The 54,560-nt window shown below is 76.7% G+C and carries 61 protein-coding genes (1 of these 61 running past the window's edge); 36 read left to right on the forward strand and 25 right to left on the reverse strand.

Going from position 1 to position 54,560, the window contains the following annotated elements; genetic code table 11:
* The 3 genes from ACI781_RS00295 to ACI781_RS00305 form a co-directional block, all read left to right on the forward strand.
* Positions 1 to 737: the 3' portion of an ABC transporter ATP-binding protein gene (locus ACI781_RS00295; RefSeq protein ID WP_456564069.1), read on the forward strand. It extends 340 nt beyond the left edge of the window; 737 of the gene's 1,077 nt are visible here — the last part of the coding sequence; its start codon lies beyond the left edge, outside the window; it ends in the stop codon at positions 735 to 737.
* A 132-nt stretch (positions 738 to 869) separates the two neighbouring features.
* Positions 870 to 1,772, forward strand: a complete 903-nt coding sequence (mshB, locus tag ACI781_RS00300; protein ID WP_456564070.1) for an N-acetyl-1-D-myo-inositol-2-amino-2-deoxy-alpha-D-glucopyranoside deacetylase — start codon at positions 870 to 872, stop codon at positions 1,770 to 1,772.
* A complete protein-coding gene (locus ACI781_RS00305) occupies positions 1,769 to 2,176 on the forward strand; it encodes a hypothetical protein (protein ID WP_456564071.1) in 408 nt (135 codons plus the stop codon). Before mshB ends, ACI781_RS00305 begins: the two co-directional genes overlap by 4 nt.
* Here the strand turns inward: ACI781_RS00305 and ACI781_RS00310 are convergent.
* Complete coding sequence (locus tag ACI781_RS00310; protein WP_456564072.1) at positions 2,152 to 2,910, reverse strand: GNAT family N-acetyltransferase; 759 nt, start codon at positions 2,908 to 2,910, stop codon at positions 2,152 to 2,154. The genes ACI781_RS00305 and ACI781_RS00310 overlap by 25 nt on opposite strands.
* 138 nt (positions 2,911 to 3,048) lie before the next feature.
* Between ACI781_RS00310 and fdxA the strand changes: the two genes are divergently transcribed.
* The 4 genes from fdxA (at position 3,049) to ACI781_RS00330 (ending at position 5,345) form a co-directional block, all read left to right on the forward strand.
* Positions 3,049 to 3,375 carry a ferredoxin gene (fdxA, locus tag ACI781_RS00315; RefSeq protein WP_029431665.1) on the forward strand — a complete coding sequence of 109 codons (327 nt, stop codon included), beginning with the start codon at positions 3,049 to 3,051 and terminating at the stop codon, positions 3,373 to 3,375.
* A gap of 20 nt (positions 3,376 to 3,395) precedes the next feature.
* Positions 3,396 to 4,481, forward strand: a complete 1,086-nt coding sequence (dapC, locus tag ACI781_RS00320) for a succinyldiaminopimelate transaminase (RefSeq protein WP_456564300.1) — start codon at positions 3,396 to 3,398, stop codon at positions 4,479 to 4,481.
* 43 nt (positions 4,482 to 4,524) lie between these two features.
* Positions 4,525 to 5,037 (forward strand): DinB family protein, encoded by a 513-nt coding sequence (locus ACI781_RS00325; RefSeq protein WP_456564073.1) that lies wholly within the window; start codon positions 4,525 to 4,527, stop codon positions 5,035 to 5,037.
* Between the two features lie 134 nt (positions 5,038 to 5,171).
* Positions 5,172 to 5,345 (forward strand): hypothetical protein, encoded by a 174-nt coding sequence (locus tag ACI781_RS00330; RefSeq protein ID WP_456564074.1) that lies wholly within the window; start codon positions 5,172 to 5,174, stop codon positions 5,343 to 5,345.
* On the opposite strand, the gene ACI781_RS00335 is transcribed toward ACI781_RS00330, so the two are convergent.
* Positions 5,338 to 6,282 carry a hypothetical protein gene (locus tag ACI781_RS00335; RefSeq protein ID WP_456564075.1) on the reverse strand — a complete coding sequence of 315 codons (945 nt, stop codon included), beginning with the start codon at positions 6,280 to 6,282 and terminating at the stop codon, positions 5,338 to 5,340. The two genes, ACI781_RS00330 and ACI781_RS00335, sit on opposite strands and share 8 nt — an antisense overlap.
* Positions 6,283 to 6,382: 100 nt before the next feature.
* Between ACI781_RS00335 and ACI781_RS00340 the strand changes: the two genes are divergently transcribed.
* A complete protein-coding gene (locus tag ACI781_RS00340) occupies positions 6,383 to 7,501 on the forward strand; it encodes an alpha/beta fold hydrolase (RefSeq protein WP_456564076.1) in 1,119 nt (372 codons plus the stop codon).
* A gap of 64 nt (positions 7,502 to 7,565) precedes the next feature.
* Here the strand turns inward: ACI781_RS00340 and dapD are convergent, their stop codons facing one another.
* Positions 7,566 to 8,537: a 2,3,4,5-tetrahydropyridine-2,6-dicarboxylate N-succinyltransferase gene (gene dapD / locus ACI781_RS00345; protein ID WP_456564077.1), complete on the reverse strand. Its 972-nt coding sequence runs from the start codon at positions 8,535 to 8,537 to the stop codon at positions 7,566 to 7,568.
* Positions 8,538 to 8,653: 116 nt separating this feature from the next.
* Here dapD and dapE point away from each other — a divergent pair, with 116 nt between their 5' ends.
* From dapE to ACI781_RS00375, 6 genes are all read left to right on the forward strand, one after another.
* Positions 8,654 to 9,757, forward strand: a complete 1,104-nt coding sequence (gene dapE / locus ACI781_RS00350) for a succinyl-diaminopimelate desuccinylase (protein WP_456564078.1) — start codon at positions 8,654 to 8,656, stop codon at positions 9,755 to 9,757.
* Positions 9,758 to 9,787: 30 nt separating this feature from the next.
* Complete coding sequence (locus ACI781_RS00355; protein ID WP_456564079.1) at positions 9,788 to 10,624, forward strand: LOG family protein; 837 nt, start codon at positions 9,788 to 9,790, stop codon at positions 10,622 to 10,624.
* 4 nt (positions 10,625 to 10,628) lie between these two features.
* Complete coding sequence (locus tag ACI781_RS00360) at positions 10,629 to 11,012, forward strand: DivIVA domain-containing protein (protein ID WP_456564080.1); 384 nt, start codon at positions 10,629 to 10,631, stop codon at positions 11,010 to 11,012.
* Positions 11,005 to 11,469, forward strand: a complete 465-nt coding sequence (locus tag ACI781_RS00365; protein WP_456564081.1) for an SRPBCC family protein — start codon at positions 11,005 to 11,007, stop codon at positions 11,467 to 11,469. The genes ACI781_RS00360 and ACI781_RS00365 overlap by 8 nt, the downstream gene beginning before the upstream one ends.
* Before the next feature lie 3 nt (positions 11,470 to 11,472).
* Positions 11,473 to 12,180 carry a DNA alkylation repair protein gene (locus ACI781_RS00370; protein WP_456564082.1) on the forward strand — a complete coding sequence of 236 codons (708 nt, stop codon included), beginning with the start codon at positions 11,473 to 11,475 and terminating at the stop codon, positions 12,178 to 12,180.
* A gap of 93 nt (positions 12,181 to 12,273) precedes the next feature.
* A complete protein-coding gene (locus ACI781_RS00375; RefSeq protein WP_456564083.1) occupies positions 12,274 to 13,089 on the forward strand; it encodes a MerR family transcriptional regulator in 816 nt (271 codons plus the stop codon).
* Between the two features lie 21 nt (positions 13,090 to 13,110).
* Here the strand turns inward: ACI781_RS00375 and ACI781_RS00380 are convergent, their stop codons facing one another.
* Positions 13,111 to 13,440 (reverse strand): hypothetical protein, encoded by a 330-nt coding sequence (locus ACI781_RS00380; protein WP_456564084.1) that lies wholly within the window; start codon positions 13,438 to 13,440, stop codon positions 13,111 to 13,113.
* A gap of 44 nt (positions 13,441 to 13,484) precedes the next feature.
* Here ACI781_RS00380 and ACI781_RS00385 point away from each other — a divergent pair, with 44 nt between their 5' ends.
* From ACI781_RS00385 to ACI781_RS00410, 6 genes are all read left to right on the forward strand, one after another.
* Positions 13,485 to 14,381 carry a DMT family transporter gene (locus ACI781_RS00385; protein ID WP_456564085.1) on the forward strand — a complete coding sequence of 299 codons (897 nt, stop codon included), beginning with the start codon at positions 13,485 to 13,487 and terminating at the stop codon, positions 14,379 to 14,381.
* A gap of 174 nt (positions 14,382 to 14,555) precedes the next feature.
* On the forward strand, positions 14,556 to 15,473 hold the full coding sequence (locus tag ACI781_RS00390) for a DUF559 domain-containing protein (protein WP_456564086.1): 918 nt from the start codon (positions 14,556 to 14,558) through the stop codon (positions 15,471 to 15,473).
* 110 nt (positions 15,474 to 15,583) lie between these two features.
* Positions 15,584 to 16,132 (forward strand): DNA-3-methyladenine glycosylase I, encoded by a 549-nt coding sequence (locus ACI781_RS00395; RefSeq protein WP_456564087.1) that lies wholly within the window; start codon positions 15,584 to 15,586, stop codon positions 16,130 to 16,132.
* Positions 16,133 to 16,250: 118 nt separating this feature from the next.
* Positions 16,251 to 16,418, forward strand: coding sequence for a DUF3117 domain-containing protein (locus tag ACI781_RS00400; protein WP_081807929.1), 168 nt, complete (start codon positions 16,251 to 16,253; stop codon positions 16,416 to 16,418).
* Between the two features lie 8 nt (positions 16,419 to 16,426).
* The gene (locus tag ACI781_RS00405; RefSeq protein WP_456564088.1) at positions 16,427 to 18,094 is read left to right on the forward strand and encodes a leucyl aminopeptidase family protein; all 1,668 of its coding nucleotides are present in this window, start codon (positions 16,427 to 16,429) and stop codon (positions 18,092 to 18,094) included.
* A 1-nt stretch (position 18,095) separates the two neighbouring features.
* A complete protein-coding gene (locus tag ACI781_RS00410; protein WP_456564089.1) occupies positions 18,096 to 19,559 on the forward strand; it encodes a hypothetical protein in 1,464 nt (487 codons plus the stop codon).
* A gap of 3 nt (positions 19,560 to 19,562) precedes the next feature.
* Here ACI781_RS00410 and ACI781_RS00415 read toward each other — a convergent pair whose 3' ends face one another.
* Positions 19,563 to 20,012 carry an ester cyclase gene (locus tag ACI781_RS00415; RefSeq protein ID WP_456564090.1) on the reverse strand — a complete coding sequence of 150 codons (450 nt, stop codon included), beginning with the start codon at positions 20,010 to 20,012 and terminating at the stop codon, positions 19,563 to 19,565.
* Positions 20,013 to 20,258: 246 nt separating this feature from the next.
* Between ACI781_RS00415 and ACI781_RS00420 the strand changes: the two genes are divergently transcribed.
* Positions 20,259 to 21,215: an ATP-binding cassette domain-containing protein gene (locus ACI781_RS00420; protein ID WP_456564091.1), complete on the forward strand. Its 957-nt coding sequence runs from the start codon at positions 20,259 to 20,261 to the stop codon at positions 21,213 to 21,215.
* Positions 21,212 to 22,039 carry an ABC transporter permease gene (locus ACI781_RS00425; RefSeq protein WP_456564092.1) on the forward strand — a complete coding sequence of 276 codons (828 nt, stop codon included), beginning with the start codon at positions 21,212 to 21,214 and terminating at the stop codon, positions 22,037 to 22,039. Before ACI781_RS00420 ends, ACI781_RS00425 begins: the two co-directional genes overlap by 4 nt.
* Position 22,040: 1 nt before the next feature.
* On the opposite strand, the gene ACI781_RS00430 is transcribed toward ACI781_RS00425, so the two are convergent.
* Positions 22,041 to 25,283 (reverse strand): BTAD domain-containing putative transcriptional regulator, encoded by a 3,243-nt coding sequence (locus ACI781_RS00430; protein ID WP_456564093.1) that lies wholly within the window; start codon positions 25,281 to 25,283, stop codon positions 22,041 to 22,043.
* A gap of 53 nt (positions 25,284 to 25,336) precedes the next feature.
* Entirely contained in the window at positions 25,337 to 26,839 is a 1,503-nt protein-coding gene (locus ACI781_RS00435; RefSeq protein WP_456564094.1) for a phytoene desaturase family protein, read from the reverse strand.
* Positions 26,840 to 26,968: 129 nt separating this feature from the next.
* Here ACI781_RS00435 and ACI781_RS00440 point away from each other — a divergent pair, with 129 nt between their 5' ends.
* Both ACI781_RS00440 and ACI781_RS00445 read left to right on the forward strand, forming a co-directional pair.
* Positions 26,969 to 27,361, forward strand: coding sequence for a hypothetical protein (locus tag ACI781_RS00440; RefSeq protein ID WP_456564095.1), 393 nt, complete (start codon positions 26,969 to 26,971; stop codon positions 27,359 to 27,361).
* Positions 27,362 to 27,446: 85 nt separating this feature from the next.
* Complete coding sequence (locus tag ACI781_RS00445) at positions 27,447 to 28,130, forward strand: DUF6766 family protein (RefSeq protein WP_456564096.1); 684 nt, start codon at positions 27,447 to 27,449, stop codon at positions 28,128 to 28,130.
* A 12-nt stretch (positions 28,131 to 28,142) separates the two neighbouring features.
* Here ACI781_RS00445 and ACI781_RS00450 read toward each other — a convergent pair whose 3' ends face one another.
* From ACI781_RS00450 to glgA, 5 genes are all read right to left on the reverse strand, one after another.
* Positions 28,143 to 29,822: a SpoIIE family protein phosphatase gene (locus ACI781_RS00450; RefSeq protein ID WP_456564097.1), complete on the reverse strand. Its 1,680-nt coding sequence runs from the start codon at positions 29,820 to 29,822 to the stop codon at positions 28,143 to 28,145.
* Positions 29,823 to 29,914: 92 nt separating this feature from the next.
* Positions 29,915 to 31,048, reverse strand: coding sequence for a spore photoproduct lyase family protein (locus ACI781_RS00455; protein ID WP_456564098.1), 1,134 nt, complete (start codon positions 31,046 to 31,048; stop codon positions 29,915 to 29,917).
* 81 nt (positions 31,049 to 31,129) lie between these two features.
* On the reverse strand, positions 31,130 to 31,873 hold the full coding sequence (locus tag ACI781_RS00460) for an ANTAR domain-containing protein (RefSeq protein ID WP_456564099.1): 744 nt from the start codon (positions 31,871 to 31,873) through the stop codon (positions 31,130 to 31,132).
* A 37-nt stretch (positions 31,874 to 31,910) separates the two neighbouring features.
* Positions 31,911 to 32,837, reverse strand: coding sequence for a hypothetical protein (locus ACI781_RS00465; RefSeq protein ID WP_456564100.1), 927 nt, complete (start codon positions 32,835 to 32,837; stop codon positions 31,911 to 31,913).
* Positions 32,838 to 33,083: 246 nt separating this feature from the next.
* Positions 33,084 to 34,256 carry a glycogen synthase gene (gene glgA, locus ACI781_RS00470; protein WP_456564101.1) on the reverse strand — a complete coding sequence of 391 codons (1,173 nt, stop codon included), beginning with the start codon at positions 34,254 to 34,256 and terminating at the stop codon, positions 33,084 to 33,086.
* A gap of 116 nt (positions 34,257 to 34,372) precedes the next feature.
* On the opposite strand from glgA, the gene glgC reads away from it, so the two are divergent.
* Both glgC and ACI781_RS00480 read left to right on the forward strand, forming a co-directional pair.
* The gene (gene glgC, locus ACI781_RS00475) at positions 34,373 to 35,593 is read left to right on the forward strand and encodes a glucose-1-phosphate adenylyltransferase (protein WP_456564102.1); all 1,221 of its coding nucleotides are present in this window, start codon (positions 34,373 to 34,375) and stop codon (positions 35,591 to 35,593) included.
* 11 nt (positions 35,594 to 35,604) lie between these two features.
* Positions 35,605 to 36,105 carry a 2'-5' RNA ligase family protein gene (locus ACI781_RS00480; RefSeq protein WP_456564103.1) on the forward strand — a complete coding sequence of 167 codons (501 nt, stop codon included), beginning with the start codon at positions 35,605 to 35,607 and terminating at the stop codon, positions 36,103 to 36,105.
* Here ACI781_RS00480 and ACI781_RS00485 read toward each other — a convergent pair.
* Positions 36,102 to 36,782: an O-methyltransferase gene (locus tag ACI781_RS00485; protein ID WP_456564104.1), complete on the reverse strand. Its 681-nt coding sequence runs from the start codon at positions 36,780 to 36,782 to the stop codon at positions 36,102 to 36,104. The genes ACI781_RS00480 and ACI781_RS00485 overlap by 4 nt on opposite strands.
* Positions 36,783 to 36,981: 199 nt before the next feature.
* Between ACI781_RS00485 and sigE the strand changes: the two genes are divergently transcribed.
* From sigE to ACI781_RS00505, 4 genes are all read left to right on the forward strand, one after another.
* Complete coding sequence (sigE, locus tag ACI781_RS00490; RefSeq protein WP_456564105.1) at positions 36,982 to 37,575, forward strand: RNA polymerase sigma factor SigE; 594 nt, start codon at positions 36,982 to 36,984, stop codon at positions 37,573 to 37,575.
* Positions 37,572 to 38,162, forward strand: coding sequence for an anti-sigma factor family protein (locus ACI781_RS00495; protein ID WP_456564106.1), 591 nt, complete (start codon positions 37,572 to 37,574; stop codon positions 38,160 to 38,162). The genes sigE and ACI781_RS00495 overlap by 4 nt, the downstream gene beginning before the upstream one ends.
* A gap of 268 nt (positions 38,163 to 38,430) precedes the next feature.
* Entirely contained in the window at positions 38,431 to 39,813 is a 1,383-nt protein-coding gene (locus ACI781_RS00500; RefSeq protein ID WP_456564107.1) for a S1C family serine protease, read from the forward strand.
* A 77-nt stretch (positions 39,814 to 39,890) separates the two neighbouring features.
* On the forward strand, positions 39,891 to 40,319 hold the full coding sequence (locus ACI781_RS00505) for a twin-arginine translocase TatA/TatE family subunit (protein ID WP_456564108.1): 429 nt from the start codon (positions 39,891 to 39,893) through the stop codon (positions 40,317 to 40,319).
* 166 nt (positions 40,320 to 40,485) lie between these two features.
* On the opposite strand, the gene ACI781_RS00510 is transcribed toward ACI781_RS00505, so the two are convergent.
* Positions 40,486 to 41,637: an Mrp/NBP35 family ATP-binding protein gene (locus tag ACI781_RS00510; RefSeq protein ID WP_456564109.1), complete on the reverse strand. Its 1,152-nt coding sequence runs from the start codon at positions 41,635 to 41,637 to the stop codon at positions 40,486 to 40,488.
* Positions 41,638 to 41,831: 194 nt separating this feature from the next.
* On the opposite strand from ACI781_RS00510, the gene ACI781_RS00515 reads away from it, so the two are divergent.
* Together ACI781_RS00515 and ACI781_RS00520 are read left to right on the forward strand one after the other, a co-directional pair.
* Positions 41,832 to 42,533 carry an AzlC family ABC transporter permease gene (locus ACI781_RS00515; RefSeq protein ID WP_456564110.1) on the forward strand — a complete coding sequence of 234 codons (702 nt, stop codon included), beginning with the start codon at positions 41,832 to 41,834 and terminating at the stop codon, positions 42,531 to 42,533.
* Positions 42,530 to 42,844, forward strand: coding sequence for an AzlD domain-containing protein (locus tag ACI781_RS00520; RefSeq protein WP_456564111.1), 315 nt, complete (start codon positions 42,530 to 42,532; stop codon positions 42,842 to 42,844). Before ACI781_RS00515 ends, ACI781_RS00520 begins: the two co-directional genes overlap by 4 nt.
* 2 nt (positions 42,845 to 42,846) lie before the next feature.
* Here ACI781_RS00520 and ACI781_RS00525 read toward each other — a convergent pair whose 3' ends face one another.
* Genes ACI781_RS00525 through ACI781_RS00545 form a run of 5 tightly spaced genes read right to left on the reverse strand, consistent with a single transcriptional unit; the run spans position 42,847 to position 45,899 of the window.
* Positions 42,847 to 43,341 (reverse strand): Clp protease N-terminal domain-containing protein, encoded by a 495-nt coding sequence (locus ACI781_RS00525; protein WP_456564112.1) that lies wholly within the window; start codon positions 43,339 to 43,341, stop codon positions 42,847 to 42,849.
* 14 nt (positions 43,342 to 43,355) lie between these two features.
* On the reverse strand, positions 43,356 to 43,583 hold the full coding sequence (locus ACI781_RS00530; protein ID WP_456564113.1) for an RNA polymerase subunit sigma-70: 228 nt from the start codon (positions 43,581 to 43,583) through the stop codon (positions 43,356 to 43,358).
* A gap of 50 nt (positions 43,584 to 43,633) precedes the next feature.
* On the reverse strand, positions 43,634 to 44,110 hold the full coding sequence (locus ACI781_RS00535) for a methylated-DNA--[protein]-cysteine S-methyltransferase (RefSeq protein ID WP_456564114.1): 477 nt from the start codon (positions 44,108 to 44,110) through the stop codon (positions 43,634 to 43,636).
* A 30-nt stretch (positions 44,111 to 44,140) separates the two neighbouring features.
* On the reverse strand, positions 44,141 to 44,668 hold the full coding sequence (locus ACI781_RS00540; RefSeq protein WP_456564115.1) for a DUF1003 domain-containing protein: 528 nt from the start codon (positions 44,666 to 44,668) through the stop codon (positions 44,141 to 44,143).
* A complete protein-coding gene (locus ACI781_RS00545) occupies positions 44,661 to 45,899 on the reverse strand; it encodes a magnesium transporter MgtE N-terminal domain-containing protein (RefSeq protein ID WP_456564116.1) in 1,239 nt (412 codons plus the stop codon). Before ACI781_RS00545 ends, ACI781_RS00540 begins: the two co-directional genes overlap by 8 nt.
* A 26-nt stretch (positions 45,900 to 45,925) precedes the next feature.
* Here ACI781_RS00545 and ACI781_RS00550 point away from each other — a divergent pair, with 26 nt between their 5' ends.
* From ACI781_RS00550 to ACI781_RS00560, 3 genes are all read left to right on the forward strand, one after another.
* Positions 45,926 to 46,798, forward strand: a complete 873-nt coding sequence (locus ACI781_RS00550; protein ID WP_456564117.1) for a PhzF family phenazine biosynthesis protein — start codon at positions 45,926 to 45,928, stop codon at positions 46,796 to 46,798.
* Positions 46,795 to 47,748, forward strand: a complete 954-nt coding sequence (locus ACI781_RS00555; RefSeq protein WP_456564118.1) for a DMT family transporter — start codon at positions 46,795 to 46,797, stop codon at positions 47,746 to 47,748. Before ACI781_RS00550 ends, ACI781_RS00555 begins: the two co-directional genes overlap by 4 nt.
* 95 nt (positions 47,749 to 47,843) lie before the next feature.
* Positions 47,844 to 48,797: an HpcH/HpaI aldolase/citrate lyase family protein gene (locus ACI781_RS00560; RefSeq protein ID WP_456564119.1), complete on the forward strand. Its 954-nt coding sequence runs from the start codon at positions 47,844 to 47,846 to the stop codon at positions 48,795 to 48,797.
* Between the two features lie 96 nt (positions 48,798 to 48,893).
* Here the strand turns inward: ACI781_RS00560 and ACI781_RS00565 are convergent, their stop codons facing one another.
* Together ACI781_RS00565 and ACI781_RS00570 are read right to left on the reverse strand one after the other, a co-directional pair.
* Positions 48,894 to 49,304, reverse strand: coding sequence for a DUF4190 domain-containing protein (locus tag ACI781_RS00565; RefSeq protein ID WP_456564120.1), 411 nt, complete (start codon positions 49,302 to 49,304; stop codon positions 48,894 to 48,896).
* Positions 49,305 to 49,317: 13 nt separating this feature from the next.
* Positions 49,318 to 49,995, reverse strand: coding sequence for a hypothetical protein (locus ACI781_RS00570; protein ID WP_456564121.1), 678 nt, complete (start codon positions 49,993 to 49,995; stop codon positions 49,318 to 49,320).
* 112 nt (positions 49,996 to 50,107) lie between these two features.
* On the opposite strand from ACI781_RS00570, the gene ACI781_RS00575 reads away from it, so the two are divergent.
* The gene (locus ACI781_RS00575; RefSeq protein WP_456564122.1) at positions 50,108 to 51,307 is read left to right on the forward strand and encodes an acyl-CoA dehydrogenase family protein; all 1,200 of its coding nucleotides are present in this window, start codon (positions 50,108 to 50,110) and stop codon (positions 51,305 to 51,307) included.
* 53 nt (positions 51,308 to 51,360) lie between these two features.
* Here ACI781_RS00575 and ACI781_RS00580 read toward each other — a convergent pair whose 3' ends face one another.
* The 4 genes from ACI781_RS00580 to ACI781_RS00595 form a co-directional block, all read right to left on the reverse strand.
* The gene (locus tag ACI781_RS00580) at positions 51,361 to 52,152 is read right to left on the reverse strand and encodes an ABC transporter permease (RefSeq protein WP_456564123.1); all 792 of its coding nucleotides are present in this window, start codon (positions 52,150 to 52,152) and stop codon (positions 51,361 to 51,363) included.
* The gene (locus tag ACI781_RS00585) at positions 52,149 to 53,108 is read right to left on the reverse strand and encodes an ATP-binding cassette domain-containing protein (protein WP_456564124.1); all 960 of its coding nucleotides are present in this window, start codon (positions 53,106 to 53,108) and stop codon (positions 52,149 to 52,151) included. Before ACI781_RS00585 ends, ACI781_RS00580 begins: the two co-directional genes overlap by 4 nt.
* Before the next feature lie 12 nt (positions 53,109 to 53,120).
* Positions 53,121 to 53,912 (reverse strand): DUF4097 family beta strand repeat-containing protein, encoded by a 792-nt coding sequence (locus tag ACI781_RS00590; RefSeq protein WP_456564125.1) that lies wholly within the window; start codon positions 53,910 to 53,912, stop codon positions 53,121 to 53,123.
* 83 nt (positions 53,913 to 53,995) lie between these two features.
* Entirely contained in the window at positions 53,996 to 54,520 is a 525-nt protein-coding gene (locus ACI781_RS00595) for a ribbon-helix-helix protein, CopG family (protein WP_456564126.1), read from the reverse strand.
* Between the last annotated feature and the right edge of the window lie 40 nt (positions 54,521 to 54,560).

Consider the following 54,560-nt stretch of genomic DNA (forward strand, 5'->3'; position numbering starts at 1 on the left):
GGCGCGAGGTCCAGATCATCTTCCAGGACCCGTACGCGTCGCTGAACCCGCGGATGACCGTCGGCGACATCGTGGCCGAGGGGTGGTCGGTGCACGCCGACGTCGCGCCCAAGAAGGGCCGGCTGCAGCGCACCCAGGAACTGCTGGACCGCGTCGGGCTGAACCCCGACTACGTCAACCGCTACCCGCACCAGTTCTCCGGCGGGCAGCGGCAGCGCATCGGCATCGCCCGGGCGCTGGCCCTTCGGCCGGAGGTCATCGTCTGCGACGAGCCCGTCTCGGCCCTCGACGTGTCCGTGCAGGCCCAGGTCGTGAACCTGCTCGAGGACCTGCAGGACGAGTTCGGCCTGTCCTACCTGTTCATCGCCCACGACCTGTCGGTGGTGCGGCACATCTCCGACCGGGTCGCGGTCATGTACCTCGGGTCGATCGTGGAGGAGGGCACCGACGTCGAGGTCTACACCTCCCCGTCGCACCCCTACACGCAGGCGCTGCTGTCCTCGGTCCCGCTGCACGAGCCGCACCTGCGCGGGCAGAAGGACCGGATCCTGCTGCAGGGCGACGTCCCCAGCCCGGCCGACCCGCCCTCGGGCTGCCGCTTCCGCACCCGTTGCTGGAAGGCCCAGGACATCTGCGCCGAGGAGCCGCCGGCGCTGGTCGACCGCGGCCAGGGACACCCCGCGGCCTGCCACTTCGCCGAGGCGCGCACCGTCGTGCCGGTCGAGACGGCGGAGTAGCCCCGCGCCCTCCCTCCCCGCCCCCTCGGCCGCGATCATGGGCGTCCGGCCGCCCGCGGCGGCGTGTCCGGCCGTGTCGGCGGCAACGACCCCATGATCGCGGGGGGAGACGGGGCGGGGGAGGATCGCCGGGTGACCTCTGAGCCCTCGCGCCGGTTGCTGCTGGTGCACGCCCACCCCGACGACGAGACGATCAACAACGGCGTGACGATGGCCCGCTACGCCGCCGAGGGCGTGCAGGTCACGCTGCTGACCTGCACGCTCGGCGAGGAGGGCGAGGTCCTCGTCCCCGAACTCGCGCAGCTGGCCGCCGACCAGGCCGACCAGCTCGGCGGCTTCCGGATCGGCGAGCTGTCGGCGGCGATGGCGGCGCTGGGCGTGACCGACTGGCGGTTCCTCGGCGGCGCCGGACGCTTCCGCGACTCCGGGATGATCGGCACCGAGGCGAACGCGAAGCCGCGGGCCTTCTGGAACGCCGACCTCGACGAGGCGGTCGCGCACGCCGTCGCCGTGGTCCGCGAGACCCGCCCGCAGGTGCTCGTCACCTACGACGAGAACGGCGGCTACGGCCACCCCGACCACATCCAGGCGCACCGCGTGGCGATGCGCGCCGTCGACGCGGCCGCCGACCCGGCCTACCGGCCCGACCTGGGCGCGGCCTGGCAGGTCGCGAAGGTCTACTGGTGCTGCACCCCGCGCTCGGTGCTGCGCGCCGGCGCCGAGGCGATGGCCGCGCTCGGCGAGGACTCCCCGTTCGCCCAGCTCGGCGAGATCGAGGACATCCCGTTCGCCGTCCCCGACGAGCTGGTCACCGCCGCCGTCGACGGCCGTGCGTTCGCCGGCGCCAAGGACGCCGCCATGCGCGCGCACGCCACCCAGATCCTGGTGGACGGCCCGTTCTTCGCGCTGTCGAACAACCTCGGCCAGGAGGTCCTCGGCGTCGAGTACTACCGCCTCGTCCGGGGCGAGCGCGGACCCGCCGGGCCCGGTCCGGAGGGGTGGGAGGACGACCTGTTCGCCGGGCTGCCCGGGTGACGGCGGCCGGCGTCCGCGCCGCCGCCGGGGGCCTGGTCGCCGCCGCCCTGGCGGTGTGGGCGGCGCTCGTCGAGGTGCTGTGGCTGCCGCTGCGGGTCGGTGACGTCCCCCTGCCGGTGTCGATCCCGGCGGCGCTCGCCGCCAACCTCCTGCTGGTCACCCTCACCCACCGGGTCACCGGCTCCCGGGTCGCCGCGGTGCTGCCCGCGCTGGCGTGGCTGGCCGTCGTGCTGGTCGCGAGCCAGCAGCGCGCCGAGGGGGACCTGCTGCTCACCGGCAGCTGGCAGGGGCTGGCGTTCCTGCTGGTCGGCGTCCTCGGCGCCTCCCTCGCCGTCGGCCGCGTCCTGGCCGGCGCCCCCCGCCGGGCGGCGGGCGCCGCTCAGGGGAGCGGTGCCCGCCGGTAGTGGTAGCGGTGGTGCTCGACGAAGCCGTCCCGGCGGTACAGCGCCCGCGCGGGCGCGTTGGAGGCCAGCACCTGCAGGTAGGCCCACCGTGCCCCGCGGCCGGCGCCCCACCGGTGGAGGGCGGACGTCACCGCGGTGGCCAGCCCCCGCCGCCGGTAGCCCTCGGCCACGGTCACCGCGCTGATGCCGAGCCAGTCGTCGGTCAGCACGCCCCGGGCCACCGCCGCGAGCGGGGCCGGGGCGGCCGCCAGCCGGACGGAGGCGAACACGACGTCCTCGGCGGAGGTCAGCACCCGGCGCGCGGCCGGCGGCAGGGCCGACCCGCGGTGCCGGTAGCCGGCCAGCCAGTCCTCGTCCGGGACGGGGGAGAGGTCCACGGGGACCTCCGGTCCCGGCCGGGGCGCCGGCAGCGGCGCGGTGAGCACGAGCGTGTCCTCGTCCCGCTCCCAGCCGGCCGCGGCGAGGGCGGCACCGGCAGCCCGGGCCTGCACGCCGGGCAGCTGCACCGCCGGGCGCAGGCCCCGCTCCCGGTACCAGCCCGTGACCGCCTCGACCGCCGCCGGCAGCGGGCGCCCGGGGTCCCCGACGGCCAGCGCGGAGTTGGCCCGGCCGGTGAACCCGCCGCCGTCGCGCAGCAGCCAGCCGCCCAGCCACGCGGTCTCGTCCCCGCGCCAGCCGCGCGCGGCCAGCAGCTCCAGCTCGGCGACGTCCAGGGGCGAGCGGCTCTGTCCCATGTCCCGATCCTCCGTCTTCCCCCTCGCGGGTGGGCCGGTCGGCCGGTCGCGCCCGTCACGGGCCGGGACGTCATACTGTGCGGCGAGACGTGGCCGTGGCAGGCGCCCGGCCGAGCTGCGTGTTCGGGAGGCAACACCGTGACCTACGTGATCACCCAGGCCTGTGTCGACGTCCTCGACAAGGCGTGCATCGACGAGTGTCCGGTGGACTGCATCTACGAGGGCGACCGGATGCTGTACATCCACCCCGACGAGTGCGTCGACTGCGGTGCGTGCGAGCCGGTCTGCCCGGTCGAGGCCATCTACTACGAGGACGACGTCCCGGACAAGTGGAAGGACTTCTACAACGCCAACGTGGAGTTCTTCTCCGACCTCGGCAGCCCCGGCGGCGCGGCCAAGACCGGCAAGGTCGGCCGGGACCACCCGCTGGTCGCGGCCCTGCCGCCGCAGGGCGAGGGGCACTGACCACACCGGACCCCCGCCGGCTGCCGGACTTCCCCTGGGACTCCCTGGCGGCGGCGCGGGCGCGGGCGGCGCAGCACCCCGGCGGGGTGGTCGACCTGTCCATCGGGACGCCGGTCGACGACACCCCTGAGGTCCTCACCGCGGCGCTCGCCGCGGCGGGGAACTCCCCGGGCTACCCGACGGCCCTGGGGACGGCGGACCTGCGGACGGCGGCCGCCGGCTGGCTGGAGCGCCGGCTGGGGGTGCGCCTGGCCGACCCGCTGGGGGCCGACCCGTCGGTGATCCCGACCGTCGGCTCCAAGGAACTGGTCGCGCTGCTGCCGACCCTGCTCGGCCTGCGCGGCCCCGGCACGGTGGTGATCCCCGAGGTCGCCTACCCGACCTACGAGGTCGGCGCGGTCGTGGCCGGGCTGACGGTGGCGCGCAGCGACGTCCCGCCGGACGAGCCGGGCGACGTCGTGCTGGTCTGGCTGAACTCCCCGGGCAACCCGCACGGGCGGGTGCTGACCGCCGGGGAGCTGCGCCGCTGGGCCGACTGGGGCCGGCAGCACGGCGTCCCCGTCGTCGCCGACGAGTGCTACGCGATGCTCGGCTGGGACGTCGAACCGTGCTCCCTGCTGCACCCCGACGTCGCCGGCGCCGACCACGCGGGCCTGCTCGCCGTCCACTCCCTGTCCAAGCAGTCGACCGCCGCGGGCTACCGCGCCGGGCTGCTCTCCGGGGACCCGGCGCTGGTCCGCCGCGTCTGGGACGTGCGCCGCCACCTCGGGCTGCTCGTCCCCGGGCCGGTGCAGGCCGCGACGGCGGCCGCGCTGGCCGACGACGCGCACGTCGACGAGCAGCGGGAGCGCTACCGCGCCCGACGCGATCGGCTGGCCGCCGCCGTCCGCGGCGCCGGTGCCCGGATCGACGCCTCGGAGGCCGGGCTGTACCTGTGGGTCACCCGCGACGAGGACTGCTGGACGACGATCGACTGGCTGGCCGGCCTCGGCATCGTCGCGGCCCCCGGTTCGTTCTACGGCCCGGCCGGCGCGCGGCACGTGCGCATGGCGCTGACCGCGACCGACGAGCGGATCGCCGCCGCCGTGGAGCGCCTGGCCCCCTGAACCCGCGTGCCGCCGGCCAGGGGCCGGGCTACGGTGCGGCGGCATGACACCGCCCCGCCTGCGGCCGCCCGTCGACGGCGACGAGCGCGCCCAGCTCGTCGGGTGGCTCGGCCTCCAGCGGGCGCTGGTGCCCTGGAAGTGCGAGGGGCTGTCGGAGGCCGACGCCCACCGACCGGTGCTGCCCTCCTCGCCGCTGATGACGGCGGCGGGCATCGTGTCGCACCTGCGCTGGACCGAGCACTGCTGGTTCGAGGTGCTGTTCGCCGGGGCCCCGACGGGCACCAACCCGCAGTTCGACCAGTCGCGCCCCGACGCGGACAAGCAGGTCGACGGGGTGCCGCTGGAACGGCTGCTCGCCGAGTACGCCGAGCAGTGCGCGCGCTCGGACGAGATCGTCGCCGCCGCCGCGCTGGACGCCGCCTGCCGCAACGAGCAGTACTCCGCGGGGGTGCACCTGCGGTGGGTGCTCACCCACATGGTCGAGGAGACGGCGCGGCACGTCGGGCACCTGGACGCCGTCCGGGAGCTGCTGGACGGGCGGACCGGCTACTGGTGACCGTCCGCTTGCAGGCGGCCCCCAGCCGGCTGCATGCGCGCTGCCACCTCCGTGCAAGCGGCCGGGCGCACCGTCGTGCCGCGCCGCCGGACCGGCGGTCGCGCCACAGCCCGCCGCACCCGGAGGTCCCCCCGATGACCACGATCACCGCGTCCACCTCGATCGTCGAGGTGCTTGCCGTCCTCGTCCTGCTCGCCCTCGCGCACACCCTGCTGGTCCGGCCGGGCACCCGGCCCGGGCGCGCCGCCGACCGGGCCTTCGCCGAGCCCCCCACGGTCGCCGCCGCCCGGGCGGGCGTCCTCAGGTGACCAGTTCGAGGAGGACGGCGTCGTCGGGGGCCGCGGAGTCGGTCCAGCCGTCGGCCGCCGTCCACGTCCGGCCGGCGTAGGCGACCGACGCGACCTGCAGCCGCTCGGCGTGCGCGACCGCCCAGGTCGCGCCCGGCCAGCCGGCGGCGGCGTCGACCGCGACCGCGCCGAACTCCTCGCTGGCCGGCACCCCCAGCTCCCGCTCGGCCTCCCCGGCCGCGGCCGCCGTGCGGTCGCTGAGCCGCCCGCCGACCTCCTGCGGGTCCCACGTGCAGCTCAGGCCACCGGTGAGCAGCGCGGCGGCCAGCGCCTCGGCCATCGGCTCGTGCTTCTGGTAGGCCTCGGGGAACCCGCTGCGCTGCACCTCCTGGGCGACGTCGGTCAGCCGGCCGTTCTCCCAGCCGGGGACCTCGACGAGCCGGTCGTAGAACTGCTCGGACGCGTACACCGGGTCCTGCACCTGCTCGGGCGTGCCCCAGCCCTGCGACGGCCGTTGCTGGAACAGGCCGAGGGAGTCGCGGTCACCGTGGTCGAGGTTGCGCAGCGCCGACTCCTGCTCGGCGGTGGCCAGCGCGATGACGACCGCCCGCTCGGGGAGCCCGCGCGTGCGTCCCACCGCGGCGATGGTGGCCGCCGAGGCGGCCTGCTCGGTGGTGAGCTCCCGGCTGCTGCCGGCGACGGTGCACGACCCGTCGGCCGAGGCCGGCGTCCGGTCCCCGGCGAGCCGCAGGCCGAGGACGACGACCACCGCGAGCGCGACCAGCGCCGCGCCCCACGCCAGCGGGGCCGCGGACGCCCGGCGGCCGCGGCGGCGCCGGCGGCGGGTCGTCCCGGCCGGGCGGGACCGCGGTCGGGAGCGCGGCCCGGGACGCGAGCCGGACCGGCGCCGGGCCGTGCCCCGGGCGGCCCCGGGACGGCGGTGACGGGCGGTGGGCATCGACTCCGAGGGTAGGTGCGCCGGCGTCCGGTGCCGGGACGTGACGGCCCGGCGTGGGCGACCGCTAGCGTGGGCGCCCCGTCTGCCAGGAGGTCCTCCCATGTCCGGCGTGCTGCTGCCCGGAGTCCGCGCCCGCCGGGTGGAGACCCCCCGGCTCGCCCAGAACGTCCTGCACCCCGACTCCGTCGACCTCGACGCCCTCGCCGGACCCGGCGGGGACGTCGTGCTGTTCGTGCACGGCAACGTGAGCTCGTCGCTGTTCTGGCAGCAGACGCTGCTGACGCTGGCCGGGACGGGCCGGGTGCGGCCGCTCGCGGTCGACCTGCGCGGCTTCGGCGACACCGACCCGCTGCCGGTCGACGCCCGGCGCGGCGTGCGCGACTGGGCCGACGACGTCGCCGCGCTGCTGGACACCCTCGGCGTGGCGCGGGCGCACCTGGTCGGCTGGAGCATGGGCGGCGGCGTCGTCCTGCAGTCCCTGCTGGACGCGCCCGGCCGGGTGGCCTCGCTGGCGCTCGTCGCGCCGGTCTCCCCGCACGGGTTCGGCGGCACCGCCGGCCCGGAGGGGCGCCTGCTGGGCGCGGACGGCGCCGGCTCCGGCGGCGGGGCCGCCAACCCGGACTTCGTCGCCGCGCTCGCCGCCGGGGACACCGGGGCGGAGGCGCCGACCAGCCCGCGGTCGGTGCTGCGGGCGGCCTACGTGGCGCCCGGCTCGCTGCCGCTGGACCCGGCCGTCGAGGACGTGCTGGTCGCCTCGATGCTGACCACCCGCACCGGCGAGGACCACTACCCCGGGGACAGCACGACCAGCGGCACGTGGCCGGGGGTGGCCCCGGGTGCCCGCGGCGTCCTCAACACCATGGCGCCGACCGTGCTGGACCTGACCGGGGTCGTCGACCTCGAGCGCAAGCCCCCGGTGCTGTGGGTCCGCGGCGACGCCGACGTGATCGTCTCCGACACCTCGGCGTTCGACCTGGCCTTCCTGGGGCAGCTCGGCGCGGTGCCCGGCTGGCCGGGGGAGGCCGAGTGCCCGCCGCAGCCGATGGTCACCCAGACCCGGGCGGTGCTGGACCGCTACGCCGCGACCGGCGGCGCCTACCGCGAGGTGGTGCTGCCGGGCGTGGGGCACTCCCCGCACGTCGAGCGGCCGCAGGAGTTCGCCGTGGCGCTGCTGGAGCACCTCGACGTCCCCGCCGAGGCCCCTGCCAACCTCACCTGATCCGGCCTCCCTACAGGGGCCCGCCGCGAGCTCGCGGGCGGTGGGGGACAGGGAGGTCCTTCTCCTAGTTCTTGTGCAGGTCCGCGTTGAGGGAGCCCCACTCGCCGGCGCGCGGGAGGGCCTCCAGGGCGCCGCTCACGCTGTTGCGGCGGAACAGCAGCCCGCTGCGGCCGGACAGCTCCCGCGCCTTCACCGTCGAGCCGTCGGGCAGGGTGACCCGCGAGCCGGCGGTCACGTAGCAGCCGGCCTCGACCACGCAGCCGTCGCCGAGGGAGATGCCCACCCCGGCGTTGGCGCCGAGCAGGCAGCCGCTGCCGATGGAGACGACCTCCTTGCCGCCGCCGGACAGCGTGCCCATGATCGACGCGCCGCCGCCGATGTCGCTGTCGGCGCCGACGACGACGCCCGCGCTGATCCGCCCCTCGACCATCGACGGGCCCAGGGTGCCGGCGTTGAAGTTGACGAAGCCCTCGTGCATGACCGTCGTCCCCTCGGCCAGGTGCGCGCCCAGCCGGACCCGGTCGGCGTCGGCGATGCGGACGCCGGAGGGGATGACGTAGTCGGTCATCTTCGGGAACTTGTCCACGCCGAACACGGTCACGTTGCCGACCGCCGCTCGCAGCCGGTGGGCGTTGAAGCCCGCGGCCTCGACCGGGCCGGCGCTGGTCCACGCCACGTTGGTGAGCAGCCCGAAGATCCCGGTGAGGTCCACGCCGTGCGGGCGGACCAGCCGGTGCGACAGCAGGTGCAGCCGCAGCCACACGTCGTGGGTGTCCACCGGCGGCGCGTCCAGGTCGGAGATCACCGTGCGGACGGCGACGACGTCCACGCCGCGCGCGTCGTCGGTGCGCACCAGGCCGCCGTAGTCGGGGCCGAGCTCGCCGGCCAGCTCCAGCGCGCCCAGCTGGGCGGTGCCGGTCGCGGCGCCGTCGGGGGCGCCGAGCCGCGGCTCGGGGTACCAGACGTCGAGGACGGTGCCGGAGCGGGTCACGGTGGCGAGTCCGGCGGCGACGGCGGAGCGGGAGGCGTCGGTCACGGGACCGAACGCTACCGACGGACGCCGCCCCGCCCCGTCCGGCCCCGGTGCAGGGGCCCGCTGCGAGCCTGCGAGCAGCGGGGGGCGCCGGGGTCCGTCAACTAGGCTCGGGAGCCGTGAGCGTGCCCCCTCTCGACCTGTCGGCCGACGTCCTCACGCTCACCCGTGCGCTGGTCGACGCCCCCTCGGTGTCGGGGACGGAGGCGCCGCTGGCCGACGCCGTCGAGGCCGCGCTGCGCGGGCTCGGCGGGCTGGAGGTCGAGCGGATCGGCGACACGGTGCTCGCCCGGACCGACCTCGGCCTGCCCACCCGCGTCGTCCTGGCCGGGCACCTGGACACCGTCCCGATCGCCGACAACGTGCCCAGCCGGCTCGACGGCGACCGGCTGTACGGCTGCGGGACCAGCGACATGAAGTCCGGCGACGCGGTGATCCTGCGGCTGGCCGCCCGCTTCGGCGTCCCCGGCGCCCGGCCCGCGCACGACCTCACCTTCGTCCTCTACGACAACGAGGAGGTCGAGGCCGTGAAGAACGGTCTCGGCCGGGTCGCCCGCGAGCGCCGCAGCTGGCTGTACGGGGACCTCGCGGTGCTGCTGGAGCCCACCGACGGGGAGATCGAGGCCGGCTGCCAGGGCACGCTGCGGGCGGTGCTCGAGGTGCGCGGCCGGCGGGCGCACAGCGCGCGGAGCTGGCTGGGCGTCAACGCCGTCCACGGCGTCGCCGGCATCCTCGCCACGCTCGCCGGTTACGAGGCCCGCGAGGTGGACATCGACGGCTGCCGCTACCGCGAGGGGCTCAACGCGGTGCGCATCGAGGGCGGGGTGGCCGGCAACGTCGTCCCCGACGAGTGCCGGGTGACCGTGAACTTCCGCTACGCCCCCGACCGGGACGAGGACGCCGCCGAGGCGCACGTCCGCGAGGTGTTCGCCGAGGCGGTCGCCGCCGGGGCCACGCTGACCGTCGTCGACAACGCCGGTGGGGCCCTGCCCGGCCTGGCCGAGCCCGCGGCCGCCGCGTTCGTCGCCGCCGTCGGCCGGCCCGCCCGCGCCAAGCTCGGCTGGACCGACGTCGCCCGGTTCGCCGCCTTCGGCATCCCGGCCGTCAACTACGGGCCGGGGGACCCGCAGCTGGCCCACACCCGCGAGGAGTCGGTGCTGGTCGAGCGGCTGCAGCCGGCCGAGGACGCCCTCGTCGCCTACCTCTCCACGCCGTCCGTCTGAGCCCGCACGCACCCCGCGAGGAGCGCACGCATGACCACCACGCCCGAGCCGGCCGAGGGCCGCCGACCGCGGCCGACCCGTCACCGGGGGCCGGTGATGCTGCGCGGCGGCGAGCCGGACCCGAGGACCGTCGGGACGACGACCGACCAGCGGCTGCTCGACCGCCGCGGGCCCACCGACTGGGTGCACACCGACCCGTGGCGGGTGCTGCGCATCCAGAGCGAGTTCGTCGAGGGCTTCGGCCTGCTCGCCGAGCTGCCCAAGGCGGTCAGCGTCTTCGGCAGCGCCCGCACCCGGCCCGACGACCCGCACTACGCCGCGGGCGTCGAGATCGGTGCGGCGCTGGCCCGCGCCGGCTACGCCGTCATCACCGGCGGTGGCCCCGGCGCGATGGAGGCGGCCAACCGCGGGGCGTCGGAGGCCGGCGGGCTGTCGGTCGGGCTGGGCATCGAGCTGCCGTTCGAGCAGGAGCTCAACGAGTGGGTCGACGTCGGCATCGCCTTCCGCTACTTCTTCGTCCGCAAGACGATGTTCGTGAAGTACGCGCAGGCGTTCGTGATCCTGCCCGGCGGCTTCGGCACCCTCGACGAGCTGTTCGAGGCGCTCACCCTGGTGCAGACCCGCAAGGTCACCCGCTTCCCGGTGGTCCTCTACGGCACCGCCTACTGGAGCGGGCTGCTGGAGTGGATCCGGGCGACGATGGTCCCCGCCGGCACCATCAGCGGCGCCGACCTGGACCTGATCACCGTCACCGACGACGTCGAGGAGGTCCTCGCGGTGATCCGCGAGGCCGAGGCCGCCCGCGGGACGGGCGAGGGCGGCGGGGGCATGCGGGCCCCGCTGCCCAGCGGACCGGTCGACGACTGACGTGGTGTCGGCGGTCGTCTTCGTCGTCACCGTGCTCCTGGTCGGCGGCCTGCTGTTCCTCGGTGGCGCGCTGCTGCTCGGCCGGGGGGAGACCCAGCCGCCCGCCGAGCCGGACCGCTCGCCGGTGGAGCTGCCCGCCGACCGGCCGGTGGACGCCGACGACGTGCGGGCCCTGCGGATCTCCGTGACCGCCCGCGGCTACCGCATGACCGACGTCGACTGGGTGCTGGAGCAGCTGGCCGACACCCTCGACGAACGCGACCGGGAGATCGCCGCGCTGCGGGCCCGGCTCGACGGCGGCGACCCCGCGACCCCGGCGGCCGGTCCGGCCGCCGGGTCTCCCCCCGACACCGCCCCGCGCGGGAACGGAGCGACACCCGGTGCGTGAGCTGACCGAGCGGATCGACGTCGACGCCCCGCCCGAGCGGGTGTGGGCCGCGCTCACCGACTGGACCCGCCAGGGCGAGTGGATGCTCGCCACCGACGTGGAGACCGTCGGCGGTCCCGCGCAGGGCGTCAAGGGCCGGCTGGCCGCGCGGACCGGGCTCAAGCTGCCCGGCCGCCGCCGGCACGTCGGCGTCCTGGACACGATGGTGATCACCGAGTGGGAGCCGCCGCGCCGGGTCCTCGTGCAGCACACCGGCCGGATCGTCCGCGGGCCCGGGATCTTCGAGGTCGAGCCGCGCGAGGGCGGCGGGTCGACCTTCGTGTGGACCGAGCAGCTGTGGCTGCCCTTCGGCCTGCTCGGGGTCGCCGGGTGGCCGCTGGTCAAGCCGTTCGTCGTCCTCGGGGTGCGGCTCTCGCTGCGCCGGTTCGCCGCGTTCGCCCGCACGTACCCGGCCTAGACGGTGTCCGCCGACGAGGTGCGCCGGGAGCTGGCCGCGCTCGCCGACCCCGAGCGGGCCGAGGGCATGGCACGCTACTTCCAGGTGCGCCCGGGCGGCTACGGCGAGGGCGACCGGTTCCTCGGGATCGCCGTGCCGCCGCAGCGGGCGATCGCGAAGCGGTACGCCGCGTCGACGTCCCTGGCCGACGTCGACGCGCTGCTGGGCAGCGCGTGGCACGAGGAGCGGCTGACCGCGCTGTTCCTCCTGGTGCGCCGGTTCGAACGGGCCGACGACGACGAGCGGGCGCGCATCGTCGAGCTCTACCTCGCCCGCCGCGACCGGGTCGACAACTGGGACCTGGTCGACGCCTCGGCGCCGTACCTGCTCGGGCCGTGGCTGCTCGACCGCGACGACGCGCTGCTCGACGAGCTGGCCGGCTCGGCCTCGCTGTGGGACCGCCGGATCGCCGTCCTGGCCACGTTCGCCGGCATCCGCGCCGGGCGGTTCGCGGCGACGCTGCGGCTGGCCGACCGGCTGCTGACCGACCCCGAGGACCTGATCCACAAGGCGGTGGGGTGGATGCTGCGCGAGGTCGGCAACCGCGACCCCGCGTGCGCCGAGACCTTCCTCGGGCCGCGCTACCGCCGGATGCCGCGCACGATGCTCCGGTACGCCATCGAGAAGTACCCGGCCGAGCGGCGGCGCGCCTACCTCGACGGGCGGGTCTGAGGGCTCGACCGGTCCCCGGGGAGATGTCCCTCGACCCGGCCCCTCGACCCGGCCCCTTGACCCGGCCCCTGGGGCCGGCCGGAGAGTCGGGACGTGGACGCACCACTGCTGCGGGTCGGGGAGTTCCTCCGCCGCACCCGCCTGTCACCCAAGGCCCTGCGGCTGTACGCCGCCCAGGGCCTGCTCACCCCCGCCGCCGTCGACCCGGTCAGCGGGTACCGGCTCTGGTCGCCCGACCAGGTGGACCGGGCGCGGGTCGTCGCGCTGCTGCGCCAGGCCGGCATGCCGCTGGCGCGGGTGCGGGAGGTGCTCGACCTCGACCCGGCGGCACGCGCGGCGGCGGTCGGCCGCTGGTGGGCCGGGGTGGAGGCGGAGCACGCGCGGCGTGCCCGGGTGGTCGCCCACGTCCGGCGCGGGACCGAGGAGAGGGGATCCACCGTGTACGACGTCGAGACCAGGGACGTGCCCGAGCTCAGGCTGCTGACGGCGGAGCGGCGGCTGACCGTCGACGAGCTGTCGGACTTCATCGGCCGTGCCCGGGAGGAGATCCTGCGGGCGCTGGACTCCGCCGGGGTGCCGGCGACCGGGCCGATGCGGGTGATCTACCACGGCATGGTCACCGAGGACAGCGACGGCCCGGTCGAGGTCGCCGTCCCGTTCACCGGCTCCCTCGACCCCGTGGGGGAGCTGCGGGTGCGGCGGCAGGAGCCCCGCCGCGAGGCGGTGACCGGGGTGACCCGCGACCACGCCGAGTTCCCGGAGATCCTCGGCGCCTACGACGCCGTGGCCCGGTGGATCGACGCGGCGGGGCTGGTCCGGGCCGGCGTCCCCGCGGAGGTGTACCTGACCGAGCGGTCGGCGCCCGACGACGGCAGCACGCACGTCGAGGTGGCCTGGCCCGTCCGCTGAGCCCGGGCGGCCCGCCGGCGGTCAGTGCCCCCGCACGAAGGCCAGGGCCTCGCGGGCCAGCGCGACGTCGTCGGTCTCGTCCGGACCGAGCGCCACCCACTCGCGCATCGCCGCGCCGCGGCCGTTGCGGAACGGCGTCCCGGTGCCGTCGGCGACGAGCGCCGCCACGCGGTCGCGGGGCAGCTTGAGCACCAGGGCGCCGGCGACGGCCATGGCGACGATCGAGCCGTCGACCTGCACCGCGGCCGAGCCGAACCGGCGCGGGCCGTTCTCGCCGGGCAGCCGGACGCCGGGTTCGCCGGCCAGGGCGTCGGCGACGGCGGCGAGGCGTCGCTCGGAGTCGTCGGTCACGGTGGCCATGATGGCCCGGTGCGCGACGTCGTGGGGCCGGTCCGGTGAGCCGGCGCGGCTGGCTGCTGTTCCTGGCCATGTCGGTGATCTGGGGCGTGCCCTACCTGCTGATCAAGGTGGCGGTCGAGGACCTCTCCCCGGTCGTCGTCGTGTTCGGCCGGTGCGTGATCGGGGCCGCGGTGCTGCTGCCGTGGACGATCGCCCGCGGCCACCTGCGTCCGGCGCTGCGGCACTGGCGGTGGCTGCTGGCGTTCACGCTGCTGGAGATGACGATCCCGTGGCTGCTGCTGGGGATCGCCGAGCAGACGCTGTCGAGCTCCCTGACCGGCCTGCTGGTGGCGGCCGTGCCCTTCGTCGCGGCGCTGGCCGGGCGGCTGCTGGGGGAGGAGCGGCTCACGCCGGTGCGGCTGGCCGGGATGGCGCTGGGCGTCGTCGGCATCGCGCTGCTGCTGGGCCTGGACGTCGGCGGCGCGGCGTGGGTGCCGCTGGGCGCCGTCGCGCTCACGGTGATCGGCTACGGCACCGCCCCGCTGATCGTGACCCGCCGGCTGGGCGAGGTGCACGGGGTGGCGGCGAGCGCGGTGGCGCTGACGGTGACCGCGGTCGTCTACGCGCCGTTCGCGCTGACCCGGCTGGACGAGGTGTCGGCGGCGCCGGTGCCGGCGCTGCTGTCGGTGGCCGTGCTGGGCCTGGTGTGCACCGCCGTGGCGCTGTCGTTGTTCTTCGCGCTGATCCGGGAGGTCGGGCCGCAGCGGGCGCTGGTCATCACGTTCCTGAACCCGGCGGTCGCCGTGCTGCTCGGGGTGCTGCTGCTCGACGAGCCGTTCACCCTCGGGCTGGGCATCGGCCTGCCACTGGTCGTGGCCGGCTGCGTGCTGGCCACCCGCCGCAACCGGCCGCGCGCGGCGACGGTCCCGCCGGTGGACACCGCCGTGCCCTGACCGCGGTGCCGGTCGCGTTCCGGGGCGCGTTCGGGCGGGTGATGTGCAGTTGGGGCGTGTTCAGGGCTCAGAACACGCCCCAACTGCACATCACCGGCCGTCCCCAGGCGGCGCCCCGTCCACAGACTCGGCCGGGACGTCCGCTCGGCGCCCGCCCGGGCCCAACGTGCTCCCGTGGCACACGACCTCCCCACCCTGCTGGGGCCCCTCGGGGTCGCGCACACCGCCCAGCTCACCGGCCGGGTCGACCGGCACACGCTGGCGTCCTGGGTACGCACCGGCCGGTTGCTCCGCCCGCACCGCGGTGTCCTGGTGCTCCCCGACCGGTGGGACAGCTGGGAGACCCGGGCGGTCGCCGCACAGCTGGCCACCGACGGGGTGCTCTGCTCCGTGTCGGCGCTGACGGCCTGGCGGCTGGCGCCGGCGACGTCCCCGGTCCACGTCGCGGTCCCGCCCGCGCGGCGCGCCCCGGCCGGACCGGGGACGGTCGTCCACCGCCTCCGCGACCTGCAGGTCGACCGGCTCGGACCGCACCGGGTCACCTGCCTGCCCCGCACCCTCGCCGATGCGTGGGGCACCGCCCACGGCAGGAGGGGCCGACGCGGGGACGTCGAGGCGGCCCGGGGTGCCGTCATCGCGACCCTGACCGACGGGAGGGCGCGTGCCGCGGACGTGCGCCGGGAGGCGGACCGGCGGCCCGCTCTGCCCGGGCGGCGGGGACTGCTCGGGCTCGTCGACCTGGTCGACGGCGGCTGCGGCAGCGAGCTGGAGGTCTGGGGGGTGCTCGAGGTCCTGCGGGCGCCGGGCATGCCGGCGTTCGTGCAACAGCACGAGGTGGTGCTCCCGCACGCCGTCGTCCGCCTGGACGCCGCGTTCGTGGAGGTGCAGGTGGCGGTCGAACTGGACGGTGCGGCCTTCCACGGCAGCCCGGAGGCACGGGAGCGCGACACCCGCCGCGACGTCGCGCTGGCGGCGCTGGGCTGGGTCGTCCTGCGCTTCAGCCACCGCCGGCTGACCCGGGAGCCCGAGGCGTGCCGGCGGGAGATCCTGGCGGTCTGCCGCCGCCGGGCCGCGCTCCTGCGAGTGCGGTGATGTGCACCTGCGGCGCGCTCTGCCGCCGGAACCAACCGCAGGTGCACATCACCGGCGGGGCTGTGGACGGCGGGCGGGAACCGGGGGCGGGCCCGGCTAGCGTCCCGCCCGTGGACCGGACGAGATGCGCATGGGGCGACAGCACGCCCGAGTACGTCAGCTACCACGACGAGGAGTGGGGCACCCCGCTGCACGGCGACGACGCCCTCTTCGAGCGGCTGACCCTCGAGGCGTTCCAGTCCGGGCTGTCGTGGCTGACCATCCTGCGCAAGCGGCCGGCGTTCCGGGCGGCGTTCGCGGGCTTCTCGATCGACGCCGTCGCCGCCTTCACCGACGAGGACCGCGCCCGCCTGCTCGCCGACGCGGGCATCGTCCGCAACCGCGCCAAGGTCGATGCCGCGATCGGCAACGCCCGCGCCGCGCAGCAGCTGCCCGAGGGCCTCTCGGCGCTGCTGTGGTCCTTCGCCCCGGCCGGCCCGCGCAGCCGCCCGGCGACCGCCGCGGAGGTGCCGGCCACCAGCCCCGAGTCGGTCGCGATGGCCCGCGAGCTCAAGCGTCGCGGGTTCGCGTTCGTGGGCCCGACGACCGCCTACGCGCTCATGCAGGCGACCGGGATGGTGGACGACCACGTGGCCACCTGCTTCCGCGCCGTCACCTGAAGGGTGTCCCAGGTTGGTCTCGCGGGCAGGGATACGGGATCATGGGTCAGCGCACTGCACTGAGAGAAGCCACACCGCCGTCACCAGAGGGGGCGGGTGGCCGGCGAAGGAGGCACGCATGGCGGCCATGAAGCCGCGCACGGGTGAAGGTCCCCTGGAGGTCACCAAGGAGGGGCGCGGCCTGGTCATGCGGGTACCGCTCGAGGGCGGCGGCCGGCTCGTCGTCGAGCTGTCGCCCGACGAGGCGACGGCGCTCTCGGAGGCACTGAAGGGCGCGACCAGCTGAACACCGCGGTGAGCCTGCCCCCGGGCAGCCCCGCACCGCGCGACGCGGCCCCGGCCGACGGCACCTCGCCGTCGACCGGGGCCGCGCCGTTCCCGCGGGTCGAGGTGCTGGCCGCCCTGCCCGCGCTCGGGGAGGACGACGTCCTCGCCGTCCCCGTCGCCGCCGGGGGCACGCTCCCCGGCTGGCTGACCGCGCCGGTCCGCGGCGAGGCGGCGCCTGTGCCGGCCGAGCTCCTCGCGGGCGCGCTGCGCGACACCGGCAACACCGGCACCCCCGGCCGGATCACCAACCTGCCCGTCCCCGGCCGCCGCCCGCGCAGCGTGGTCGCGGTCGGCATCGGCGCCGGCACGCTGCCCGACGTCCGCGCCTACGTGTCCATCGCCGTGCGGCGCGCCCAGATGCTCGCCGAGTTCGGCGCCCGCCGCCTGGTGCTGCCGGTCGACGCGTCCGCTCCCGCCGGCGCCGACGAGGTGCGCGCCGCAGTCGAGGCGGCGCTGCTGGCCGGCTACCGCTTCCGCGACAGCAGCCGGCCGCACCCGCCGCGGCTGGCCGAGGTCGCCCTCGTCGCCGCCGCTGCCGACGCGCCCGCCGCCGCTGCCGACGCGCCCGCCGGCGCTGCCGACGCGCCCGCCGCCGCTGCCGACGCACCCGCCGTCGCGGCCGCCGCAGCCGCGGGCCGGGTCACCGCCGACGCCGTCGCCTGGGCCCGGGACCTGGTCAACACCCCGCCCGGCACCAAGGACCCCGCCTGGCTCGCCGACCGCGCGCGCCAGCGCCTGGCCGGGCTGGCCGGCGTCACCGTCACCGTGCTCGGCCCCGACGAGCTGCGCGCCGGGGGCTTCGGCGGTGTCCTGGCCGTCGGCGGCGGCTCGGCCCGCCCGCCCCGGCTCGTGGTCGCCGCCTACCGCCCGCCGGGCGCCGCCGGCCCCCACCCGGTGCTGGTCGGCAAGGGCGTCACGTTCGACAGCGGCGGCCTGTCGATCAAGCCGAACGCCGGCATGCGCGAGATGAAGACCGACATGGCCGGCGGCGCGGCCGTGCTCGCCGCCGTCGACGCCGCCAGCCGCCTGCGGCTGCCGGTCGCGGTCACGGCCGTCGTCCCCGCCGCGGAGAACGCCGTCTCGGGCACCTCCTACCGCCCCGGCGACGTCGTCCGGCACGTCGGCGGCCGGACGACCGAGGTGCTGAACACCGACGCGGAGGGCCGGCTGCTGCTCGCCGACGCCCTGGCACACGCCCGGCTGGCGCTGGGGGCGAGCGTCCTCGTCGACGTCGCCACCCTCACCGGTGCGATGAGGACCGCGCTCGGCGCCCGCACCGCCGGCCTGTACGCGACCACCGACGGGCTGGCCGACGCGCTGGCCACGGCCGCGGGGCACGCCGGGGAACGGGTGTGGCGGATGCCGCTGAGCCCCGAGTACGCCGGCGCGCTGGAGAGCACCGTCGCCGACGCGGTCAACGCCGCCGGCGACCCGGGCGGGACGACGGCCGCGCTGTTCCTCGCCCCGTTCGCCGGCGACCTGCCGTGGGCGCACCTCGACGTGGCCGGCCCGGCCCGCGCCGGCTCCGACGACGCCGAGCTGGTCAAGGGCGGCACCGGGTTCGGCACCCGGCTGCTGCTGCGCTGGCTGGAGGCCGGTGCGCCGGTCGCCCCCGTCCCCACCGTGGAGGACTGACGTGCCCGAGGACAGCGGCGTCATGTTCCCGGCCGGCCCGGACGGGCGGCGGAGCACCGCGGCGGTCGGGCGCGCCGTCGTCGCCGACGCGCTGCGGCCGGTCGACCCGCCCGGCGCCCGCGCCGCCGAGCAGGAGACCAACTGGCGCGCCGGCTACCTGGTCCACTTCCGCCGGCTGGTGGAGGCCGGGCTCGGCGCCCCCGACGACGCGCGCGCGATCGCCGCCGCGGGCCTGGCCGCGCTGCACGACCGGATGCGGGTGGCCGCCGCGGGGGAGGAGCGGCCGCTGGACACCCTGGCCACCGCCCCCGCCGGCCGGACGCTGGGCACCCGGGAGGTGCGCGGACCGGCCGAGCCCGAGCGCGAGCTGTCGCTGCCCTACCGCGGCGGCCGGCTGCGCGGGGACGACCTGGCCCGCCGGCTGGACGCCTGGGTCGCCTGCGGCGCGATGGAGCCCTCCGCCGCCGAGGCGGTGCGCACCGTCGCCGCGCACCCCGAGTGGCTCGCCCTCCCCGACCGCACGGTGGTGGTACTCGGGGCCGGCGCGGAGATGGGGCCGCTGACCGCGCTGCTGCACTGGGGCGCCCGGGTGGCCGGCGTCGACCTGCCGCGCGGGCCGCTGTGGCGCCGGGTGCTGGACACCGCGGCGCGCGGCGCGGGCACCCTGCTGGTGCCGGTCGGCGGGCAGGCCGGCGGTGACCCGGCCGAGTCCGCCGGCGTCGACCTGGTCGGCGAGGTGCCGGCCGTCGCCGAGTGGGCCGCGGGCCTGCCGGGCGGCCTCGTGCTCGGCAACTACGTCTACGCCGACGGCGCCGACAACGTGCGGGTCTCCACCGCCGTCGACGCGCTCACGCTGCGGCTGCAGCGGGAGCACCCCGGCCTGGCGCTGGCCTTCCTGGCCACGCCCACCGACGTGTTCGCCGTCCCCGCCGACGCCGTCGAGCACTCGGTGCGCGCCTACACCGGCCGGTCGAGGACGGCGAAGCTGCTGGTCCGGCCGCTGCGCACGATCTCGGCGGGGCGGCTGCTGCAGCGCGGCTACGTGCCCGGGACCGACCCGGGCGTCAACGACAGCCTCGTGCCGCAGCAGGGCCCGAACTACGCCCTGGCCAAGCGGCTGCAGCGCTGGCGGGCCACCACCGCCCGCGCCGCCGGGGCGACGGTGTCGATGAACGTGGCACCCCCCACCCGCACCCGGTCGGTGCTGAAGAACCGGGCGCTGGCCGCGGCCTACGCCGGCGCGCACCGGTTCGGCGTGGAGGTGTTCGAGCCGGCCACCTCCAACGTGCTGATGGCGGCGCTGCTCGTGCACGACCTGCACACCGGCGGCGGCCCGCGGCACGAGCAGCCCTGGCAGGACGAGGCGCACGCCGCCGTCCACGGGGGCCTGTGGCGGGCCGCCTACGCCCCGCGCAGCGCCCTCGGGCTCGCCGCGCTCCTGGGCCTGGGTGGCGCGCGGGGCTGACCGTCAGGCCGGCGCCGCGGCCGGTGCCGGCGGCGGTGCCGGGACGGCGCCCAGCTGCACCAGCAACCCGAGGAAGTCGGCGGTCGTCCACCGCTCGACCACCTGCCCGTCGCGGAACCGCAGGATCGTGATGCCCTCCAGCACGTACGGCCGGCCGGTGGCGGGCACGCCCATGATCTCGCCGCGGTGCTCGCCGGTCACCGTGAAGCGGCAGCTGACGAGGTCGCCGTCGACGAGCCGCTCGGCGAGGTCCAGCTGCGGGTTGGGGCGGCCCGGGAGTCCCAGCGCCGCCCACAGCGCGGCGTAGAAGCCGGCCAGGCCCGGCTTGTCCATCGGGTCCGGCTGCGCGCCGTGGAACCGGAGGTCCTCGGCATACACCTCCAGGTAGCCCGGCAGGTCCCCGGCGTTCCACCGCTGCCGTGCCCGGTCGAGCAGGTCCCAGTTCGAGGTCATGACGCCTCCCGTGCGGTGCGTCCCGGTGTCCGGACGGCGACCGTGGCACGGCCCCGCCGCCGTCCCCAGAGCCCTTGGGCCCCGGCCGCTCACTCCTGGTCGCGAGGCCGGGAACGGCCGGCGGTCGGGCGCGTGGCGGCGAGCCGCGCACCCGGTCCTGACACCGCGCACCCGCGTATCTCGGTGGCGTGTGCGCCCGGTGACAGCGACCCTGCGCATCGTCGGGGGCGACGAGGGGAGACATCCATGACCTACGCGATCGAGGCCGAGGGCCTCATGAAGCGCTTCGGCACGACGCAGGCGCTGGCCGGCGTCGACCTGGCCGCCCGCGAGGGCACCGTGCTCGGGGTGCTCGGCCCCAACGGCGCCGGCAAGACCACCGCCGTCCGCGTGCTGGCCACGCTGGTGCAGCCCGACGCGGGCCGCGCCCGCGTCGCCGGGCACGACGTGCTCACCGAACCGGCCGCGGTCCGCTCGCTGGTCGGTCTGACCGGGCAGTACGCCTCGGTCGACGAGGACCTGACCGGCACGCAGAACCTGCTGCTCATCGGACAGCTGCTCGGCCTGCGCACCCGCGCGGCGCGGGCCCGGGCCGCCGAGCTGCTCGACTGGTTCGACCTCACCGAGGCCGCCGGGCGCCCCGCCAAGACCTACAGCGGCGGCATGCGCCGGCGGCTCGACCTCGCGGCCAGCCTCGTGGGCCGGCCGTCGGTGATCTTCCTCGACGAGCCGACGACGGGGCTGGACCCGGCCAAGCGCGAGGAGATGTGGGACGTCGTCCGCCGCGTGGTGGCCGACGGCGCCACGGTGCTGCTGACCACGCAGTACCTCGAGGAGGCCGACGCGCTCGCCGACGAGATCACCGTCATCGACCGGGGCCGCGTCATCGCGCACGACACCCCCGACGGCCTCAAGCACCACGTCGGCGGGCAGCGGCTGCGCGTGCGGCCGATCGACGCGGCCCGGCTCGGCGACGTCGAGCGGCTGCTGGGCGAGCTCACCGGCAGCGCCGCCGCCCGCAGCGAGCGCGGGGAGCTGACCTGCCGGGTCGCCGACGACGCCCTGCTGCCCGAGCTCACCGTGCGGCTGCGCGACAGCGGCATCGCCGTCAGCGAGCTCTCCCTGCACCTGCCGACCCTCGACGAGGTCTTCCTGACCCTCACCGGCCGGCCCACCGACGAGACCTCCCAGGAGGCGGCATGACCACCACCCTCGCCCCCGGGGCGGACCGGGCCACCCCGGTCGCCACCGCCCGCGGGCCGCAGCCGACCGCGCCGTTCTGGCGGCAGGCCGTCGTCCTCGCCCGGCGCAGCCTGATCAAGACCTGGCGCACGCCCGAGGCGCTCATCGACGTCACCCTGCAGCCGGTGATCTTCCTGGCGCTGTTCACCTACGTGTTCGGCGGCGCCATCGCCGGCGGCTCGCAGGAGGACTACCTGCAGTTCCTGCTGCCCGGCCTGCTCGGGCAGACGATCGCGATGGCCAGCGTCTCGCTGGGCCAGAACCTCAACGCCGACATCGAGAAGGGCGTCTTCGACCGCTTCCGGTCGCTGCCCATCGCCCGCTCGGCGCCGCTGGTCGGCGCCGTGATGGCCGACCTCGTCCGCTACGTGATCCTGTTCAGCGTCATGATCGGCGTGGGCATGCTGATGGGCTTCGACCCGTCGGGCTGGGCCGGGGTGCTCGGGTCGCTCGCGCTCGCGATGGGCTTCGCCCTGTGCTTCGGCTGGATCTCGGTCTACGTCGGCATGCTCGTCCGGACCCCCGGCGCCGTGCAGGGGATCATGTTCCTGCTGATCTTCCCGCTCGCGTTCGGCAGCAACGTGTTCGTCGCCTCGGACACGATGCCCGGCTGGCTGCAGGCCTTCGTCGACGTCAACCCGATCAGCCACCTGGTCAGCGCCGTCCGCGGGATGATGCTCGGCGGCCCGGTCGGCTCGCACCTGGGCTGGACGCTGGCCTGGATGGCGGTGCTGCTGGTCGTCTTCATGCCGCTGGCCGTGCGGGCCTACCGCCGGCGCGCGTGAGTCACCGGCCCGGAGGGGACCCGCCGGCCTCCTCCGGGCCGATCCCCGTCGGGTCGATCCCCGTCGGGTCGATCGCCGCCGTCGCCGCGTCGGGGTCCAGCTCGCAGCCCTCGGCGTAGGCGGCGGCGTACCCGTCGTCCCCCAGTTCCCGGCGCAGCGAGGCGACCAGCTCGGCCGTCGCCGGGTCGGCCACGTCCTCCGTGCCGCGCAGCCGGGTCGAGGCCCCCAGCAGGACGGCGGCCTCCCGCGGCCGGCCCAGCTCCCGCACCCACAGCGCGGCGGACACCCCGACCGCGGCCAGGATCGGCCGGTCGTTGGTGAGCACCGCCTGCCGGTGGCCCTCGCGCAGGTGCCGCCCGGCGACCGCGGTCCCCAGACCCGAGCGCAGCGCCAGCCCGGCCGCGGTCGCGTGCCCGATGGCGCCGCTGTGGGCGTTGAGCACGTTGGCCGGCCCGAGGGCACCCAGGACGGCGACCAGGTCCCCGTAGGCGGTGGCCACGCCCGCGGAGTCGCCCTCCGCCACCGCGACGGCGCCCTCCACGGCGGCCAGCAGCACGCCCAGCAGCTGCTCGCCCGGGCCGGACGGCCGGTGCGCCCGCATGGCCTCCAGCTGCCCGCGGGCGCCGGCCGGGTCGCCCGCCCGCAGCCGCAGGTCCGCCAGCCGCATGGTGACCAGGACGGAGTCGTTGAACTGCCCGCCCAGCTCGCGGATGCAGCGCTGGGCGCGCTCGTAGTCCGCGGCGGCACCGGCCAGGTCGCCGTCCATGGCCCGGACCTGCCCGCGCATGGTGAGCAGCGTCGCCAGGCCCCACCGGTCGCCGACGGCCTCCCAGTCGCGCACCGCGTCCCCGGCCAGCCGCCGGACCAGGGGGATGTCGCCGTCGTTCTCGGCGTAGGTGAGGTGCGCCAGCCGCCCGGCCGCGCGCACCCACGGGTCGGGGTCGGCGTCGACCAGCTCCAGCGCGGCGAGCGCCGCCGGGCGGTCCTCGCCCATCAGCAGCAGCAGCGGGTGCAGCACCTTCGCCGCCGGGTGGGTGTCGCGCTCGGCGGCCAGCTGTGAGGCGAGCGCGACCAGCTGCCGCTGCGCGGCCCGCGGGTCCTCCGTCTCGGCGCGGACGGCGAAGCCGAGCACGGTCCGCAGCGCCTGGGCCAGCGCGGCGTGCGGGGCGTCCACCGCCCCCGGCACGTCGAGGGCGAACGTCGTCCACCGCGCGGCGTCCTGCCCGCTCTCGCGCAGCAGCCAGTACCAGCCCAGGTGGGCGACGAGGTCGACGGCGCCCGCGGCGTCGCCGGTGTCGCCGAGCCACCGGAGCGCGGCCAGGACGTCGTCGCGCTCGGTGTCCAGCACCCGCAGGGCGTCCAGCTGGTCGGGGCCGCGCAGGCGGGCGTCCTGGCGCCGCACGACCGCGCCGAACCAGCGGGCGTGCGCGGCCCGGGCGGCGGCGAGCTGCCCCTGCTCGGTGAGCCGCTCGGTGCCGTACTCGCGCAGCGTCTCCAGCATCCGGTAGCGCGTGCCGTCGGGGGTGTGGGCCGCGGTGAGCAGCGACTTGTCGACCAGGGCGTGCAGGACGTCGGACAGCTCGGCGCCGGCCCGCCCGCTGGGGACGACGGCGGCGACCGCGTCCTCGGTGGCGCCCGAGGCGAACACCGCGACGTGCTCGGCGACCTCCCGCTCCGGCGGGCCCAGCAGCTCCCAGCTCCACTCGACGACGGCGCGCAGGGTGCGGTGCCGCGGGGTGGCGGTCCGCCGGCCGCCGGTGAGCAGCCGGAAGCGGTCGCCCAGCCGCTCGGCGACCTCGGCGGGGGAGAGGACGCGCAGCCGCGCGGCGGCCAGCTCGATGGCCAGCGGCAGGCCGTCCAGCCGCCGGGCGATCTCCACCACGCCGTCGTCGAGCGCGACCGCGGGGTCCACCGCCCGCGCCCGGTCCAGCAGCAGCCGCACCGCCGCGGTGCCCGCCGCCTCGGCCGGCCCGTCGCCGTCGGCGGGGACGGTCAGCGGTCCCAGCGGGTGCAGGGTCTCGCCCTCGATGGCCAGCGGCTCCCGGCTGGTGGCCAGCGCCCGCACCCCCGGGCAGCGCCCCAGCACCTCGGAGACGACCTCGGCCACGGCGTCGACGAGGTGCTCGCAGTTGTCCACGACCAGCAGGCACCGGGCCGGGCGCAGCCGCTCCAGCAGCCGCTCGCGGGCGCTGCGACGCTGGTACTCACCGGCCGCGTCCGGGATCAGGATGTCGCGGCCACCGAGGCTGTCCAGCAGCGCCTGCCACACCGCGGTCGGCTCGGTGACGGGTGCGAGCTCCACCAGCCACACGCCGTCCGGCACGGCGCCGGCGGGGTCGGCGGCCAGCCGGGCGGCGACCTCGGTGGCCAGGCGGGTCTTGCCCGCGCCGCCGGGGCCCACGACGGTCACCAGCCGGCCGCCCGCCAGCCGGCGGCGCACCGCGCGGACGTCGTCGTCGCGGCCCACGAAGCTGGTCACCGCGGCGCGCAGGTTGGTCGGCACCTCGGCCGGGCGCTCGGCGGCCCGGAGAAGCTCCAGGTGGCGGGCGCGCAGGGCCGGCGACGGGTCGGTGCCGAGGGTGCCGGCGAGGGTGGCCCGCAGCCGCTCGTAGGCGGCCAGCGCCTCCGCGGGGCGGCCGGCGGCGGCGAGGGCGTCGACCAGGGCGCCGGCGAGGTCCTCGCGCAGCGGGTGCGCGGCGACCAGCTCCTCCAGCCCGGCCAGCACCTCGGCGGGGCGACCCGCGCGGACGGCGAGGGCGGCCCGCTCCCGGAGCACCTCCAGCCGCAGGTCCTCGAGCGCGGCGCGCCGCCCGGCGGCCTCGGGGGAGTCGTCACCGGTCAGCGGCTCGCCGCGCCACAGGGCCGCGGCCTCGTCCAGGACGGCGCGCGCCTCGTCGTCGGCCCCCGTGGCGACCAGCCGGCGGGCCCGCTCGGCCAGCCGGGCCAGGTGGACGGCGTCGACGTCCGCCGGGTCGACGGCGAGCCGGTAGCCGGCGGGGGACTGCTCGACCACCTCGGGCCGGCCCAGCACGCGGCGCAGCCGGGAGACCAGCGACTGCAGGCTGTTGGCCGGGTCGGCGGGCTGGTCGTCGCCCCAGACGGTGTCGGCGAGCGCCCCCGCCGACACCCACCGGCCGGGGTCGAGGGCGAGGGCGACCAGCAGCCGCTGCAGCCGCGCCCCGGCCACCGGCACCGCGCGGTCGCCGTCGGAGACCTCGAGGGGCCCCAGGTAGCCGATCCGCACGGCGGGCAGTCTCCCACCGGTGGCCGCCGGCCCGCCGTCCCTCCCGCAGCGCGTCAGGCGGGGCCTACCAGCCCGGCGACGATCTCCGCCGACAGCGTGACCAGCGGCAGCCCGCCGCCGGGGTGCGCCGACCCGCCGACGAGGAACAACCCCGGGACCGGGCCGGCGTTGCCCGGCCGCAGGAACGCCGCCCGCGCGCCGTTGCTCGAGGTGCCATAGATCGAGCCGCCGACGCTGCCGGTCTCCCGCGCCAGGTCGGCCGGGGTGCGGACGACGCGCCACCGCACCCGGTCGCGCACGTCCAGCCCGCGCCGGGCCATCACGGCCAGCACCTCGTCGGCGTACCGGTCGGCCAGGCCGGGCGCGTCCCAGTCGACGCCGCCGGCCGGGTCGTGCCGCGGCGCGTTGACCAGCACGAACCAGGACTCGGCGTCGTCGCCGGGGCGGGTCGCCGGGTCGTCCGGCGCGCTGACGTACACCGTCGGGTCGGCGACGGGCCGGGGGGCGCCGCGGTGCCGACCGACGCCGAAGACCGCGTCGAACTCGGCGTCGTAGTCGGCGGGGAACAGCACGGTGTGGTGCGCCAGGCCCGGGGTGCGCCCACGCAGGGCCAGCAGCAGCACGAAGCCCGACAGCGACGGCGTGCTGCGGGTCAGCGCCCGCCGCACGCGCCGGGTCGCGGGTCGCGGCGGCAGCAGGTCGCGGTACAGCGCGGTCGCGTCGGCACCGGAGACGACGACGTCGGCCCGCACCGCCTCGCCGCCGGCCAGCAGCACCCCGGCCGCCCGGCCGTCCTCGACGAGCACGCGCTGCACCGGCGCCCCGGTGCGGATCACCGCACCCCGCTCGGCGGCCCGGTCGGCCACGGCCAGCGCGAGCCGGTGCAGCCCGCCGCGGACGTACCAGGAGCCGAACGCCTGCTCGGCGTGGGGCACGGTGGCCAGCACGGCCGGCGCCCGGCGGGGGTCGGAGCCGGAGTAGGTGGCGTACCGGTCCAGCAGCGTGCGCAGCCGCGGGTCGGCCAGGTGCGCGGCGCCCAGCCCGCGCAGGGTGCGCCAGGGGGCGACGGTGACGACGTCCCGGCGGCTGCGGGCCAGCCGGGCCAGGGTGGCCGCGCCGGCCAGCGGCGAGCGCAGGAAGGGCTGCTCGGTGACCCGCCACATGGCGGCCGCCCGGTCGGCCAGGGCCGCCCACTGCGCGCCCGCGCCGGCGCCCAGGGCGGCGTCCAGCGCGGCGGGGACGGCCTCCGGGGTGCCGGGGAGGTCCAGCCGCGTGCCGTCGGCGAACCGGTAGGCCACCGCCGGGTCGAGGCGGACCAGGTCCAGCGACGCCTCCAGCGGGCCGCCGGTCGCGGCGAACAGGTCGCGGTACACCTGCGGGAGGGTCACCAGGCTCGGCCCGGTGTCGAAGGCGTGCCCGTCGCGGGCGTACCAGCCGAGCTTGCCGCCGACCTGCGGCGCCTGCTCGAGCACGGTGACCGCGTGCCCGAGGGCCGCCAGCCGCGCCGCCGCCGCGAGGCCCCCCAGCCCGGCGCCGACCACCGCCACCCGCGCCACGGCCGCCACGGTAGGCGCCGCGCCGGACCCGATCGGGGGACGGGTCGTTTCACCCGCGAAGTGTCGGGGGTATCCGCAGGTCACGGGCGAGACCAGCCCGTCGGCGCGGTGCCCGGAGAGGGAACTGACGTGGCGATCGGTAGATGGGCCGGCGCGGCCGTCGTCGCCGCGGCCGTGGGCCTGAGCGGATGCGCGAGTGCGCAGGAGCCCGACGTGGGCGACGTCGCGACGGCGTTCGCCGATCCCGACGGGGATCCCGCCGCCCGCTGCGACCTGCTCGTCCCCGCGACGCGGGCGGCGCTGGAGTCGGAGGAGGCGGCGCCCTGCCCGGACGTCGTCGCGGGCCTCTCCCTCCCCGGCGGGGCGGTGGAGTCGGTGGAGGTCTGGGGCGGCGACGCGCAGGTGCGCACCACCGCCGACACGCTCTTCCTGACCGAGACCGGCGACGGCTGGCGGGTCACCGCGGCCGGCTGCCGACCCCGGGGCGAGGAGCCCTACGACTGCGAGGTGGAGGGGCCGTGAGGGGTGCCCGCCGGCTGTACGTCGCCTACCTGACGGTGATCCTGCTCGGGGTCGCGTACGTGACCGCGCTCGGGCTGCTGGGCCGATGAGCACCCGCCACGGCTTCGTCCGCGACAACGCCCTGGGCCTGGCCTTCGGCGGACTGTTCCTCGTCACGCTCGCCGGCCAGGCCGTCTCGGGGACCGCGGACTTCAACGCCCAGCAACTGGCGAACGGACTCGAGCCGGTCTCGTTCCTCGACTACGTCACCTCGTCGTCGTTCGGCGTCGACGTCATGGAGAACTGGCAGTCGGAGTACCTCCAGTTCTTCCTCTACATCTTCGCCACGGTGTGGCTCGTCCAGCGGGGGTCGGCGGAGTCCAAGGAGCCGGGCGAGGAGGGCACGGAGTCCGACCGGGAGCAGATGACCGGCGAGCACGCCCGGTCGTGGTCCCCGGCGTGGGTGCGCGCCGGCGGGTGGCGGGCCGCCGTCTTCTCCCGCTCGCTCGGACTGGTCATGGGCGGGTTGTTCCTGCTCACCTGGGCGGCGTCGTCGGTCGCCGGCTGGGCCGCCTACAACTCCGACCAGCTGGCGCAGCGGCAGGACCCGGTCAGCTGGGTCGGCTACCTCGGCGAGGCCGACTTCTGGAACCGCTCCTTCCAGAACTGGCAGTCGGAGATGCTGGCGGTCGGGTCGATGGCGGTCCTGGCGGTGTTCCTCCGCCAGCGGGGCTCCCCGGAGTCCAAGCCGGTCGGCGCGGCGCACGCCGACACCGGGCAGACCGGCTGACCCCGGCCCGTCTCAGCAGGGGACGGTGACCGCCAGCACGGCGAGGTCGTCGGCCTCGTGGCGCGAGTCGTGCACCCGCTCGGCGACCGCCGCCGCGATGGTCTCGGCGATGCACTCGGCGGCGTCGGGGCCCGGGCGGGTCAGCAACCCGATCAGGCCCTCCTCGCCGAACTGCTCCCCGGCGGCGTCGCGGGCCTCGGTGACGCCGTCGGTGTAGAGCACCAGCGAGGCGCCCGGGCCCAGCTCGACCGGCACCGACTCGAAGCGGGCGTCCTCGCCCACGCCGAGCGGCCGGCCGACGACGCCCACCTCCGCCCAGCCCTCCGGCCGGCGCAGCAGCGGCCGCGGGTGACCGGCCACGGCCAGCCGGGCGCGGACCCCGCCGGGGCCGGGGTCGAGCACCAGGCAGGCGGCGGTCACGAAGCGCAGCGGGCCGCCGGCCTGCTCGTGCAGCAGGGCGGCGTGGACGGCGGCCAGCACCTCCGCGGGGTCCGGGGAGGACGCCGCGGCCGCCCGGGCGGTGTGCCGGGTCAGCGCGGTGACGGCGGCGGCCTCGGCGCCGGTGCCGCACACGTCGGCGATGAGCACCATCCAGCGACCGTCGGGCAGCGGGACGACGTCGTAGGTGTCGCCGCCGACCAGCGCGGAGCCACCGGGCCGGTAGCGGGCGGCCAGGTCGAGGCCGGGCACCGTCGGCAGGGACGAGGGCAGCAGGCTGCGCTGCAGGGTGTCGGCGAGCTCGCGCATCTCCGACTCGGCGCGCAGCCGGCCCAGGAACTGGCCGATCTGGCGGCCGGCGTTGCCGAGCACGTCCAGCAGCTCCGGCGGGACCGGGCGCGGCTCGCGGGTGAACAGCTCGCAGACGGCCAGCAGCTGGTCGCCGCGGGACACCGGGAAGGCCACGCCGGTGCGGAACCCCGCCGCCCGCGCCGGGAGGGCACCCAGGTGCGCGGGGGCGGTCTGCAGGTCCTCGACGGCGACGGGGGCCTGCCGCAGCCACGCCAGCCCGGGCAGCCCCCGGCCGCGGGCGAAGGACACGCCGCGCTTGGCGGCGTGCAGCGGCGCCACGTCCACGCCCGGCACGCCCCAGATGCCCTGGTAGACCAGGCCGGTGGCCGCCTGGTCGGGCTGCCACAGCGTCGCGCACTCCCAGTCCAGCTCGGCGCAGAGGCTGGGCAGCAGCCCCTCGAAGGCGACGTCGGCGTCCGGCGCCTCGGTGAGCGCGGCGGTGACCCGCAGCGTCGCCGCGAGGTAGTGGCTGACCTCCTGCTGGCGCTCCAGCAGGACGGTCGTGCTCGCGTCGCGGAGGACGGCGACCACGACCGCGGTGTCGTCGCGGTCGGCGCCGTCGTCGTCGGCGTCGGGGCCCAGCCGCGACAGGGTCACGTCGACGGTGACCTCCCGGCCGTCGGCGTGCAGCGCGGGCACCTGGGTGGTCGCGCCGACGAGCTGCCCCTCGCCGGTCCGCCGGAAGTGGGCGAACCCGGTGCCGTGCGCGTCGTGGTAGCGCGGCGGCATGAGCACGGTCAGCGGCCGGCCGGCCAGCTCCGTCGGGCGGTGCCCGAGGAGGCCGGTGACGGCGTCGTTGACGTAGGCGATCCGGCCGGCGCGGTCGGCGACGACGACGGTGTCCGGCAGCGAGGCCAGCAGCGGCGCCGCCGGGACGCCGGGTGCGAGGAGTGGCACGGTCATCCCCCTGTTCCGTGCGCTGGTGCGGGAACAGGGTCGCACACGCGGCGTGCGGTCCCCGCCACTCCGCGTGGAGGCCGGCGGCGGTGCGGCGCTCAGAACGCGTACCGGATGCGCAGCCACGGGGCGTGGCGGGCGACCAGCTCCCGCAGGCGCTCCACGCCGGCCCGCTTCACGTCGTTGCGGTAGCGGACGTTCCACTGCCCGTTCTGGCTGCGCTTGGGCTGCTGCAGCTCCGGCCGCCACAGCAGCTCCTCGGCGCGCGGGTGCCAGCCCAGGTTGACCTCGTGCAGGTCCCGGTTGTGGGTCAGCATGATCACCTCGGCCGCCGCCTGCGCCCTGGCCGCGGGACCGAGCTCGTCGTCCAGCCGCCGCAGCAGCTGCGCCCAGCCGGCCTCCCAGCCCTCGCGCAGCACGACCGGCGACAGGTTCAGGTGCACCTCGTACCCGGCGGCCACGAAGTCGTCGACGGCGGCGATCCGCTCGGCGACCCGGCTGGTGCGCACGTCGAGCACCCGGGAGTCCTCGTCGGGCATGAGCGAGAACCGGACCCGGGTGCGGCCCTGCGGGTCGAGGTCGAGCAGCTCGCGGTTGACGTACTTGGTCGCGAAGGAGGCCTTGGCCGTGGGCAGCTCGCGGAAGGTGGCGACCAGGTCGGCCACGTTGTCGCTGACCAGCGCGTCGACCGAGCAGTCGCTGTTCTCGCCGATGTCGTAGACCCACGCGTGCGGGTCGCACTGGTCGGGCTCGGTCTTGGGCCCCTGCCGGGCGACGTGCCGGCGCAGGTAGCCGGTGATCTGCTCGATGTTGGTGAACACGGTGATGGGGTTGGCGTAGCCCTTCTGCCGCGGCACGTAGCAGTAGGCGCAGGCCATCGCGCAGCCGTTGGCCGTCGAGGGGGCGATCCAGTTCGCCGACCGGCCGTTCTCCCGCGCGGTCAGCGACTTCTTGACGCCCAGGACGAGCGTCTCGGTCTTGACCCGCACCCAGCGGTCGACGTTGCCGGCGTTGCCGTGCAGGTCCGGGATCCGCCAGTGCGAGGGCACCTGCACGACCTCGGCGCCGGGGAAGCGGGCGAGCACGTCGTGGCCGCGGGCGGAGTCCAGGGCGGCGGGCTCGGCGTAGACGGTGCGGACGTCGAGCAGGCGAGGGAGGGCTGCGTCCGAGGATGCGGGGGACGACGGCGCGGGGGACGAGGGGGCGGGGGACGACGGGACGGCGGTCTCCACGCACGGTGCAGCAGGCCCGGCGGGGCGGGGATTCCGGCTGCGTCCTGCGCCGATGCCCACACCCCGGGCGGGAATGACCGGTCAGGTCGCCGACGCGTCCGGCGGGGCGAGCGAGGCCGGCGCGATCCGCCCGGCCAGCAGGTCGACGGCGACGTCGTCCACCGGGCGGCCCTCGCCGTACGCCGTCGCCCGCAGCAGGTCCAGCGCCCGGCGGGAGTCGGTGCCGTGGGTGATGCTCACCTGCCCGATCGCCTCCCACACCAGCGCGCGGCGGCGGGCGGCCGGCGCGTGCAGCCACTCCGGCCCGTCCGCGGGGTCCCAGTCCGACCACACCGCGGCCTCGCTCAGCGCCGACGTGACCAGCGCGCCGACCGACAAGGCCTCGAACACCGGCAGCCGGGGCACCGCGGCGTCGTCGGTGAAGTACAGGTCGACGGCGATCCGCCCGGCCAGCGACAGCGGCAACGGCAGCGCGACCACGCCACGGAAGGGGGTGCGGCCCAGCAGCAGCTCGGCGAAGGGCAGCCAGCGGCGGCGCAGGTCGTCGGTCATCGCGAACACCGGCTCGCCGCTGCGGTGGGCGGCCAGGCACGGGCCGGTGCCGACGGTGAACTGCAGCCGCTCGGCGGTGGCGGAGTCCTCGTCGCTGGCGCCCAGGGGCAGCCGGCGACCCGAGCCGTCCTCGACGCTGAGCCCCGCGCCGTCCACCGGCAGGACCCGCGCGCAGGCGTGCATCAGCCGCACCGGCAGCAGCTCCGGGCCGGCCAGACCGGGCTCGGCGACCTGCGACAGCGCCGAGCCGAACCGCTCCGCGATGGTTCCCATCCCCCGTGGATGCCCGCCCCCGCCGCCGGCCAACCCGTCAGCCGGCCGCACCCACCCGATGGGTGTAGGCCGCCTCGCGGACGGCGTCGTCGGACTCCAGCCCCGCCCCCAGCGCCCCGCCGACGGTGGCCAGCGAGCACGTCAGCCAGGCCAGCTCCAGGTAGTCCGACAGGTGCGCGGGGTGCCCGAGCCCCTCGGTGAACAGCGGCTGCACCACCAGCAGCAGGCCGCCGGCCAGCGCGAGCACGAACAGCACCGCGTACAGCGACAGCACCCCGATCACCACCGTGGCGGTGGTCGCCACGTTGAACAGCAGCACCTGCTTGCGCACCCGGCGCCCGCGGGGCCGCTCCCACAGCTGCGCCCCGACCACGAGGGTGACGACGACGGCGGTGACGGAGCCGAGCGCGACGACGGTGAGCCGGATCCCGCCGAACGCGTCCGCGAGCCGCCAGATGTCGCTGGTGACGAGCGCGAACACGCCCGCGGCGACGGCGGCGGTGAGCGCCCGGGACAACCGCACCGCCAGCCGCCAGGGCCGGTTGGCGCGCACCATGCCGGCCAGCAGCCGCAGGTTGCCGCTCACGACCCGCGCGGTGGCGCGCACGCCGTCGGCGCCGGTGTCGTCGGTGGCCAGCTGCCGCAGCCGGCGGGCGAGCGCGGCCCGGTCGCCGTCGTCGACCTCGCCGTCGGCGGTCCCCAGCAGCGCGCGGACCAGACCGACCGAGGTGTCCAGCGCCCGTCGGTGCCGGCCCACCGCCCCGAGCGCGGGCAGCGACACCAGCGCGACGCCGTGCACGGGGCTGGCGGTCCCGACGACCGGCCGCCGCGACACCTCCAGCGGGACGTCGGTCAGCGCCACCGCGAGGTCCCACTCCTCGGTGAGCAGCCGGGCGCGGGTGGCGGCGACGATCTCGTCGTCGTCGGCGGGCGGCTGCACCAACCCGTCCTCGACGGCGCGCACGTCCCAGCGCACCTCCGGGTGCTCCGCGGCCAGCCGGGCCCGCAGCTCCGGCGCCAGCCGGGTGGCGAGCTCCGCGGCGGCCCGGGCGCGGCCACCAGGCCGACGACGAGGTCGGGTACCACCGGGTCGCCGCCCGGGGTGGGGGCGGCCACGTCCTCCTCGCCGACCGGCGACCGCGCGCTCACCCGGGCAGCGTCGCATCCGCACCCGGGCCGGGCGCGGCCCGGCCGCCGGCCGCGGCGGCCGTCAGGCCGGGGCGCCGAGGACGGAGCGGTACACCGACATGGTCTGCTGCGCGATCGCCGCCCAGCCGAACTCGGCCAGCACCCGCTCGCGGCCGGCGGCCCCCATCGCGGCGGCGCGCACCGGGTCGGCGACCAGCTCGCCGATGCGGTCGGCCAGCCCGGCCTCGAACGCCGCCGGGTCGGCCGGGTCGTAGGGGACCAGCAGGCCGGTGCGGCCGTCGTCGACGACCTCCGGGATGCCGCCGACGGCGCTGGCCACCACCGCGGTCCCGCAGGCCGCGGCCTCGAGGTTGACGATGCCCAGCGGCTCGTAGACCGACGGGCAGACGAACGCCGTGGCGCCGGTGATCAGCGGCACGAGCTGCTCGCGGGGCAGCATCGCCTCGATCCAGACGACGCCGCTGCGGCGGGCCTGCAGCGCGGTGACCGCGTCGGCCACCTGCTGCCGCTCGGCGGGGGTGTCGGCGGCGCCGGCGCAGAGCACCAGCCCGGCCTCGGGCGGCAACCGGTCGGCGGCGGCCAGCAGGTGGGTCAGGCCCTTCTGCCGCGTGATCCGCCCCACGAACAGCGCGTACGGCCGGTCGGGGTCCACGCCCAGCGCGCGGACGACCTCCGGCCCCGGGGTCGGCCGGTAGGCCTCGGCGTCGACGCCGTTGTGCACCACGTGTACGCGCGCCGGGTCCAGGTCGGGGTAGGCGCTCAGCACGTCCGCGCGCATGCCGGCGCTCACGGCGACCACCGCGTCGGCCGCCAGGTAGGCGGTGCGCTCGATCCACGACGACAGCCGGTAGCCGCCACCCAGCTGCTCGGCCTTCCACGGGCGTCGCGGCTCCAGCGAGTGCGCCGTGACCACGTGCGGCCGGCCGTGCACGAGCGCGGCCAGCAGGCCCGCCCCGTTGGCGTACCAGGTGTGGCTGTGCACCAGGTCGACGCCCTCCAGGGCGGCCGCGATCTCGACGTCGGTGCCCAGCGCCTGCAGCGCGCCGTTGGCCCCGGCCAGCCCGGCCGGGACCGCGTGGGCGGAGGCGTCCGCGCGCGGCTCGCCGAAGCAGTGCACGTCGATCTCCGGTCCGGCCGGCAGCGACCGCAGGGCCGCGACCAGGTGCTCGACGTGCACGCCGGCGCCGCCGTAGACGTCCGGGGGCCACTCCCTGGTCACGATGCCGATGCGCACGCCGGCCAGCTTATGGGGCCGCCGGGGCCGGCCCCGGGCGTGCGGGGCGTCACCCGGGGGAGGGGTGGGCGGGGCAGCGGTGGGTGCGGCGCGGGCTCAGCGGCTACGTTGCGGGCATGCGTGGCGGTCCTCGAGTCCTCGGCATCGTCCTCGCCGGGGGCGAGGGCAAGCGCCTGGCGCCCCTGACCCAGGACCGTGCCAAGCCGGCGGTGCCCTTCGGCGGCAACTACCGGCTCATCGACTTCGTGCTGTCCAACCTGGTCAACGGCGACGTCCGGCAGATCGCCGTCCTCACCCAGTACAAGAGCCACAGCCTCGACCGGCACATCACCACCACGTGGCGGATGTCCCAGCTGCTGGGCAACTACATCACCCCCGTGCCCGCGCAGCAGCGGCTCGGCCCGCGCTGGTACATGGGCAGCGCCGACGCGATCTTCCAGAGCCTGAACCTCATCTACGACGCCCGGCCCGACGTCGTCGTCGTCTTCGGCGCCGACCACGTCTACCGCATGGACCCCCAGCAGATGATCGACCAGCACCTGCAGACCGGTGCCGCCGTGACCATCGCCGGCCTGCGGGTGCCGCGCAGCGAGGCGGGGGGCTTCGGGATCATCGACGCCGACGCCGAGGGCAAGGTGCGGCAGTTCCTGGAGAAGCCGGCCGACCCGCCGGGGCTGCCGGACTCGCCGGAGGAGAGCTTCGCCTCGATGGGGAACTACGTGTTCACCACCGACGCGCTGCTGGAGGCCCTGCGCTCCGACGCGGAGGACCCGCACTCGGTGCACGACATGGGCGGCTCGATCATGCCGATGCTGGCCGACGCCGGGGAGGCGTGGGTCTACGACTTCTCCACCAACGTCGTCCCGGGAGCGACCGAGCGCGACCACGGCTACTGGCGCGACGTCGGGACCATCGACAGCTACTTCGACGCGCACATGGACCTGGTGTCGGTGACGCCGGTGTTCAACCTCTACAACGACCGCTGGCCGATCCTCACGCTGCCGCCGCAGCTGCCGCCGGCGAAGTTCGTCCTCGGCGGGCGCGCGGAGGAGTCGATGGTCAGCGCCGGCGCGATCATCGGCGGCGGGTCGGTGCACCACTCGGTGGTCTCGCCGGGGGTGCGCATCGATCGCGGCGCGCGGGTGGAGGACAGCGTGCTGATGGACGGCGTCCAGATCGGCGAGGGCGCCTACGTCCGCCGCGCGATCCTCGACAAGAACGTCGTCGTGCCACCGTGGACCCGCGTCGGCGTGGACGCGGCCGCCGACCGCGAGCGGTACCACGTGAGCGCCGGCGGCGTGACGGTGCTCGGCAAGGGCGCCCGCGCGATCACCTGAGCGCCGGCGCCGTGACCGAGCCGCTGGTCGTGACGCTGCTGCTGGCCGACGAGGCGCAGCAGCGGTTCGACCGGCTGCGCGCCGCCCACTTCCCGCCGGAGCGCAACGTCCTCGCCGCGCACGTGACGCTCTTCCACGCCCTGCCCGGCGAGCACCTCGCCCGCGTGGACGCCGACCTCGCCGCGGCCGCCTCCCGCCCGCCGTTCGGGGTGGCGGTCACCGGCGTCCGCTCGCTGGGCCGCGGCGTCGCCTACGCGCTGGCGTCCCCGGAGCTGGCCGCGCTGCGGGCCCGGCTCGCCACGGCGTGGGAGCCGTGGCTGACGCCGCAGGACCGCCGGCCGCACGCCCCGCACGTCACCGTGCAGAACAAGGTCGACCCCGCGGTCGCCCGGGCGCTGCACGCGGAGCTCGCCGCGTCCTTCGTCCCGGAGACCGTGCCGGCCCGGGGCCTCGGCCTGTGGCGCTACCTCGGCGGTCCCTGGGCGCCGGTCGCCGAGCACCCCTTCGGCTAGCGCGCCGTGCTGGCCACCAGCAGGCCCGCCCCGACGGGCAGGACGGCGGCGGTCAGCCGGTCGTCCTCGCGCAGCCGGCGGGCCAGGTCGCGCCAGGCCAGCGTCGCGCGGTCGCGGACGGACCGGTCGGCCAGCCGGCCGCCCTCCAGCAGCCCGGAGCAGACCAGCAGGCCACCGGGGCGCAGCAGCTCCAGCAGGCCGGTGAGCTCCCCGGCGTAGTCCGTCGGCGAGCTGGAGCAGACGACGAGGTCGTAGGCGCCGGGGGACAGGCGGGGCAGCACCTCCGCCGGGGTGCCGAAGATCATCCGGGTGCGGCCCGGTGGGTGGCCGGCCTCGGCGAACGCCTGCCGCGCGGCCCGCTGCTGCTCGGCGTCGGCGTCCAGGCACGTCAGGACGCCGTCGCGGCGCATGCCCTGCAGCAGCCACAGGCCGCTCACGCCGCCGCCGCTGCCCACCGCGACGACCGCGCGGGCGCCCGCCCCGGCGGCCAGGACCGCGAGCGTGGCGCCGACGGCGGGGGACACCGCGGGCGGCCCCTCCAGCCCGGCGGCGCGCGCCCGGGCCGCGGCCAGCGCCGGCGACTCGGCGGCGAACCGGTCGGCGTAGTCCCGGCCGGCCGCGCCGCCGTCCGGGTCCGCTGCCCCACCGCTGGTCGGCGGCACTCCCCGGACGTTCATCACCGAGCGAGGGTAGTGGCGTCCTCCGCGGCCGGTCCGGGGGGCACGAGCTGTGAACTGCCTGTGAACGGGAACACGGGTCCGCGGGCCGCTCGTTGAGCCGGACGTGCGCCGTTCCCGAACCGCCGCCCCACCCGTCGGAGCCACGTCCGCCGCTCCCGAGCCGGTGGCGGGGGTCGCTGTCTGCGATCCTGGTGCCGTGTCCGACCCCACCGCTCCCGCCCCCGACGAGCAGCCTGCCGGCGCCGCCTGGGTCGCGCCCACGTGGGAGCAGGTCGTCCGCGAGCACTCGGCGCGGGTCTACCGGCTGGCCTACCGGCTGTCGGGCAACGCCCAGGACGCCGAGGACCTGACGCAGGAGACCTTCGTCCGGGTCTTCCGGTCGCTGGCCGACTTCTCGCCCGGCACCTTCGAGGGCTGGCTGCACCGCATCACGACCAACCTGTTCCTCGACATGGTCCGCCGCCGGCAGCGGATCCGCTTCGACGCCCTCCCCGAGGACACCGAGCGGCTGCCCGGCACGGCGCCCAGCCCCGAGCAGGTCTACGCCGACACCCACCTGGACCCGCAGGTGCAGGCCGCGCTGGACGCCCTGGCGCCGGAGTTCCGCGTCGCCGTCGTCCTGTGCGACATCGAGGGGCTCACCTACGAGGAGATCGCCGCCACGCTGGGCATCAAGCTCGGCACCGTGCGCAGCCGCATCCACCGCGGCCGCGTGCAGCTCCGGCAGGCGCTGGCCCACCTGGCGCCCCGGCGTCCCGAGACCGTGCGCGCGGAGGAGGGCCGGGCATGAGCCTCCCCGAGAGCCACCTCGCGCAGGAGGCGATCGCGGCCCTGGTCGACGGCGAGCTGGGCAGCGGCCCCGCCGCCCGCGCCGCGCGCCACCTGACCGGCTGCGCCTCCTGCCGGCTGGCCGTCCAGGCCCAGCGCGAGGCGAAGGAGGCGCTGCACCGGGCCACCGACGTCGCCGTCCCCGGTGACCTGCTCAGCCGGCTGCGCGAGATCCCCTTCACCACCGACGTGCCCGGCGCCGGGCCGGGCGCGCTCAGCGCCGGCCCCGGCCGGCTGACCCTGAGCGACGGCTCCGGCTCGTGGTCGATGTCGCTGGACCCGCACCCGGCTCCCGCCGCACGGCCGGGGCAGGCGCGCTGGCTGCGCCGCGGCCTGGCCGGCGCGATGGCGGGCCTCGGCATCGGGGTCACCGCTCTCGCGCTGAGCCTGCCGGGGCCCGAGGCGCCGACCGGCACGCCGGCGTCGCCGGTCGCCGACTCCCGGGTCCCCGGCGAGCGCAGCGAGGTCGTCCCGCCGGTGGTGCGCACCCTGACCGGGGGCGGGCCGGCCGCCGTCGTCCCGGCGGGTAGCCGCTCCGGCACCCCCTGACCGACCGCACCACCGCTGGACCGCACCGCCGCTGGACCGCACCACCCTGACCGCCGCCCGCCCGGGGGAGGACCCGCTGCCCGAGATCCCGCCGTCCCCCGACGAGGCCGGCCGTCCCACCGGCGACGGGTCCCCCGACGAGGCGTTCGCCCGGCCGGCCGGGAAAGCCGGCGGCTTCGACCCGCCCGCCGAGCGGCCGCGCGTCCCGGCCCCCGCCCGGGTCGAGCCCGCCCCCGCCCTGCGCTCGGCGTTCGGCCGGCCCCCGGAGGTGGACGGGACCTTCGCCGGCGGTGGCCCGACGCTGCCGCCGCGGCCGGTCGCGCCGCCGCCGCCGGAGGTCGTGCTGCGCGCCTTCGCCCCGCCCGGCAGCGACCGGCGGGGCCTGCAGGAACCCCCCGGCGGTCGGCCCGGACGCCGGCGCACCTCGGCCGGTCCCTGGTGGAAGCCCGACGCCCGCACCGACCCCTGGCGCGATCCGCACTCGCCCGCCGGACTGGCCGGCCCCGCCGTCTTCCCGGGTGAGGAGGAGCAGGAGGGCCCGGTCGTCGTCGACGCCAAGGGCCGGCGGAGGCTGCGGCTGCGCGACCTGTCGGTGCGGCTGTCGGCGCTCGCGCTGCTCGCCGTCCTCCTCGTCGGCGCGATCGGCGGCGGCCTCGGGTACTTCCTGACCCGGACCGCCGCGGAGTCCCCGCTGCTGGACGCCGACGGCCGGCTGTCGGAGACCGACGAGGGCGTCGTCCGCGAGCCCGGCTCGATCGCCGAGATCGCCGACGCGATCACCCCCGCGGTGGTCTCGATCGAGGTCCGCGTCGGGGACGCCGGCGCGACCGGGTCCGGCGTCGTCGTCGACGGCGACAACGGCTACATCGTCACCAACAACCACGTCATCTCCGGGGCCGCGGACGACGACAGCGCCGAGATCCGCGCCGTGTTCTCCGATGGCAGCGGCTCCGACGCCCGCATCGTGGGCCGCGACCCGGCCAGCGACATCGCCGTCATCAAGGTGGAGAAGCCCGGCCTGCTCGAGGCCTCCCTCGGCAGCGTCGACGACCTCGTGGTCGGCGACCCGGTGATCGCCGTCGGCTCGCCGCTGGGGCTGGCGGGCACGGTGACCAGCGGCATCGTCAGCGCGCTGGACCGGCCCGTCCGGCTGTCCGGCGAGGGCAGCGACACCAACGCGGTGATCAGCGCGGTCCAGACCGACGCCCCGATCAACCCGGGCAACTCCGGTGGCGCGCTGGTCGACGCCACCGGCGCCGTCATCGGCATCAACACCGCCATCGCCTCGCTCGGTGGCGGCAGCGTCGGTCTCGGCTTCGCCATCCCGATCGACCGGGCCCGCGACATCGCCGAGCAGCTGATCCAGACCGGCGAGGCCGTGCACGCCACGCTCGGCGTGAACGCCCGGTCGGTCACCGACGGCACCCGGGACGGCGCCCTGGTGGTCAACGTCGAGCCGGGCGGGCCCGGCGCCACCGCCGGCCTGCGGGAGCAGGACGTGATCATCGCCGTCGACGACATGCGCGTCGGCAGCTCCGAGGAGCTCGCGGTGGCCATCGACGCGCACCGCCCCGACGACGCCGTGACCATCGAGTACGTCCGCGGTGGCGCCGAGTCGACCACGGTGCAGGCGACGCTCGCCCGGGCCTGAGGCGGGTCCCGCCTCCACCCGCCGCCGCGCCGTCCTACGCTGGGGGCCCAACCGCGGGGCAGCAGGACGGAGCAACGGTGTTCGACTCGATCGGCTGGGGCGAGATCGTCGTCCTCGCGCTGGCCGCGTTGTTCATCTTCGGCCCCGAGCGCCTGCCACACCTGGCCAAGGACGCCGCCGGTGCGCTGAAGAAGCTGCGGGAGGCCATCACCGGTGCCCGCGCGCAGGTCGACGAGTCCCTCGGCGAGGACCTCGCCGGCCTCAAGGACCTGGACCTGCGCAAGTACCACCCGAAGACGTTCATCCGCGACCAGCTGCTCGGTGACGACGACGCGCCGCCGGTGCGCCGCGGCACCGCGCGCGGCAACGGCTCGGGTGGCCTGACCCGCGAGGCCTCGGGCGGCGCCGGGTCGGCCCCCGCCGCCGGCACCCTCGCCGCCCGGTCGGCCGCGGCGCGTCCCCGCGACGCCGGCACCCCGCCGCCCTTCGACGTCGACGCGACCTGACCTGACGAGGAGCGGGGGCCCCGTCTCCTCCGCGATCACGGTCGTGGTGCCGCTCGACCAGGCGTGTCCTCGCGTGTCGGCGTCCACGCGCCCATGATCGCGGGGGCCAGACGAGCGGAGAGGCCGGTCTCCCCGGCGGGGAGACCGGCCTCTCGGCGGGTTCAGGTCAGTGCTTGACCGGAGTCAGCCCCAGCGACATGCCGGACAGCCCGCGCTGGCGGACGGCGAGCGCGTCGGCGACCTTGGACAGCGCCTGCGCCGCGGCCGACTCCGGCTCGGCGAGGACGATCGGCGCCCCGCTGTCGCCGGCCTCGCGCAGGCGGGTGTCCAGCGGGATCTGGCCCAGCAGCGGCACCCGGGCGCCGAGCGTGCGGGTCAGCGCGTCGGAGACCGCCTCGCCACCGCCGGAGCCGAAGACCTCCATGCGGGAGCCGTCGGGCAGATCCAGCCAGGACATGTTCTCCACGACGCCGACCACCTGCTGGTGGGTCTGCGTGGCGATGGCGCCCGCGCGCTCGGCGACCTCGGCGGCGGCCAGCTGCGGCGTCGTCACCACGAGGATCTCGGCGTTGGGCACCAGCTGGGCCACCGAGATCGCGACGTCGCCGGTGCCCGGCGGCAGGTCCATGAGCAGGACGTCGAGGTCGCCCCACCAGACGTCGGCGAGGAACTGCTGCAGCGCGCGGTGCAGCATCGGCCCGCGCCACACGACAGGGGTGTTGCCCGGGGTGAACATGCCGATCGAGATGACCTTCACGCCGTAGGACTGCGGCGGCATGATCATGTTGTCGACCTGCGTCGGCCGGTCGTCGACACCGAGCATGCGCGGCACCGAGTGGCCGTAGATGTCGGCGTCCACGACACCGACCGACAGGCCCCGCTTGGCCAGCGCGGCGGCGAGGTTCACCGTGACGCTGGACTTGCCGACGCCGCCCTTGCCGGACGCGACCGCGTACACCCGGGTCAGCGAGCCCGGCTGCGCGAACGGGATGACGGGGTCGGCCGCGTCGCTGCCGCGCACCGTCCGGCGCAGCTCGGCGCGCTGCTCGTCGTTCATCACGTCCAGCTCGACGCGCACCGAGGTCACCCCGGCGACGGCGCCCACGGCCTGCGTGACGCGGTTGGTGATGGTCTCGCGCATCGGGCAGCCGGCGACGGTCAGGTAGACGTCGACGCGGACCGCGCCGTCGGCGCCGATCTGCACGTCCTTGACCATGCCGAGCTCGGTCAGCGGCCGGTTGATCTCCGGGTCCTGGACGGTGGCCAGGGCGGCGTTGATCGCGTCGAGCGCCGGCTGACCGGTCAGGGTGTCGGACATCGGGATGTGTGTCTCCTTCGACGGGGCACCCGTTCCGGCCTCCGGCCTCGGCGCGGCCTGCGCACACGGGTCTGCAGCCACTGTACGGCGGTGCCCGTCGGCGCCCGGCCGCCGACGGGGTGATCTGCTGCTCAGCGGCCCGGCGCCGGGTGCGAGCCGGGGCCCGTCGGCGGCGGCGCCTAGCCTCGGCGGACGTGTCCGCCGACCCCGCCCGCACCGCCGTCCTGCGCGACGCCATCGGGCTCGGCGTCGCGGTCGGCCTGTACGGCGTCGCCTTCGGGGCGGCGGCGGCCGCGGCGGGGCTGGACGCCTGGCAGGCCCTCGCGCTGTCGCTGCTGATGTTCACCGGCGCCTCGCAGTTCGCGCTGGTCGGCGTCCTCGGCGCGGGCGGCAGCGCGCTCGCCGCCGCCGGGAGCGCCCTGCTGCTGGGCACCCGCAACACCGTCTACGGGGTCCGGCTGGTGCCGCTGCTGCGCCCGCGCGGCCCGCTGGCCCGGTTGGGCACCGCGCACTGGGTCATCGACGAGACGACGGCGATGGCGGTCACCGCGCCCGACCGCCGGCTGGCGCGGGTCGGGTTCCTCGCCGCCGGGGCCAGCATCTACCTGCTGTGGAACGCCACGACGGTCGTCGGGGCAGTGGGGTCGGCGGCGCTGGGGGAGACGGCGCAGGCGGCGCTGGACGCCGTCGTCCCCGCGGCGTTCCTCGCCCTGCTGTGGCCGCGGCTGCGCCGGCCGTTCGCCGAGCCCGCCGTGCAGCGCCGGGTCGCACTCGGCGGCGCCGCCGTCGCGCTGGTGCTGACGCCGGTGGTGCCGCCCGGCGTCCAGGTCGTCGCCGCGGTGGTGGCGGTCGCGCTGGCCGGGCGGCCGCGGCGGACCCCGGAGGCCGCGGCGTGAGCGACGGGGCGCTGTGGACGCTGGTGCTGGGCGCGTCGCTGGGCTGCTACCTGCTCAAGCTGGCCGGGCTGTCGGTGCCGGCCCGCTGGGTCGAGCAGCCGTGGGTGGCCCGCGTCGTGGACTTCGTGCCGGCGGCGCTGCTGGCCGCGCTGGTCGCCGTGCAGGCGCTGACCGCCGGCCAGGACCTGGTCGTCGACGGGCGGCTGGCCGGGCTGGCCGTGGCCGCCCTCGCCCTGGCGCTGCGGGCGCCGTTCGTCGTCGTCCTGGTGCTGGCCGGGGCCACCGGCGCGCTCGTGCACGTGCTCGGCTGAGCTCAGCCGGCCTCGGCGAGGGCAGCCGCGTGCAGCGCCTGCGGGTCGACGCCCGCCGAGCGCAGCGCGCGCACGACGGTGCCGCGCTCCAGCTCGGTGGCCGCCGCGACCACGTGCGCGCCGCGCAGCCCCGCCGGGGTGGCCGCGCGGGACAGCTCCACGGCCCGCTGGAAGACCTGCTGCGCCTGCGGGCTGGTGCGCATCGGGCCGGTGGCCGGCGCGGCGAGCGCCGGAGCGGCCGCCGCCGCGGGGGGCTCCAGCCCCAGGCCGGCCAGGGCGTCGGCGTGCGTGCGGGCCACGGCGGTGCGGAGCGCGTCGAGGTCGACGCCGACCTCGGCCAGCGCCCGGGCGGCCGACCCGTCGGGCAGGGCGGCAGCCGACAGCAGCAGGTGCTCGGGGCCGGGCACGTCCTCCCCGGCGCTGCGCGCCTCGGCCTCGGCGCCGGTCAGCAGGCGCTTGATCGTGCGGATGTCCCGGAACGCGCGGACCAGACCCATCGTCGTCCTCCTCGTCACCGTCCGCGCCGCGCGCGGACCTCGGCTGCCAGCTTCTTGTGGGCGGCCTGGGCGCTGATCCCGAGGGCCTCGCCGATCTGGGCCCACGTCCAGCCCCGGCCGACGGCCTCGGTCACCGCCTCGACCTCCAGCCGCGCCGCCAGCCGGCGGAGCGCCACGACGGCGGCCAGCGCCGCCTCGGGGTCCTCCGGGGCGGGCAGGGGCGGCAGGTCGACCACGCGCATCAACCTATGTTGATGACCGGCGATCCGTCAACCATCGTTGATGACAGGGGTCAGAAGAGCCGGGCGTCGCGCTGCTCCAGGTCCAGCAGGAACCGCTTGCGCGGCAGCCCGCCGCCGAAGCCGACGAGCGCGCCGTCCGCCCCGACCACCCGGTGGCAGGGGACGACGACGGCCAGCGGGTTGCGCCCGCAGGCGAGCCCGACGGCCTGCGCCCCACCCGGCTCGCCGACCGCCCGCGCGACCTGGCCGTAGGAGCGGGTCTCGCCGTAGGGGATGGCGGTCAGCTGCGCCCACACCGCCCGCTCGAACGCGCTGCCGACCGCACGAAGCGGCACGTCGAAGGCCCCCCGCCCGCCGGCGAAGTACTCGCCGAGCTGGTCGGCGACGGGGGCCAGCGCCGCCTCGTCCCGCGGTCCCAGGTCGGCGTCCGGGCCCGGCGGGTCGAGGTACAGCCGCACCAGCACGCCACCGTCGGCGACGACGGTCAGCGGGCCCAGCGGCGAGGGCAGCACGGCGTGCACGCGCATGCCCGGCAGTCTGCCGCCGGGCACCGACGGTCAGCCGGCGGCGGCGTCGCGCTGCTTGTCCTTCTTCTTGCGGCTCTTCTTCTCCCGCTCCTCGCCCTCGTCCCCGGCGAGCCGGGCGAGCTCGCCGCGGATGAAGTCCCGCGTGGCGAGCTCCCCGACCGCGACCCGCAGCGACGCGAGCTCCCGGGCCAGGTACTGGGTGTCGGCGCGGGTGCTCGCCGCGCGCGCCCGGTCCTCCTCGGCCTGCACGCGGTCGCGGTCGGCCTGCCGGTTCTGTGCCAGCAGGATCAGCGGCGCGGCGTAGGCGGCCTGCGTGGAGAAGGCCAGGTTCAGCAGGATGAACGGGTAGGGGTCCCAGCGCAGCCGGACGGCGGCGACGTTCAGCACGATCCAGGCGATCACGATGACCGTCTGCACGGCCAGGAAGCGCCCGGTGCCCAGGAACCGGGCGATGCCCTCGGCGAACCGGCCGATCGCGTCGGGGTCCAGCCGGAACGCGCTGCGCCACGTGCGCCCGCGCCCGCCCGGGACGTCGAGCCGCCGCCCGGGCTCAGCCACGCCGGGCCCGCTCGCGCCAGTCCTCGGGCAGCAGGTGGTCCAGGACGTCGTCCACGCTCACCGCACCGACCAGCCGCCCCTGGTCGTCGACGACCGGCGCGGCCACCAGGTTGTAGGTGGCGAAGTACTGCGTCACCTGCGCCAGCGGTGCCTGCGGGCGCAGCGGCTCCAGGTCGTCGAGCACCCCGCTGACCAGGCTGGACGGCGGCTCCCGCAGCAGCCGCTGGATGTGCGCCAGCCCCAGGTAGCGGCCGGTGGGCGTCGCCGACGGCGGCCGGCAGACGTACACCTGGCTGGCCAGGGCCGGGGTGAGCTCGGGTGCCCGCACCCGCGCCAGCGCCTCGGCGATGGTGGCGTCGGGCGTCAGGATCACCGGCTCGCTGGTCATGATGCCGCCGGCGGTGTCCTCGGAGTACTGCAGCAGCTGGCGCACCGGCTCGGCCTCGCCGGGCTCCATGAGCTCCAGCAGCCGGTTGCGGTCGACGTTGGACAGCTCGGCCAGCAGGTCGGCGGCGTCGTCGGGGTCCATCTCCTCGAGGACGTCGGCGGCGCGGGCCTCCTCCAGCGTCGCGAGGATCGCGATCTGCTCGGCCTCGGGCAGCTCGCCGAGGACGTCGGCCAGCCGCTCGTCGTCCAGCGCCTCGGCGACCTCGTGCCGGCGCTTGACCGGCAGGTCCTGCAGCGCGTGCGCGAGGTCGGCGGGGTTGAGCTCGCGGTAGGTGGCGATGAGGGTCTCGGTGCCCTGCCCGGCCTCCGGCAGCGCCAGGCCGGTGACCTCGTCCCAGGTGAGCTGGTGCAGCTGGCCGCGGCGGCTGAGCCGGCCGGGCTCCTGGACGGCGAGCCGGGTGACCAGCCACTCGCCGGTGCGCTGCTGCTCGATCGCGGCGTCGACGACGACGCCCGGCCGCCCGGACTCGGTGATCGTGACCGAGCGGTCGAGCAGCTCGCCGAGCACGAGCGTCTCGCCGCGGCGCTGCTCGAAGCGCTTGAGGTTGATGGTCCCCGAGGCGAGCACCACCCCGCCGGGGTCGACGCCGGTCACCCGGCCCACGGGCACGAAGATCCGGCGGCGGGCGACCACCTCGACGACGAGTCCGAGCACGCGCGGCGGGGCGGCGCCCACCCGCAGCGCGACGACGACGTCGCGGACCTTGCCCACCCGGTCGCCGTTGGGGTCGAACACCGCGAGGCCGGCGAGCCGCGAGACGTACGCCCGCGTTCCCGTCGTCATGGCCGGGAAGGCTACCGTCGGGTGCCGTGGAGGCCCCGGCAGTGCTGGACTACGAGATCGTCGACGTCTTCGCCCCGCACCCGTTCGCGGGCAACCCCCTGGCCGTGGTGTTCGACGCGGACGGGCTGAGCACCGGGCAGTGCCAGGCGCTGGCGAACGAGTTCAACCTGTCGGAGACGGCGCTGCTGTCGGCCCCGAGCGAGGGCGGCGACTACCGGAACCGGATCTTCACCCCGCACGTCGAGCTGCCCTTCGCCGGTCATCCCAGCGTGGGCGCGGCGTACACCCTCGTGCGCACCGGCCGGCTGCCCGCGGGCACGGTGCGCCAGGAGTGCGGGGCGGGGGTGCTCGACGTGGTGGTGGACGCCGCCGGCGCCCGGCTGACCGGCGGCCGGCCCACCCTCGAGGAGGGGCCGGACCCGGCCGGGCTGGCCGAGGCGCTGGGGCTGGAGCCCGCCGACCTCGTCGGCCAGCCGGCGGACGTGGCGGGTTGCGGGCTGTCCTTCGCCTACCTGCACGTGCACCCCGGGGCGGTCGACCGCGCCGCGCCCGACCCGGTGCTGCTGGACCGCCTCGGCGGGCACGGGGTGTCGGTGCTGTCCTGGGACCACACGACCGGCACCGCCCGCGCCCGCGTGTTCGCCTCGGGCCTGGGCTGGGGGGAGGACCCGGCGACCGGGTCGGCCGCGCTGGGCGCCGGCGTCTGGCTCACCGCCGCCGGGCTGCTGGCCGGCGAGGGGACCAGCGCGTACGAGATCCGGCAGGGCGAGCGGATGGGCCGGCCCTCGGTGCTGAGCTGCACGGTGACCGCGACGGCGGGCGCCGCCGTGGCCGCGACCGTCGCCGGCGCGGTGCTGCCGGTCGCCGCCGGCCGCATCCGCGTCCCGGACGGGGGATGAGCGGCCGGCCCGCCGGCCCCGCCCGGGGGTCGACGGCGCCCGCCGACGCGTGGGCGGTGCACCGGCCGGGGCCGCGCGACGTCGCCGTCCTGTCGGTGGCCGTGGTCGGGATCAGCCTGTCCGCGCCGCTGACCACGCTGCTGACGGCCCCGGTGCTGGCGCTGGCCTTCTGGCGCAACGCCCTGGGTGCGGGCGCCCTGCTGCCGGTCCTGCTGCTGCGCGAGCGGGCGGCGCTGCGCGGGCTGCGGGTGCGGGACCTGGGCAGCTCCGTCGTCGCCGGGCTGTTCCTCGCCGCGCACTTCGCCGCCTGGCTGCCCAGCCTGTCGATGACGTCGGTCGCGGCGTCCACCGCGCTGGTGACCACCACCCCGATCTGGACGGCGCTGGCCGCCCGGCTGTCCGGCGTGCGGCTGCCGGCCGCGGTGTGGGGCGGGCTGGTCCTGGCCGTGGCGGGGGTGGCGCTGATCGCGGGGGTCGACGTCACCGTCAGCGCCCGCGCCCTGGCCGGGGACGGGCTGGCGCTGCTCGGCGCGGTGTGCGCCGCCGGCTACGTGCTGGCCGGTGCGCGGGCCCGGGTGCGGCTGTCGACGTCGGCCTACGCGGTCGTCTGCTACGGCGTCTGCGCGGGCGCGGTCGCCGTCGCCGCGCTGCTCACGCACACCCCGCTGGGCGGGTTCCCCGCCCGGGACTGGTGGCTGATCGCCGCCATCGCCGTCTGCGCGCAGCTGCTCGGGCACACGCTGCTCAACCTCGCGCTCGCCTCGGTCGGCCCGACGATGGTCAGTCTGGTGGTGCTGCTGGAGGTGCCCGGCGCGCTGCTGTTCGCGCTGGTCCTGCTCGGGCAGCTGCCGCCGCTGCTCGCGCTGCCGGGCGTCGTCCTCGTCGTCGGCGGGGTGGGGCTGGTGGTGCGCGCCAGCCGGCCGGCCACCCTGGTCGAGCCGGGCACCTAGGCCCGCCCTGGGACGGCGGGTGATCACGCCCGTCGCTACCCTCCGGTAGCTGACGGGCGGCGAGGGCGCCGCCGTACCCACCCGCTGGAGGCACCGTGGCCGAGCTCCGTTCCCGCCGTTCCAACCTGGCCGTGCCGGGCAGCAACCCGCGCTTCCTGGAGAAGGCGAAGGGGCTGAACGCCGACCAGGTGTTCCTCGACCTCGAGGACGCCTGCGCGCCGCTGGCCAAGCCCGGCGCCCGCAAGAACATCGTCGCGGCGCTCAACGAGGGCGGCTGGGGCAACAAGATCCGCACCGTCCGCGTGAACGACTGGACGACGGAGTGGACCTTCCAGGACGTGCTCGAGGTCGTCGGCGGCGCCGGCGCCGAGCTCGACTGCATCATGCTGCCGAAGGTCCAGGACGCCGCCCAGGTCAAGGCGCTGGACATGCTGCTGACCCAGATCGAGAAGGCCAACGGCCTGGAGGTCGGCCGGATCGGCATCGAGGCGCAGATCGAGACCGCGCAGGGCCTGATCAACGTCAACGACATCGCGTTCGCCAGCGACCGCATCGAGACGATCATCTTCGGCCCGGCCGACTTCATGGCCAGCATCAACATGAAGTCGCTGGTCGTCGGCGCCCTGCACCCGGACTACCCGGGCGACCCGTTCCACTACATCCTCATGCAGATCCTGATGGCCGCCCGCGCCCGCGGCGTGCAGGCCATCGACGGCCCGTTCCTGCAGGTGCGCGACGTCCCCGCGTTCGAGGAGGTCGCCAAGCGGTCGGCCGTCCTCGGGTTCGACGGCAAGTGGGTGCTGCACCCTGGCCAGGTCGAGGCGGCCAACGAGATCTACTCGCCGTCCCAGGAGGACTACGACCACGCCGAGCTGATCCTCGACGCCTACGAGTGGGCGACGTCGGAGGCCGGTGGCAAGAAGGGCTCGGCGATGCTCGGCGACGAGATGATCGACGAGGCCAGCCGCAAGATGGCCCTGGTCATCGCGGGCAAGGGCCGCGCGGCCGGCATGTCCCGGACGTCGTCCTTCACGCCGCCCGAGAGCTGACCCCTGCCGACGAGATCGGCGAACTCGGCGCCATCAGCGGCTGATGGTGACGAGTTCGCCGATCTCGCGGTGTCCTCGGCGGCTCGGGGTCCTCCCTCAGGGGCCGAAGCTGACCGTGGAGGCCACGACGACGAAGAAGAGGATGCCGAGCACGTAGATCCCGGTTCCGATCCCGCCGACGATCGCCCCGGCCAGCGCCAGGCCGTCGCCCTCCTCGCCGGTCTCGCGGATCTGCCGCCGTGCCGCGAGTCCGAGGCCCAGCCCGACCGGCGGGAGCATGAAGGCGAGGACGAGCGACGCGATCGCCAGGCCGTTGGTCGGCCGGCGGTGGCCGTACCCCGGTGGCCAGCCCGGTGGCGATCCGTACCCGGGGGGTGCGTAGCCGGGGGGCGGATACCCGGGCGGGGTGCCGTACCCCGGGGGCGGGCCGTAGTGCTGCCCGTACACGGGCGGCGGGGCCAGCTGCGGCGGCGGGTCGCCGCGGTAGAGCTCGCCGTCGCTGCTCATCTCGTCCTCCCGGTCACGTGCCGACCGCGGCCGGCGGCAGGGCCCGCAGCCGCGCGGCGACGCCCTGGGCGGCGCTCGCGCCCGCCGCAGCATCCTCCGCGACGATCACCGACACCACCGCGCCACGCCCCTGGGCGATCACGTCCTGGGTGGTGCCGTCCGCCAGCCGGTAGCGGGCGACGACGACGTCCTCGGCCAGGCCCTCGACGGCCGGCGGGTCGACGAAGGTCCGGTCGCCGGCCGGGCAGGCCGACAGCGCGTCGCGCAGCTCGGTCAGGGCGAGAGCCCCGGAGGCCGCGCCGTCGTAGGCGATCGACTCGGCGGCGACGGCCGCGGCGCCCTGCGGGTCGAGCCCGACGACCGGGAACTTCAGCACCCGGTGCTCCTCGGAGGCGAAGGAGACGCCGCAGATGCCCTGCAGGCTCGGGTTGCCCGACAGGTCGCTGTCCTCGGGGACCGGGTTGGCCTGCACGGTCCAGCCGGCGGGCAGGTCGGTGGCCCGCAGCGACACGGCGAGCGCCGCCTCCCCGGCGTTGCGGACGGTGGCGGGGTCGAGGGCCGCGGCCGCGGACTCGGCGGCCTGCGCCGGGGCGGGGGCGCCGGTGGGGGTGGCGCCGTCGTCCCCGGCGCAGCCGCCGAGCAGCAGGGCGGCCGCGAGCAGGGCGGGGGTGCAGCGGCGGCGGGCGTCCATCCGCACCGACGCTAGACCTGCCGGGTCGGCGCCGACGGGCGCCCGGGACCGGCCGACCCGCGTCGCGCATACTCGCTGGTAACCAGCAGGACACCGGAGTGGAGCGCAACCGATGGCCCGTCTCGCCCAGACCGCCGACCTGACCGACGTGCAGCAGGAGATCCTGTCGACCGTCCGCAGCTTCGTGGACAAGGAGATCATCCCCGCCGCGCAGGAGCTCGAGCACGCCGACGAGTACCCGCAGGAGATCGTCGACGGGCTCAAGGAGCTCGGGATCTTCGGCCTGATGATCCCCGAGGAGTACGGCGGCCTCGGCGAGAGCCTGCTGACCTACGCGCTGGCCGTGGAGGAGATCGCCCGCGGCTGGATGAGCGTCTCCGGCGTCATCAACACGCACTTCATCGTCGCCTACATGCTCCGCCAGCACGGCACCGCCGAGCAGAAGGAGCGGCTGCTGCCGAAGATGGCCACCGGCGAGGTGACCGGCGCCTTCTCGATGTCCGAGCCCGGCCTGGGCTCCGACGTGGCGGCCATCCGCACCAAGGCCACGAAGCAGGACGACGGCGGCTACGTCATCGACGGCCAGAAGATGTGGCTGACCAACGGCGGCTCCTCGTCGCTGGTGGCCGCGCTGGTGCGCACCGACCTGGGCCACGAGAAGCCGCACCAGAACATGACGACCTTCCTGGTGGAGAAGCCGCGCGGGTTCGGCGAGGTCGCTCCCGGCCTCACCATCCCCGGCAAGATCGACAAGATGGGCTACAAGGGCGTCGACACCACCGAGCTGGTCTTCGACGGCTTCCGGATCGGCGCCGACGCGATCCTCGGCGGCGAGCCCGGCCGTGGCTTCGCGCAGATGATGGACGGCGTCGAGGTCGGCCGGGTCAACGTGGCCGCCCGCGGCTGCGGCATCGCGATCCGCGCCTTCGAGCTGGGCATCCAGTACGCCCAGCAGCGGGAGACCTTCGGCAAGCCGATCGCCCAGCACCAGGCGATCGCGTTCAAGCTCGCCGAGATGGCCACCAAGGTCGAGGCGGCGCACACGATGATGGTGCGCGCGGCCCGGCTCAAGGACGCCGGTGTGCGCAGCGACGTGGAGGCCGGCATGGCCAAGGTGATCGCCAGCGAGTACGCCGCCGAGGTGACCCAGGAGTCCTTCCGCATCCACGGCGGCTACGGCTACTCCAAGGAGTACGAGATCGAGCGCCTCATGCGCGAGGCGCCGTTCCTGCTCATCGGCGAGGGCACCAGCGAGATCCAGAAGACGATCATCAGCCGGAACCTGCTCAAGGAGTACCAGCTCAAGCGCTGACGACCCCGCCACGGGAGGCCCGGGACCGGTTCGGTCCCGGGCCTCCCGCGCGTTCAGCGGGCCGGGCGCCGCTCGTAGCCCCGGCGCGCCCACAGCCAGCCGGCGACGGCGATGCCCGCGCACCAGGCGACGGCGACGGCGTCGCTGCTGCCGATGGCGGTGCCCGACAGCAGCCCGCGCAGCGTCTCGACGACCGGGGTGAACGGCTGGTGCTCGGCGAACCACGCCAGCCCGGCCGGCATCGAGTCGGGAGGGACGAACGCGCTGCCGAGGAAGGGCAGCAGCAGCAGCGGCATGGGGGCGTTGCTGGCCGCCTCGACGCTCGACGTCGCCAACCCCAGGGCGACCGACAGCCAGGACAGCGCCAGGCTGACCAGGACCAGGAGGCCGGTCGCGGCCAGCCACTCGACCACACCGGCGTCCGGCCGGAAGCCGACGAGCAGGGCGACGGCGAGCACCACCGCCAGGCCGGCCATGGTCTGCACCACCGCGCCGCCGACGTGCCCGGCCAGGACCGCGCCGCGGCTGATGGACATCGTGCGGAAGCGGGCGATGATCCCCTGGGTCATGTCCATGGCCACCGAGATCGCCGTCCCCTGCGCGCCGGCTGCGACGGCGAGGACGAGCAGGCCGGGCGTCAGGTAGTCCGCGTACTCCGCCCGGCCGCCGGACGGGCCGCCGAGGCCCGCGCCCAGGGCGCCGCCGAGGACGTAGACGAACAGCAGCAGGAAGACGATCGGCATCCCGGCGACGACCAGCGTCAGCGACGGGTAGCGCAGCGCGTGCCGGAGGTTGCGGCGCAGCATGGTCGCCGCGTCGGTCACGGGCAGGGTGAGCGTGGTCATCGTGCGGGTACCTCCGCCTCGGTGGGGCGCCCGGTGAGGGCGAGGAAGACGTCGTCCAGGTCCGGGCGGTGGACGGTCAGGTCGGCGACCTCCACGGCGGCCTCGTCGAGCCGGGCCAGCACCTCCCGCAGCGCGGCGACGCCGTCGCCGGGGACGTCGAGGGTGAGCGCCTCGGTGTCGGCGGTGGAGCCGGGCAGCAGCCGGGCGGCGCGGTCCAGCGGCTCGCGGCCGGCGAACCGCAGCCGCAGCCAGCCGCCGGGGACCAGCCGCTTGAGCTCGGTCGCGGTGCCCTCGGCGACCAGCCGGCCGCCGTCGAGCACGCCGATCCGGTCGGCCAGCTGGTCGGCCTCCTCGAGGTACTGGGTGGTGAGCAGGACGGTCGCGCCGTCGGCCACGAGCTCGCGGACGGTGTCCCAGACCGCGCGGCGGCTGCGCGGGTCCAGGCCGGTGGTCGGCTCGTCGAGGAAGACCACGCGCGGCTCGCCCATCAGCCCCATGGCCAGGTCCAGCTTGCGGCGCATCCCGCCGGAGTAGCCGGAGGGCAGGCGGTCGGCGGCGTCGACCAGGTCGAAGCGCTCCAGCAGCTGCGCGGCCCGCGCCCGGGCGGTGCGCCGGTCCAGGTGCAGCAGGTCGCCGACGAGCCGCAGGTTCTCCGCGCCGGTCAACAGGTCGTCGACGGCGGTGGACTGGCCGGTGACGGCGATGGCGGCGCGGACGGCGCGCGGTTCCCGGGCGAGGTCGTGGCCGGCGACCCGCACCTCGCCGGCGTCGGCCGGGATGAGCGTGGACAGGACGTCGACGGTGGTCGTCTTGCCCGACCCGTTGGGGCCGAGCAGCGCGTAGACGGTGCCCTCGGCGACGGTGAGGTCGAGCCCGTCGAGGACGGTCCGCGGCCCGAAGGACGTCCGCAGGCCGCGGACCGAGATGGCGGCGGCGGTGGCGGTGGCGGTCGGCATGGCGGCGTCCCCTCAGGCCCGGTGGACGACGACGTCGCCGAAGCTGGTGCGGGCGTGGATCTCGACGGTGTCGGTGGCGTCGTCGGGCCCGGTGGCCTCGTCCAGCTCGGTGCGGACCCGGCCGGACCGGGAGTCCAGGTCGAGCCAGGCGGCGGTGCCGCGGCGGACGCCGGCCTCGATGCCCCCGAAGGCGGTCTCCAGGGTGAGCGCCCCGCGCACGGCCTCGCCGACGCGGACCTGCCCGTAGCGGGTGCGCGCGCCGACGGTGCCGAGGGTGCGGTCGACGCGGATGTCACCGAAGTCGGTGTCCAGCTGGGCCTGGCCGCCGGCCTCGCCGACGCGGACGTCGCCGAAGGACGTGCTCAGCTCGGCGTCGCCGTCCACGGTGTCGGCGCTGATCGCCCCGCTGGACGTGCGCGCCCGCAGGGTGGTCGCGTGCTGCAGGCGCAGCTCCCCGTGCTTGCTGCGCAGGTCGGCGGCGGCCAGCCGGCCGGTGCAGGTGACGGAGCCGGCGCCGGTCTGCACCTCGACGGTGGACCCCGCAGGCAGGTCGACGTCGACGGTCACCTGCGCGCCGTTGCCGAGGAACAGCAGCCGGGGCCGGCCGGAGGTGCGGACGACCAGCCGGTCACCGGAGAGGTCGACGACGGCCTGCTCGGCGGCGGTGACGTCGGCGGCGCTGTGCGGATCGCTCGGCCGCACGGTGACGACGGTGTCGGTGCGGTCGGACGCGTGGACCCGGACCGGGCCGGAGGCGACCTCGATGCGCGCGGTGACGGGGCCGGGGGTGGGGAACGTGGGCATGGGTGCCCTCCTGCGGGCAGCGTGGGGAGCCCCGCGGCCGGGCGGCCGGGGGTGCGGTGCGGGAGGAGCGGGCGGGACGCCGGCTAGCGGGTCCAGCCCGTGTAGTGGTTGCCGCCGGACCAGCGGCTGCGGCGGCTCTCCGCGGGCGGCCGCGGATCACCGGCGGATGTGCCGGACAGGGCGGCGGAGACGGCGCGGACGAGCCAGGTGTTGACCGAGGTGCCCTCGCGGGCCGCGGTCTCGTCGACCCGGGCCTTGAGCTGCTCGGGCAGGCGGACGGTGATGCGCAGGGTGGTGCCCTCGTCGGCGTCGGGGGCGGGATCGGCGGCCGCGGGTGCCGGCTCGGGGACCGGTGCCGGCTCGGCCGGGGGAGGGGTGACGACGAGACCGAGGTCGGCCCCCCGCAGCCGCACGTCGACGGCGCCGGGGGCGAGCTGGCCGGTGAGCTCCTCGGCTGCGGCCGACAGGGCGCTGAGCAGCGCCAGTCGGGCCGAGGACTCCAGCGGGGCGGTGAGCCGCTCCGCCAGGGCGCGGGCCTCCTCGCCCCCGGCGGCCGCCGCGGTGATCAGGTCGCGGCGGAGCTGGTCGACGAACGGTGCGAGGTCCATGACGCCACTGTGACACCACTGTGGTGTCACGTCAACCAGC

This window comes from Blastococcus sp. SYSU D00695 (genome assembly GCF_054050555.1).

Coding starts and splice junctions, on each gene's coding strand:
- ACI781_RS00415 (WP_456564090.1), bottom strand. CDS start 20,012: ATGACCTCGAACTGGGACCTGCTCGACCGGGCACGGCAGCGGTGGAAC.
- ACI781_RS00570 (WP_456564121.1), bottom strand. CDS start 49,995: ATGGACGCCCGCCGCCGCTGCACCCCCGCCCTGCTCGCGGCCGCCCTG.
- ACI781_RS00485 (WP_456564104.1), bottom strand. CDS start 36,782: ATGAACGTCCGGGGAGTGCCGCCGACCAGCGGTGGGGCAGCGGACCCG.
- ACI781_RS00510 (WP_456564109.1), bottom strand. CDS start 41,637: ATGTCCGACACCCTGACCGGTCAGCCGGCGCTCGACGCGATCAACGCC.
- ACI781_RS00580 (WP_456564123.1), bottom strand. CDS start 52,152: ATGACCACGCTCACCCTGCCCGTGACCGACGCGGCGACCATGCTGCGC.
- ACI781_RS00590 (WP_456564125.1), bottom strand. CDS start 53,912: ATGCCCACGTTCCCCACCCCCGGCCCCGTCACCGCGCGCATCGAGGTC.
- glgC (WP_456564102.1), top strand. CDS start 34,373: ATGCGTGGCGGTCCTCGAGTCCTCGGCATCGTCCTCGCCGGGGGCGAG.
- ACI781_RS00330 (WP_456564074.1), top strand. CDS start 5,172: ATGACCACGATCACCGCGTCCACCTCGATCGTCGAGGTGCTTGCCGTC.
- ACI781_RS00310 (WP_456564072.1), bottom strand. CDS start 2,910: ATGGGACAGAGCCGCTCGCCCCTGGACGTCGCCGAGCTGGAGCTGCTG.
- ACI781_RS00400 (WP_081807929.1), top strand. CDS start 16,251: ATGGCGGCCATGAAGCCGCGCACGGGTGAAGGTCCCCTGGAGGTCACC.
- ACI781_RS00445 (WP_456564096.1), top strand. CDS start 27,447: ATGAGCACCCGCCACGGCTTCGTCCGCGACAACGCCCTGGGCCTGGCC.
- ACI781_RS00525 (WP_456564112.1), bottom strand. CDS start 43,341: ATGGGTCTGGTCCGCGCGTTCCGGGACATCCGCACGATCAAGCGCCTG.
- ACI781_RS00585 (WP_456564124.1), bottom strand. CDS start 53,108: ATGCCGACCGCCACCGCCACCGCCGCCGCCATCTCGGTCCGCGGCCTG.
- ACI781_RS00460 (WP_456564099.1), bottom strand. CDS start 31,873: ATGGGAACCATCGCGGAGCGGTTCGGCTCGGCGCTGTCGCAGGTCGCC.
- ACI781_RS00595 (WP_456564126.1), bottom strand. CDS start 54,520: ATGGACCTCGCACCGTTCGTCGACCAGCTCCGCCGCGACCTGATCACC.
- ACI781_RS00535 (WP_456564114.1), bottom strand. CDS start 44,110: ATGCGCGTGCACGCCGTGCTGCCCTCGCCGCTGGGCCCGCTGACCGTC.
- ACI781_RS00355 (WP_456564079.1), top strand. CDS start 9,788: ATGACCACCACGCCCGAGCCGGCCGAGGGCCGCCGACCGCGGCCGACC.
- ACI781_RS00450 (WP_456564097.1), bottom strand. CDS start 29,822: ATGACCGTGCCACTCCTCGCACCCGGCGTCCCGGCGGCGCCGCTGCTG.
- ACI781_RS00575 (WP_456564122.1), top strand. CDS start 50,108: ATGGCCCGTCTCGCCCAGACCGCCGACCTGACCGACGTGCAGCAGGAG.
- ACI781_RS00425 (WP_456564092.1), top strand. CDS start 21,212: ATGACCACCACCCTCGCCCCCGGGGCGGACCGGGCCACCCCGGTCGCC.
- ACI781_RS00340 (WP_456564076.1), top strand. CDS start 6,383: ATGTCCGGCGTGCTGCTGCCCGGAGTCCGCGCCCGCCGGGTGGAGACC.
- ACI781_RS00325 (WP_456564073.1), top strand. CDS start 4,525: ATGACACCGCCCCGCCTGCGGCCGCCCGTCGACGGCGACGAGCGCGCC.
- ACI781_RS00555 (WP_456564118.1), top strand. CDS start 46,795: ATGAGCGGCCGGCCCGCCGGCCCCGCCCGGGGGTCGACGGCGCCCGCC.
- ACI781_RS00420 (WP_456564091.1), top strand. CDS start 20,259: ATGACCTACGCGATCGAGGCCGAGGGCCTCATGAAGCGCTTCGGCACG.
- ACI781_RS00530 (WP_456564113.1), bottom strand. CDS start 43,583: ATGCGCGTGGTCGACCTGCCGCCCCTGCCCGCCCCGGAGGACCCCGAG.
- ACI781_RS00495 (WP_456564106.1), top strand. CDS start 37,572: ATGAGCCTCCCCGAGAGCCACCTCGCGCAGGAGGCGATCGCGGCCCTG.
- ACI781_RS00565 (WP_456564120.1), bottom strand. CDS start 49,304: ATGAGCAGCGACGGCGAGCTCTACCGCGGCGACCCGCCGCCGCAGCTG.
- ACI781_RS00545 (WP_456564116.1), bottom strand. CDS start 45,899: ATGACGACGGGAACGCGGGCGTACGTCTCGCGGCTCGCCGGCCTCGCG.
- ACI781_RS00335 (WP_456564075.1), bottom strand. CDS start 6,282: ATGCCCACCGCCCGTCACCGCCGTCCCGGGGCCGCCCGGGGCACGGCC.